At 35.3% G+C, this 57,671-nt stretch carries 56 protein-coding genes, 3 tRNA genes, 2 pseudogenes and 2 riboswitches (2 of these 63 cut by a window edge); of the genes and pseudogenes, 15 read left to right on the top strand and 46 right to left on the bottom strand.

Annotated features, from left to right (window positions below; translation table 11 throughout):
* Positions 1-2, bottom strand: partial view of a pyruvate:ferredoxin (flavodoxin) oxidoreductase gene (gene nifJ, locus THEXY_RS01280; protein WP_013787057.1) — a 2-nt sliver only. Its footprint begins 3,517 nt before the window's first position; a 2-nt sliver of its 3,519-nt coding sequence is all that appears in the window; only part of the start codon is in view: it crosses the left edge, with 2 bases visible at positions 1-2; the stop codon falls past the left edge of the window.
* 116 nt (positions 3-118) lie between these two features.
* Here nifJ and THEXY_RS12690 point away from each other — a divergent pair, with 116 nt between their 5' ends.
* Positions 119-289 carry a biotin/lipoyl-binding protein gene (locus tag THEXY_RS12690; protein WP_230197614.1) on the top strand — a complete coding sequence of 57 codons (171 nt, stop codon included), beginning with the start codon at positions 119-121 and terminating at the stop codon, positions 287-289.
* 30 nt (positions 290-319) lie between these two features.
* Complete coding sequence (locus tag THEXY_RS12610) at positions 320-859, top strand: ABC transporter permease (RefSeq protein ID WP_230197613.1); 540 nt, start codon at positions 320-322, stop codon at positions 857-859.
* Positions 860-1,041: 182 nt separating this feature from the next.
* Here THEXY_RS12610 and THEXY_RS01270 read toward each other — a convergent pair whose 3' ends face one another.
* Positions 1,042-2,025: an aromatic ring-hydroxylating oxygenase subunit alpha gene (locus THEXY_RS01270; protein ID WP_013787056.1), complete on the bottom strand. Its 984-nt coding sequence runs from the start codon at positions 2,023-2,025 to the stop codon at positions 1,042-1,044.
* 395 nt (positions 2,026-2,420) lie between these two features.
* Here THEXY_RS01270 and THEXY_RS01265 point away from each other — a divergent pair, with 395 nt between their 5' ends.
* Positions 2,421-3,698 carry a uracil-xanthine permease family protein gene (locus THEXY_RS01265; RefSeq protein WP_013787055.1) on the top strand — a complete coding sequence of 426 codons (1,278 nt, stop codon included), beginning with the start codon at positions 2,421-2,423 and terminating at the stop codon, positions 3,696-3,698.
* 57 nt (positions 3,699-3,755) lie between these two features.
* On the opposite strand, the gene THEXY_RS01260 is transcribed toward THEXY_RS01265, so the two are convergent.
* The 14 genes and pseudogenes from THEXY_RS01260 to yabQ form a co-directional block, all read right to left on the bottom strand.
* Complete coding sequence (locus THEXY_RS01260; protein WP_013787054.1) at positions 3,756-4,091, bottom strand: phage holin; 336 nt, start codon at positions 4,089-4,091, stop codon at positions 3,756-3,758.
* Positions 4,092-4,096: 5 nt separating this feature from the next.
* Positions 4,097-4,750 carry an N-acetylmuramoyl-L-alanine amidase family protein gene (locus THEXY_RS01255; protein WP_013787053.1) on the bottom strand — a complete coding sequence of 218 codons (654 nt, stop codon included), beginning with the start codon at positions 4,748-4,750 and terminating at the stop codon, positions 4,097-4,099.
* 123 nt (positions 4,751-4,873) lie between these two features.
* Complete coding sequence (locus THEXY_RS01250) at positions 4,874-6,526, bottom strand: cobalamin B12-binding domain-containing protein (RefSeq protein WP_013787052.1); 1,653 nt, start codon at positions 6,524-6,526, stop codon at positions 4,874-4,876.
* Positions 6,523-7,623, bottom strand: a complete 1,101-nt coding sequence (locus THEXY_RS01245; protein ID WP_013787051.1) for an NAD/NADP-dependent octopine/nopaline dehydrogenase family protein — start codon at positions 7,621-7,623, stop codon at positions 6,523-6,525. Before THEXY_RS01245 ends, THEXY_RS01250 begins: the two co-directional genes overlap by 4 nt.
* A gap of 108 nt (positions 7,624-7,731) precedes the next feature.
* Positions 7,732-7,855: riboswitch (cyclic di-AMP (ydaO/yuaA leader) on the bottom strand.
* 304 nt (positions 7,856-8,159) lie between these two features.
* Entirely contained in the window at positions 8,160-8,390 is a 231-nt protein-coding gene (locus THEXY_RS01240) for a hypothetical protein (RefSeq protein WP_013787050.1), read from the bottom strand.
* A 136-nt stretch (positions 8,391-8,526) separates the two neighbouring features.
* On the bottom strand, positions 8,527-8,610 hold the full coding sequence (locus THEXY_RS12930; protein WP_223814591.1) for a putative holin-like toxin: 84 nt from the start codon (positions 8,608-8,610) through the stop codon (positions 8,527-8,529).
* A gap of 165 nt (positions 8,611-8,775) precedes the next feature.
* A pseudogene (locus tag THEXY_RS12275) lies at positions 8,776-9,027 on the bottom strand (reverse transcriptase domain-containing protein); the annotation flags it as partial.
* A 170-nt stretch (positions 9,028-9,197) separates the two neighbouring features.
* Positions 9,198-9,271, bottom strand: a tRNA-Met gene (locus THEXY_RS01230).
* Between the two features lie 5 nt (positions 9,272-9,276).
* Positions 9,277-9,352: transfer RNA gene (locus THEXY_RS01225), tRNA-Met, on the bottom strand.
* Positions 9,353-9,366: 14 nt separating this feature from the next.
* Positions 9,367-9,456, bottom strand: a tRNA-Leu gene (locus tag THEXY_RS01220).
* 86 nt (positions 9,457-9,542) lie between these two features.
* On the bottom strand, positions 9,543-10,448 hold the full coding sequence (locus THEXY_RS01215; protein WP_013787049.1) for a Ppx/GppA phosphatase family protein: 906 nt from the start codon (positions 10,446-10,448) through the stop codon (positions 9,543-9,545).
* Between the two features lie 54 nt (positions 10,449-10,502).
* The gene (locus THEXY_RS01210; protein WP_013787048.1) at positions 10,503-10,925 is read right to left on the bottom strand and encodes a S1 domain-containing RNA-binding protein; all 423 of its coding nucleotides are present in this window, start codon (positions 10,923-10,925) and stop codon (positions 10,503-10,505) included.
* A 95-nt stretch (positions 10,926-11,020) separates the two neighbouring features.
* Complete coding sequence (locus tag THEXY_RS01205) at positions 11,021-11,320, bottom strand: FtsB family cell division protein (RefSeq protein ID WP_013787047.1); 300 nt, start codon at positions 11,318-11,320, stop codon at positions 11,021-11,023.
* Positions 11,321-11,391: 71 nt separating this feature from the next.
* Positions 11,392-11,868: a spore cortex biosynthesis protein YabQ gene (gene yabQ / locus THEXY_RS01200; RefSeq protein ID WP_013787046.1), complete on the bottom strand. Its 477-nt coding sequence runs from the start codon at positions 11,866-11,868 to the stop codon at positions 11,392-11,394.
* Positions 11,869-12,020: 152 nt separating this feature from the next.
* Here yabQ and THEXY_RS01195 point away from each other — a divergent pair, with 152 nt between their 5' ends.
* A complete protein-coding gene (locus THEXY_RS01195) occupies positions 12,021-13,640 on the top strand; it encodes a putative manganese-dependent inorganic diphosphatase (protein ID WP_013787045.1) in 1,620 nt (539 codons plus the stop codon).
* On the opposite strand, the gene THEXY_RS01190 is transcribed toward THEXY_RS01195, so the two are convergent.
* The 6 genes from THEXY_RS01190 to yabN form a co-directional block, all read right to left on the bottom strand.
* Positions 13,632-14,273, bottom strand: coding sequence for an MtnX-like HAD-IB family phosphatase (locus THEXY_RS01190; protein ID WP_013787044.1), 642 nt, complete (start codon positions 14,271-14,273; stop codon positions 13,632-13,634). The two genes, THEXY_RS01195 and THEXY_RS01190, sit on opposite strands and share 9 nt — an antisense overlap.
* A gap of 69 nt (positions 14,274-14,342) precedes the next feature.
* Positions 14,343-14,636: a sporulation protein YabP gene (gene yabP / locus THEXY_RS01185; protein WP_013787043.1), complete on the bottom strand. Its 294-nt coding sequence runs from the start codon at positions 14,634-14,636 to the stop codon at positions 14,343-14,345.
* A gap of 77 nt (positions 14,637-14,713) precedes the next feature.
* Complete coding sequence (locus tag THEXY_RS01180) at positions 14,714-15,688, bottom strand: SpoIID/LytB domain-containing protein (protein WP_013787042.1); 975 nt, start codon at positions 15,686-15,688, stop codon at positions 14,714-14,716.
* Between the two features lie 69 nt (positions 15,689-15,757).
* On the bottom strand, positions 15,758-15,997 hold the full coding sequence (locus THEXY_RS01175; protein WP_013787041.1) for an RNA-binding S4 domain-containing protein: 240 nt from the start codon (positions 15,995-15,997) through the stop codon (positions 15,758-15,760).
* A 44-nt stretch (positions 15,998-16,041) separates the two neighbouring features.
* Positions 16,042-16,317 carry an HU family DNA-binding protein gene (locus THEXY_RS01170; protein ID WP_013296814.1) on the bottom strand — a complete coding sequence of 92 codons (276 nt, stop codon included), beginning with the start codon at positions 16,315-16,317 and terminating at the stop codon, positions 16,042-16,044.
* 74 nt (positions 16,318-16,391) lie between these two features.
* Positions 16,392-17,879, bottom strand: coding sequence for a bifunctional methyltransferase/pyrophosphohydrolase YabN (gene yabN, locus THEXY_RS01165; protein ID WP_013787039.1), 1,488 nt, complete (start codon positions 17,877-17,879; stop codon positions 16,392-16,394).
* A gap of 196 nt (positions 17,880-18,075) precedes the next feature.
* Between yabN and THEXY_RS01160 the strand changes: the two genes are divergently transcribed.
* Both THEXY_RS01160 and THEXY_RS01155 read left to right on the top strand, forming a co-directional pair.
* Positions 18,076-19,392: a tetratricopeptide repeat protein gene (locus THEXY_RS01160; RefSeq protein ID WP_013787038.1), complete on the top strand. Its 1,317-nt coding sequence runs from the start codon at positions 18,076-18,078 to the stop codon at positions 19,390-19,392.
* 12 nt (positions 19,393-19,404) lie between these two features.
* On the top strand, positions 19,405-20,670 hold the full coding sequence (locus tag THEXY_RS01155) for an MFS transporter (protein ID WP_013787037.1): 1,266 nt from the start codon (positions 19,405-19,407) through the stop codon (positions 20,668-20,670).
* Positions 20,671-20,684: 14 nt separating this feature from the next.
* Here the strand turns inward: THEXY_RS01155 and hydF are convergent, their stop codons facing one another.
* Both hydF and THEXY_RS01145 read right to left on the bottom strand, forming a co-directional pair.
* Entirely contained in the window at positions 20,685-21,920 is a 1,236-nt protein-coding gene (gene hydF, locus THEXY_RS01150) for a [FeFe] hydrogenase H-cluster maturation GTPase HydF (RefSeq protein WP_013787036.1), read from the bottom strand.
* The gene (locus THEXY_RS01145) at positions 21,917-23,332 is read right to left on the bottom strand and encodes an aspartate ammonia-lyase (RefSeq protein ID WP_013787035.1); all 1,416 of its coding nucleotides are present in this window, start codon (positions 23,330-23,332) and stop codon (positions 21,917-21,919) included. Before THEXY_RS01145 ends, hydF begins: the two co-directional genes overlap by 4 nt.
* 191 nt (positions 23,333-23,523) lie before the next feature.
* On the opposite strand from THEXY_RS01145, the gene THEXY_RS01140 reads away from it, so the two are divergent.
* On the top strand, positions 23,524-23,904 hold the full coding sequence (locus tag THEXY_RS01140; RefSeq protein WP_013787034.1) for a desulfoferrodoxin: 381 nt from the start codon (positions 23,524-23,526) through the stop codon (positions 23,902-23,904).
* A 71-nt stretch (positions 23,905-23,975) separates the two neighbouring features.
* On the opposite strand, the gene THEXY_RS01135 is transcribed toward THEXY_RS01140, so the two are convergent.
* A complete protein-coding gene (locus THEXY_RS01135; protein ID WP_013787033.1) occupies positions 23,976-25,265 on the bottom strand; it encodes an Nramp family divalent metal transporter in 1,290 nt (429 codons plus the stop codon).
* 119 nt (positions 25,266-25,384) lie between these two features.
* Here THEXY_RS01135 and THEXY_RS01130 point away from each other — a divergent pair, with 119 nt between their 5' ends.
* The 4 genes from THEXY_RS01130 to THEXY_RS01115 all read left to right on the top strand — a co-directional run bounded on the left by THEXY_RS01130 (position 25,385) and on the right by THEXY_RS01115 (position 29,520).
* Positions 25,385-25,855 (top strand): metal-dependent transcriptional regulator, encoded by a 471-nt coding sequence (locus tag THEXY_RS01130; protein ID WP_013787032.1) that lies wholly within the window; start codon positions 25,385-25,387, stop codon positions 25,853-25,855.
* A gap of 96 nt (positions 25,856-25,951) precedes the next feature.
* Entirely contained in the window at positions 25,952-26,581 is a 630-nt protein-coding gene (locus THEXY_RS01125) for a VTT domain-containing protein (protein ID WP_013787031.1), read from the top strand.
* A 152-nt stretch (positions 26,582-26,733) separates the two neighbouring features.
* Entirely contained in the window at positions 26,734-29,202 is a 2,469-nt protein-coding gene (locus THEXY_RS01120; protein ID WP_013787030.1) for a CoA-disulfide reductase, read from the top strand.
* 3 nt (positions 29,203-29,205) lie between these two features.
* Complete coding sequence (locus tag THEXY_RS01115; RefSeq protein WP_013787029.1) at positions 29,206-29,520, top strand: ArsR/SmtB family transcription factor; 315 nt, start codon at positions 29,206-29,208, stop codon at positions 29,518-29,520.
* Positions 29,521-29,563: 43 nt separating this feature from the next.
* Here THEXY_RS01115 and argH read toward each other — a convergent pair whose 3' ends face one another.
* The 8 genes from argH to argC are packed head-to-tail and all read right to left on the bottom strand — an operon-like array spanning position 29,564 to position 40,762.
* Complete coding sequence (gene argH, locus THEXY_RS01110) at positions 29,564-30,892, bottom strand: argininosuccinate lyase (RefSeq protein ID WP_013787028.1); 1,329 nt, start codon at positions 30,890-30,892, stop codon at positions 29,564-29,566.
* Positions 30,873-32,111, bottom strand: a complete 1,239-nt coding sequence (locus tag THEXY_RS01105) for an argininosuccinate synthase (RefSeq protein ID WP_013787027.1) — start codon at positions 32,109-32,111, stop codon at positions 30,873-30,875. Before THEXY_RS01105 ends, argH begins: the two co-directional genes overlap by 20 nt.
* A gap of 23 nt (positions 32,112-32,134) precedes the next feature.
* The gene (carB, locus tag THEXY_RS01100; protein WP_013787026.1) at positions 32,135-35,356 is read right to left on the bottom strand and encodes a carbamoyl-phosphate synthase (glutamine-hydrolyzing) large subunit; all 3,222 of its coding nucleotides are present in this window, start codon (positions 35,354-35,356) and stop codon (positions 32,135-32,137) included.
* A complete protein-coding gene (gene carA / locus THEXY_RS01095; RefSeq protein WP_013787025.1) occupies positions 35,343-36,413 on the bottom strand; it encodes a glutamine-hydrolyzing carbamoyl-phosphate synthase small subunit in 1,071 nt (356 codons plus the stop codon). Before carA ends, carB begins: the two co-directional genes overlap by 14 nt.
* A gap of 1 nt (position 36,414) precedes the next feature.
* Positions 36,415-37,599, bottom strand: a complete 1,185-nt coding sequence (locus THEXY_RS01090) for an acetylornithine transaminase (protein ID WP_013787024.1) — start codon at positions 37,597-37,599, stop codon at positions 36,415-36,417.
* Positions 37,586-38,485 (bottom strand): acetylglutamate kinase, encoded by a 900-nt coding sequence (argB, locus tag THEXY_RS01085; protein ID WP_013787023.1) that lies wholly within the window; start codon positions 38,483-38,485, stop codon positions 37,586-37,588. The genes THEXY_RS01090 and argB overlap by 14 nt, the downstream gene beginning before the upstream one ends.
* Positions 38,482-39,702, bottom strand: a complete 1,221-nt coding sequence (gene argJ / locus THEXY_RS01080; protein WP_013787022.1) for a bifunctional ornithine acetyltransferase/N-acetylglutamate synthase — start codon at positions 39,700-39,702, stop codon at positions 38,482-38,484. The genes argB and argJ overlap by 4 nt, the downstream gene beginning before the upstream one ends.
* 25 nt (positions 39,703-39,727) lie before the next feature.
* On the bottom strand, positions 39,728-40,762 hold the full coding sequence (gene argC, locus THEXY_RS01075) for an N-acetyl-gamma-glutamyl-phosphate reductase (protein WP_013787021.1): 1,035 nt from the start codon (positions 40,760-40,762) through the stop codon (positions 39,728-39,730).
* Positions 40,763-41,012: 250 nt separating this feature from the next.
* Between argC and THEXY_RS01070 the strand changes: the two genes are divergently transcribed.
* From THEXY_RS01070 to THEXY_RS01060, 3 genes and pseudogenes are all read left to right on the top strand, one after another.
* Positions 41,013-41,513, top strand: a complete 501-nt coding sequence (locus tag THEXY_RS01070; protein WP_013787020.1) for a LiaF transmembrane domain-containing protein — start codon at positions 41,013-41,015, stop codon at positions 41,511-41,513.
* Positions 41,514-41,643: 130 nt separating this feature from the next.
* Positions 41,644-41,846, top strand: a pseudogene (locus THEXY_RS12685) (ISLre2-like element ISTxy1 family transposase); the annotation flags it as partial.
* A 360-nt stretch (positions 41,847-42,206) separates the two neighbouring features.
* Positions 42,207-43,580 carry an IS4 family transposase gene (locus THEXY_RS01060; protein ID WP_013787019.1) on the top strand — a complete coding sequence of 458 codons (1,374 nt, stop codon included), beginning with the start codon at positions 42,207-42,209 and terminating at the stop codon, positions 43,578-43,580.
* Positions 43,581-43,644: 64 nt separating this feature from the next.
* On the opposite strand, the gene THEXY_RS01055 is transcribed toward THEXY_RS01060, so the two are convergent.
* The 6 genes from THEXY_RS01055 to THEXY_RS01030 all read right to left on the bottom strand — a co-directional run bounded on the left by THEXY_RS01055 (position 43,645) and on the right by THEXY_RS01030 (position 50,820).
* Positions 43,645-43,989 (bottom strand): hypothetical protein, encoded by a 345-nt coding sequence (locus THEXY_RS01055; RefSeq protein WP_041592045.1) that lies wholly within the window; start codon positions 43,987-43,989, stop codon positions 43,645-43,647.
* A 13-nt stretch (positions 43,990-44,002) separates the two neighbouring features.
* On the bottom strand, positions 44,003-45,151 hold the full coding sequence (locus THEXY_RS01050; RefSeq protein WP_013787017.1) for a C39 family peptidase: 1,149 nt from the start codon (positions 45,149-45,151) through the stop codon (positions 44,003-44,005).
* Between the two features lie 257 nt (positions 45,152-45,408).
* The gene (locus THEXY_RS01045; protein WP_013787016.1) at positions 45,409-46,089 is read right to left on the bottom strand and encodes a DUF4829 domain-containing protein; all 681 of its coding nucleotides are present in this window, start codon (positions 46,087-46,089) and stop codon (positions 45,409-45,411) included.
* A gap of 40 nt (positions 46,090-46,129) precedes the next feature.
* Positions 46,130-46,687, bottom strand: a complete 558-nt coding sequence (locus tag THEXY_RS01040; protein WP_013787015.1) for a hypothetical protein — start codon at positions 46,685-46,687, stop codon at positions 46,130-46,132.
* A gap of 325 nt (positions 46,688-47,012) precedes the next feature.
* The gene (locus THEXY_RS01035; protein WP_013787014.1) at positions 47,013-50,210 is read right to left on the bottom strand and encodes a DEAD/DEAH box helicase; all 3,198 of its coding nucleotides are present in this window, start codon (positions 50,208-50,210) and stop codon (positions 47,013-47,015) included.
* Positions 50,211-50,313: 103 nt separating this feature from the next.
* The gene (locus tag THEXY_RS01030; RefSeq protein ID WP_013787013.1) at positions 50,314-50,820 is read right to left on the bottom strand and encodes a ferritin-like domain-containing protein; all 507 of its coding nucleotides are present in this window, start codon (positions 50,818-50,820) and stop codon (positions 50,314-50,316) included.
* A 128-nt stretch (positions 50,821-50,948) separates the two neighbouring features.
* Between THEXY_RS01030 and THEXY_RS01025 the strand changes: the two genes are divergently transcribed.
* Positions 50,949-51,386, top strand: a complete 438-nt coding sequence (locus THEXY_RS01025) for a CBO0543 family protein (RefSeq protein WP_013787012.1) — start codon at positions 50,949-50,951, stop codon at positions 51,384-51,386.
* Here THEXY_RS01025 and THEXY_RS01020 read toward each other — a convergent pair.
* The 7 genes from THEXY_RS01020 to THEXY_RS00990 form a co-directional block, all read right to left on the bottom strand.
* Positions 51,376-51,918 carry a phosphatase PAP2 family protein gene (locus tag THEXY_RS01020; protein WP_013787011.1) on the bottom strand — a complete coding sequence of 181 codons (543 nt, stop codon included), beginning with the start codon at positions 51,916-51,918 and terminating at the stop codon, positions 51,376-51,378. The two genes, THEXY_RS01025 and THEXY_RS01020, sit on opposite strands and share 11 nt — an antisense overlap.
* 13 nt (positions 51,919-51,931) lie before the next feature.
* A complete protein-coding gene (locus THEXY_RS01015; protein ID WP_013787010.1) occupies positions 51,932-53,047 on the bottom strand; it encodes an MGDG synthase family glycosyltransferase in 1,116 nt (371 codons plus the stop codon).
* A gap of 241 nt (positions 53,048-53,288) precedes the next feature.
* Positions 53,289-54,695 carry a group II intron reverse transcriptase/maturase gene (ltrA, locus tag THEXY_RS01010; protein WP_013786870.1) on the bottom strand — a complete coding sequence of 469 codons (1,407 nt, stop codon included), beginning with the start codon at positions 54,693-54,695 and terminating at the stop codon, positions 53,289-53,291.
* 461 nt (positions 54,696-55,156) lie between these two features.
* Positions 55,157-55,795, bottom strand: coding sequence for an energy-coupled thiamine transporter ThiT (thiT, locus tag THEXY_RS01005; protein ID WP_013787009.1), 639 nt, complete (start codon positions 55,793-55,795; stop codon positions 55,157-55,159).
* A gap of 57 nt (positions 55,796-55,852) precedes the next feature.
* A riboswitch (TPP riboswitch) is annotated at positions 55,853-55,951 on the bottom strand.
* Positions 55,952-55,987: 36 nt separating this feature from the next.
* Positions 55,988-56,455 (bottom strand): methylated-DNA--[protein]-cysteine S-methyltransferase, encoded by a 468-nt coding sequence (locus THEXY_RS01000; RefSeq protein WP_013787008.1) that lies wholly within the window; start codon positions 56,453-56,455, stop codon positions 55,988-55,990.
* Between the two features lie 24 nt (positions 56,456-56,479).
* The gene (locus THEXY_RS00995) at positions 56,480-56,725 is read right to left on the bottom strand and encodes a hypothetical protein (RefSeq protein WP_013787007.1); all 246 of its coding nucleotides are present in this window, start codon (positions 56,723-56,725) and stop codon (positions 56,480-56,482) included.
* Between the two features lie 153 nt (positions 56,726-56,878).
* A protein-coding gene (locus tag THEXY_RS00990) for an aldo/keto reductase (protein WP_013787006.1) crosses the window boundary here: on the bottom strand, positions 56,879-57,671 show its 3' portion. Its footprint extends 347 nt past the window's final position; the window shows 793 of its 1,140 coding nt (coding positions 348-1,140); the start codon falls outside the window, past its right edge — the gene reads right to left on this strand; the stop codon is at positions 56,879-56,881.

The following is a 57,671-nucleotide window of genomic DNA, read 5'->3' as shown; positions in this document are numbered from 1 at the left end:
ATAAATATTTAACCCTCCTCGTTCAAATAAAACAATATTAAATTTTGCTAAAATTAGTATTTCATAAAAAATGATTATCATACACATTACTCTGGTTTGCTTATAAGCTTAATGCACTTTGTCGAATACAGCTTTAAATGAAAATAAATATTCTGGGACAATTGAAGCAACAGCAGTAAACGTTCAATCAGAAATTTCTAAACGTATCTTAGATTTATACGTTAGTACAGGTGAACAAGTTAAAAAGGGAGACAAGATAGCTTTGCTTGATGTCAACCAATATGAATAACAAGCAAAAGAAGCAAAAGCAGCTCTTGATATGGCAAAACTAAATTATAATCAAATCAAAAACGGACCTAAGGAACAAACAGACATTGCAAATCTCAAGGTAGAACAATCTCAAGCAACTTACGATTTGTCTAATCTGATGGTAAAAATAGGATATACAGATTTTATGATGGTTTTTGCCTTAAGCATTTATTGGTTCCGCATCCCTGTAAATGGCAGCATTATTTTACTGCTCCTTTTAGGTTTTGACTTCATAATTTGTGCTCTCGCTATAGGTATGCTTATATCGACAGCAGCAAAGACTCAGACACATGCAATGCAAGGAGCTTTTATGTTGCTGTTGCCCACAATAATTTTATCAGGTTTCATATTTTCAAGAGAGCAAATACCTTCCGTCATAAGAGCAATAAGTGATGTAATTCCACTCACATATTTCCTGGACATATTGAGGGGAATAATAATAAAAGGAGTCAACACAAACATATTATTAAACCAAATCATAATTATGACATCTATTGGATTTGCGTTATTTTTAATCGCTGTACTAAGATTTAGAAAGAGGCTTGATTAAGCCTCTTTATCCATTATTTGGTATCAACAAACTTAGATGAAATATCATTCATAACTTCGTATATTTTTGATGCGCTTTCAAGTCTTGAATATTTCAAATTTATAAAGTTTGATTCATTAATAAATATAAATAAGGTTTCATCTCCCACTTATAAAGGATGGGAGACTTCTTTCAAGCCTTCGTTATGATTCTTTTTCTATTTCTTGTTTTTTTAGTTCTTCTCTTTTTCTTCTAAACTCAATTATTGGCAAATCACCAGGGATTAAATTCTCATCCATTTTAAGTTCACTTTTTTTTGGTAGCTGGGTTAAAACAACTCTTCTATCTTGATGTAAAATAATTTTATTAGGTATACTACTAAGATTGTTTATAATTTGTTTCAAAACCGGCAGTTTCATAAAACTCTGATAAAATCTTAAATATATTTTAGTATTTTCTTCATCTATCGGTGCAAAAGCTGCTACAATTCTAACTTTATCAGATATTATATTTTGCCACAGATTAGGCATTTGAAGCTGCAAACTAAAAAGTTTTTCATAGTTTTCTATTTCATTGGGCTTTTGAGGTGTTTGTCCATTATCCTCTTCATTTTTAACATAAAATGTCATTAAATCCTCATTCCACTTTACCACAGGACCATTGACAAGAGTTTTATTACCTCTGCCAATAGTTGTATTGTGAACAAAAGGTAAATGAACTACATCTAATTGATTTTCTATAGCCCTTGTATAATGGACTCTCCAAATTTCTGAAAAACCACCATAAGAAAAACCTTCTTTTAATTCCTCAAAAAATTTTATTTTAGGCAAATTTTCTCTTGGCTCACCATACCAAACCCATATAAAACCATAGGCTTCTTTAGCTATATAAGAATTCACTTTAAAATTACTAAGTACTGGCCTGTCTTTCCCATTTGCAGGTATACTAGTAACTTTTCCAGATGAGTCATATTTAAAACCATGGAAAGGACATTGTATATGATTATTTGCAACTTTCCCAAGAGCTAAACTAGCTCCTCTATGACAACACTTATCAAAAATGCAACTTATATTATCTAACTCATCTCTCCAAAACACTAATTTTTGAGAAAATCTTGTTACACCTATAGGTTTATTTTTCTTTAGCTCTTTAGAGTCTAAAACTGCATACCACTGATTTTTAATCATGTTATTCTCCTCCAAATATCTAATTGGATATTTAAAAAAAATAAATATAGTAACTTTCTATTTTTTAATTTAACTATCATTAAATATCCACATCCCAAAAGAAATCTCTACACTTTTATTATAAAACTTTTTGCAAACCATTTCAATAAAAAAGATTTTTGTAAGCCTTGGCATTTAATACGCTTTTGTTTTAACAGCACAAATTGCAATATCAATTATCTTTAAAATATCATGTAGACAATCTTATTTTTATATGTTATAATTTGTGTAGTTTAATAAGACCCTTTAAAATTAGTCCAGTGAGGCTAAAAAGGAGGAACGATATTTCTGCATATCTATATGTTTATCCTCCTTGAGAGGGTTTTTTTATGCCAAAAATTAAAGGAGGAATCGTCATGAAGAACAAATTTTACGGTATACAAGATGTACCGCCTATCAACGAAGCTGTTCCGCTGTCCTTTCAGCATGTATTTGCAATGTTTGGTGCAACAATACTTGTACCGCTTTTGACAGGATTAGACCCTGCCGTAACATTGTTTACATCAGGACTTGGCACATTAATATTTCACCTAATGACAAAAGGAAAAGTACCTGCATACTTAGGTTCATCATTTGCATTTATCGCTCCTATAATCGCAGCAACCAAAGCTTACGGCGTAAGAGGAGCTTTCACAGGTATGATAGCCGCGGGACTTGTGTACGTGGCAGTTTTCATACTAATAAGCTTAACCGGCATAGACTGGATTGAAAAGATTCTTCCATCTGTAGTAGTGGGTCCTGTCGTAATGATCATTGGCTTAAGCTTAGCACCTACAGCGATACAAGAAGCACAAAAAGATTTGCCTACGGCTTTAGTTACAGCCGCTCTCGTAATAATATTCAGCATGTTTGGAAAAGGATTCATGAAAGTTATACCAATTCTATTAGGCACTATCGGAGGTTATATCTTCGCCATATTCAGAGGTCTTGTAGATTTTTCTCCCGTCGCTAAAGCATCGTGGATTGCTATACCGAAATTTTCATTCCTTATTGGTCATTCACCTGTGCTTGCATGGGGTGCTGTGACATTGATTGCACCTTTAGCATTAGTTGCAATAATCGAAGATTTAGGTCACGTTCTTGTAATAGGAAATATAGTCGATAAAGATTTAATAAAAGATCCAGGTTTTCATAGAGTGATGCTGGGAAACGGCCTAGCAACGTCAATAGCTGCACTGTTTGGTGGTCCACCAAGCACGACGTATGGTGAAAATATAGGTGTTTTAGCCATGACAAAAGTATACAGCTCAAGAGTCATAGAAGGTGCCGCTGTCATAGCGATACTTTTAAGCTTTATTCAAAAGATAGGAGCACTTATACAGGTTATACCACAAGCAGTAATGGGTGGTGTCACCATAATCCTATTTGGAATGATTGCAGCCGCAGGTATCAGAACATTAGTAGAAAATAAGGTTGATTTTTCTGACAGTCGAAATTTGATAATAGCATCAGTAATCTTAACTCTCGGTGTTGGCGGCATCAAAATAGGATCAGGAAATTTCGTGTTTGAAGGCGTCGGTCCTGCAACATTAGCAGGCATAATCCTAAATTTAGTTCTCCCTAAAATTAAACTTACAAAGCCAGAAGGCGAAAAATCGAAAGTAAAAAACGACAGTGTCATCACACAAGCGTAAAGAAATGACTGTTGCAAGCTATTTTATGTAGCCTTGCAACAGTCATTTCTTCTTTTTTTAAACTTTTTTGCTTGTGGTGCTAAGTCCTTTTAGATTTAATACGTAGTTCATTTCAAATACAGCGGCTTCAATTAATTTGTCTATTTCTTCATCCGTCAGCTTGTTTCCCACTATTTTCTTTATTAGGTTTACCGCTTCTGCTTTTTTATCAGCTCCATTTCCCACACCAAATTCCTGCTCTACTCCTCTTACAATCATTTTCGCTATATCGAAATACCTTTTTGTCTTTTCAGTGCCTATCTTTGAATACAAATAATTTATGACATAGCCTAATGTAGCAAGTATCACCAATTGCAGCCCTGCTGTCAATATAGTCATGATTAGGTCTTTCATTTCCTTTAACCCCCTATAATTTTTAATAATGCACCTGCAATATCTTTCCACTTTACATAACTTTCAGGATCGTAATAATCAGAGATTATGCCCATTTGATGAAGTTTTTCTATATCATTGGAATCATTTGTCTGCTTTAAACCTATAGTATTTAATATTCCATTTGAAATAGATGCAGCATATAGATTTTGTTTATTCAAAAGAAGCTCTAAATCATCCTTATTTGTTATAAATCCTAATTCAACTAATATTGATGGCATATTTGTATAATGTAATACATAGAAGTTAGCTGTTTTTACACCTCTATCCGCTGTTTTTAAATTTGTCACAATAGCTTGCTGCACGCTTTTTGCCAATTTTGCTCCAGAAGTGCTTCCAGGATATGAATAAGTTTCTGTCCCCTTCGCAGAAGAATCTTTAAAGCTGTTACAGTGAATTGAAACAAAGTAATCTGCATTGTTTTTATTGGCAATATCGCACCTTTCGCTAAGCCCCAATGTTACATCTTTATCTCTTGTCAAAATTACATCTACATTGTTTGCTTCTAAGACGTTCCTCAATTTAAGAGATACGCTTAAGTTTATATCTTTTTCAAAATAGCCATATCCTATAGCGCCACTGTCAGAACCACCATGGCCAGGATCTACAACTATTAACAATTATTCATCACCTCCTATTGTATTTGCCTCTCCTTATAATATGTTTTTCACAAAAAAAATTTATATAGAAAACATAAAAAATCGGATGTATATTTTGTGTATACACCCGATAATAACTATTTTTTAAGCTACGATTATGAGTTTTTGGTAATTTTGAATTATGTTATATATTCTTTCTTCTTCTTTAATAATCCTATTGTTTTCATAGTCATAGGCATAGCATGCACCATTTATAACCTTTGTAGTCAGCAAACCACTTGCGCTTTTATTTCCTTTTAAATGCGGTGCGTCTAAAATGCCCAATTTTATCGCCAATGATAGTATATGTGGATCTGACAGCGGATCACTGCATAGTGTATTAAGATCATTTATGGCATTGATTATTACCATCGCATCATTTATTAGTTCCTCTTTCCTCTTTAAAATATCAAGATCTTTAGTGAAATCCGCCATACCACGCAAAGTGTTGTTTATCACGGCTTTTGTGATTTTCACACTTTCTATTATATCATCTGGCGTTGCTGCATGATGTGCTTCACAAAAACCTACAACATGATATATGTGAGGTTTTATAGCCATTGAAAGATATGCACTTGAAGCAAGCTGCCCTTTTGCTTCAAAAAGATCCTGCGGCATACTTGCAAGCCCTGCCCTTGCCTGTCTATATACTCTAAAGTTATCATCCTGCAAACTCTCCACAAGCTCTATAGATGCCAGCATTTTTGCAAGATCCATTTTGGGCGATGTAGCTGGCGGCACATTGAACATAAACTGAGCTATATAGTTTTTTACACCCATCTTCTTTGCATTGTATGCTGCAATGTAGCTTGCCGCCACATATATGGCATCATGTGCATCTCTAAGCCCCCAATGGTGTGCTTCATTTACCTCAACAGGTATATTTCTGTCAGCATGCCACTTCATCAGCATCTGGTTCTCTCTAATGGATTCTTCTACTTCTCTTGGCCCCCTGCCATCTAGTACATTGTACCAGCAAAGGGGTATAGCTGCCCATGCATTGTTTATTGTGTTTTTAAGCATTTGAGCCATTTTAAAGACATCATTCGTCCCACTGTAACATCTAAGCAGCGGATAATTTCCACGCCTTGACTCATCGTAAAGTTTTTTGAATTCTTCTTCAGTCCTTATAGGCACGCCACCTGCCCCATCAAGTGATGCTTTATATTTTTTGTCAAAAAAATGCTCTTGTGTATTTTGGTCAGGCGCTATTGATATCACATCGAGAATTTTTTCTTCCGCAATCCTCCTTACACCTTCAAGTGTATCATCATACGAAGGCAATCCAAAGTGATGCCTTATTATAGGATACGGATAGCTTTTCTCAATCCTTTCAATCACATCTCTACCATATTCTTTTTCACTATATGAAGCTTTCTTTCCTCTTAGGTATGAAATTGTGTACTCATCGCCAAAAGTTCCATCAAAAATTTCCTCAAATATTCCTGACTCTTTTGCAACTAAGCAATTGGGCTCTGTGCCTCCAAATATCCATCTAATATTGCTCAAACCATATTTTCGTATTTTATCTTTAAGCTCATTCAATATGGTTTTCAGTGTTTCTGGAGTCAGTCTATAACTTACACCTACTATATCAGGTTTCTTTAAACGCACTGTATCTACCAACTTATCAATAGATGTAGCAGGACCTAAAAAATCCACTTTATACCCTTCCTGCTCTGCAATCTTCAAAAATCTATATGCTCCCGCAACATGGACATCATTTTCTATAGAAGCTGCAATAATATATTTTTTCATGCGACAGTGATCTCCTCCTTTAACCCCTCTATCATTACCTTTATCTCCGCTGCGCTTTTTCCTTCCAATCCTAATTTTCCTGCTGTGCGCCCGATTTTCCAATAGTTCACTTCATGCATGCATGATGCCAAATGAATTATAGAATCTATAGTATAAGTAGGAATGCCTAATTGTTTGCCAATCGATGAAATAGGCACCAAACCCATTGGCACATCTTCAAAAATGTACCTGCAATCAAGATTTTTTGGTGCAAGCAAGCCTCTATAAGCATCTGTCTTTTGAATCGCATCATACAGATTGTCTGCAATAACGCCGTATGCATCTTTAAGCCAATCAAGCGCTGTAACAGCATTGACACCTAAAGCGTGGGCAACTGCTATTCTCTCCCTGTCCATTCTCTCCAATATTTTAGCCACCGACGGTGATATGCCTTCCAAATAATATTGAAAATCACCTTCTGTAGTCTCTATTCTTGCAGAGTTCAAAAGTGTAGGCGCTGGATGAAAGATAGAACCTATATTATTTAAACTAGTCTCTAAAACATTTTCAGCAGGTACTATCTGCGAATAAGCTAATCTCAACAAATCAACAACATAATCAGCCTTCCAAGCCGGTATAGATGCCAGTGAGACCACATCTTTTATCCTGAAAATCTTTGAAACGCCATTATTCGATCTGCAAGCATATATAAACGTATCAGTCTCTGCTACTACCACATTTATATCGTCTCTAATTTTAACAATGTTATAAAACTCTATAGCGCCAAAAGTTCTTCCCGGATTCAAAACTATTATCTGATCATTTCTTAAGTGTGGTAACATTTCATAAGCTATGTCACTGTGTCCAGACGCAGGAACAGTCACCATGATTATGTCTGCATCTTTTATAGCGTCTTCCATATCGTCAGTGACCATATTAAGCTTTGCAAATCCATCTACAACGCCTTCAAGATGAATACCACCATTATTTAAAATAGGAACTAATTTCTCACGAGATCTGTTGTACAAATTGACTATAAAACCCATCAACGAAAGATGTGCCGCCATCGCCTGACCGCCGTTGCCAGCACCAATGACAGAAAAAATAGGTAATCTCATTTAAAAACCTCCTTCTATTTTAGGGTATTAAAAAAGCCATAGAGAAAATCTATAGCTGAAACCCGGCAACTAATAGAAGGTAGTTGTACCGAATATATTCATGCTATTTCCTCCTCTTTCAACGCTTACGAGGTTAGCTGACGGGTTAGGGTCGAAAGATAACCCCTCCACACAAATGGATTCACCCCAAAATTGGTTTCCCCGCTTCATACGAATTCAGCGTTATAGCATATTATTAAATTAATTAAATTATACCATATCAAAATTCCATTTGCAAATATATTAAAAATATGTAAATTTTGTAACAAAAATGTGTCTATTAATATGTAATTTTTTAAAAATGGGAATTGAAATTTATATATCCAAAAAGCGGGAGGCAAATTTAAAAAAGTACTCGTAAGAGTACTTTCCAGACAAAGACCCAAAAAACATGCAGAAAAAATAAAAGCACTTCTGCAAATATAAGCAGGGGTGCGTTAGAAATTTGGATTTTTGATTTGAGCAAAGCGAAAATGAAAAATCCGTACTGCTATATTTTATTTATGTTTTGTTTCATTTATCGGACCTTTTCGGCTATTATAGTACTTTCCAATAGCAATAACTCCTAATATTTCTAAGCCAATGCCTATACCTATAAAAAGGCCTTCTGTAAAATCTCCAACTGAGATGTATCTTATGATAATTTCTGCAAAAGAAATCATCAAAGCACCTGCAAAAATAAAATAATACCCGAGTTTCCTATTTTTTAGCTGATTTTTCAAAACCAATTATAAATTCCCCCTTAAATGCTGTTTACTTTTATTCGTATCGTGTTATAATATAAGTAAGAGTAATCGGCACCGCAAAGTGCGGTCGCCCAACGTAAGTTATAAAGCTATAACCACTCTGGTTGCAGCAGGGTGGTTATTTTTTTCTGTTAAAACTAAGAATTGCTATGACGAACATTCCAAACATTATCATTAAAGATAATGTTTCATATGTATTCATCATATGCAACCACCTCCCTTCGAGGGAAAGTGGCAACCACACCCTGCTATATCCGATCACTCTATCCATATAATACCACAATCACATAATTATCTACAATATAAAAATTATACAATCTGTTTCTAAAACAGTAACTTCCCAAATAAAGCTCTCTTTTTCCGTCTATTGGGTTTCTATGAATTTCTTTATGCTTTTCATTATTCTGTTTCCTGCTGACCTGCTTTTTACGTATATGTTGCAGTCATCTGCGTATCGACAGAATTTATGCCCTCTTCTTTCTAGTTCTTTGTCTAGTTCATCTAACATTATGTTTGCTAATAGCAGACTTAAAGGTCCTCCTTGTGGTGTCCCTTCTTCTGTTGCTATTTTGATTACGTTTATCATTACTCCTGATTCTAAGTATTTACGTATTAAGCGGTTCAGCCAGTGGTTTCCGTGAACTTGCCCACAGCGGACTTTCAGCGCCAAGTTATCGCCCATGCCGGGCGCACAAAAAATCACCCACCTTTTTTGGTGAGTGATTATACTCATTCGTTTTGACTATATGTTTTTTAAAAATCCTTAAAACCATGATTTTATTGGTTTAGTAGCGGCGAGTGGAGTCGAACCACCGACACTGCGGGTATGAACCGCATGCTCTAGCCAACTGAGCTACGCCGCCATGTTTGGTTGCGGGGGCAGGACTTGAACCTGCGACCTCCGGGTTATGAGCCCGACGAGCTGCCAACTGCTCCACCCCGCGATGCACTATTCAATTGGTGCCGGAGACCGGAATCGAACCGGTACGGGCTTTAAAGGCCCGCAGGATTTTAAGTCCTGTGCGTCTGCCAGTTCCGCCACTCCGGCAATCACATCAACCAGCGACATCATTAATTATATTACATAAAGGACTATTAGTCAATACCCCAATAAATAATATTCAACAGATTTATTTATATGCACTTAATAAACTTCCCCACTAAAGCTCCCTCTAAATTATCCCACTCGCTAACAGTTATAGATGCACAGTTCAAAAGCTTTAAAATTGTATAGACTATTATTGTGCCTGCAACGATAATATCAGCTCTTTCAGGCTGCAAACCATTCAAAAGTCTTCTCTCGTTCAAGCTCAACGACATCATTAAGTCCAGCAACCTTTTTATTTCGCTTTTACTAAGCACATATCCATGAACTAATTCTCTCGAGTAGATTTCTAAACCCTGTGACATGGCAGCAAGTGTTGTTATTGTACCACCTATGCCAACTACATCTGTAGGTATTTCTTGATTTTCACTTATAAATGGCGTAAGCATGTCTGTTATATAGAGGCTTATATTATTGTACTCATCGAGCTTAATAGGATCATTCTTTATAAATTTCTCTGTAAGCCTTAAAGCACCTATATCAAAGCTTTTTTTCACAAGGTTTCCGTTAAGATAAGAAAATTCTGTACTCCCTCCACCAACATCTAAAACCAATACACTTTCTCTTTTTATTCCGTATGAGGCACCAATATATCCATAAAGACTTTCAGTTTCACCATCTATTATATCAACGTTTATGCCAAATTTTGAAAGTTCATTTATAAAGCTGTCAGCATTTTTAGCATCTCTCACTGCAGATGTAGCAAAAGCATATATATCTTGTACCTTGAGATTTTCAGCATCGTCTAAAAAAGCTTGTATTGCACTTGCTGTTCGCTCAATAGCATCACTGGCCAATTTCCCACTTTTCGATACAGAATCACCAAGTCTCGTTACTTTAACATCCTTCTTTATGTGTTTAATTTCTTTCCCATCTACATCACACACAAGATGGCGGACAGAATTTGTTCCTATATCGATAACAGAACACCTCATAATAATCCTCCCATAAAAAATCTTCGGGCTTGCCCGAAGTTTTAACCCGAAGTTTTAATAACTAGCGTTTCTTTTGTAGCCACCGCCTCTTCTTTTTGAATCAAAATTCTTTTTAAGCTGCTGCTGCCTTTCATCAGAATCCTTTAAAAATTTTGATATTCTCTCTTCAAAAGATATATTATTATTCCGATTGCTATAATTATCACTGTCGTAGCCTTTGTTGCTTTTTACCTGTTTTGGTTTTGGCAAAGCCTTTTTTATTGATAGGCTTATTCTTCCGCCCTTATCCATAGAAAGAATCTTTACCTTCACCTTGTCGTTTTCTTTCAAAAATTCGTTTATGTCTTTTACATACGTGTTAGCAACTTCTGATATGTGGACTAGCCCTGTTTTGCCTTCTGGTAATTGAACAAACGCTCCAAAATCTGTGATATTTAGAACAGTTCCTTCAACTACCTCTCCTACCTGAAATGGCATATAAATGTTTATCCTCCCTCTTCTTATTTGATTACTAATATGTTTAATTATATATTAAAAAGTCATTTCTATCAAGCATATTAAAAAAATTCGCCTTAATTCGAGGAATTTTGTGCATCCTTAGCAGTATCTATAAACATAATCTCTCCTTTTTTGATAAGCCCTAATTTTTGCCTAGCTTCATTTTCGATAAATTCATCTGTCTTTATATATTTTATCTGATTGTTTAATTTTTTATTCTCCTCTTCAGCAGCATTTACTTGTGTAGTAGCTGCATTCAATTTTTTATCCAACACATTTAATGTTATTTGTTGCTTTACAAGAGTAAATAATATGTACACGACAAAAAGAATTAAAAGCACCGGTTTTAGCTTAATCTTTCTACTTTGTTTCATGTCCAATATACCTCTCACACATTTTTATTCATTCGGATATAAATATATTCGACATTTATTAGAAAAATCCTTTATTTTTTTCTCTTAAAAATATTAAAATGTGATATTGTGTTATTGATTAACTTGCCAGGAATGCCCAGTACATTTGAAATATATCTTACCGGTACTGATATAATTTTATAAATAGCAACAAATGGATATGATGCAATCTTATATACCCATATCACTGTATTTCTTATGACCTTATAAAAAAATAGAAGTAGTTTCATCACAATGGGACTTAGAAATATGTTGTACAAAAGTATTCCAATCAAAAGGCCGAGGAATGAGTAAAACCTTATTTCAGCGTAATTACTCACATATAAAAAAAATATAAATACGACCGTTGCCAATATCCAATAGATGATATCACCTATGTCAGTAGCTATTCGCTTTGGCCTTAATATAAGTCTAAACAATTTATATACATCGTATAAAATAGCGATTATTATGCCACCATATAACATGACAAAAAAAGAATAAAGCTGACTTTCAACATTCATTACCATTTACATTATACCTCCTCATATTATATTATATTTATGTGGGAATTTGATATGATTCATTTAATGCGCCAACCGATATTCATGACAATATTACATAATCTTCAGTTTTAAACTATTTGCAAAGTTCGAAAATCTAAACAAAGGAGAAATTGAATATGAGTGTTGTATTTGTTTCAGGACATAAAAATCCAGATACTGATTCCATTTGTTCAGCAATTGCATACGCTAATTTAAAGAGAATAGCCGACAAAATAAATGCGGTTCCAGTAAGGCTTGGTCCTATTAACAGAGAAACGCAATTTGTTTTAGACTATTTTAATGTAAATGAACCACTATTGATAGACAATGTATATACTCAGGTTGGCGATATTGCTTATGATAAGCCACTTACTATAAGTGAAAAAGCACCAATGTATGAAGCTTGGAATATTTTATTAAACAACAATTCCAAGACAATTGTTGTAGTAGACGATGAAAATAAATTAAAAGGCATCGCTACTATGGGCGACCTTGCAAAGGCATACCTGACATCATCACATGAGCTTTCAAATTACACTATTCCAGTTGAAAACATCATAAAGACATTAAACGGAAAGCTAATCTTAAAAAATGAGGAATTTGTAAGAGGTGACATAATTGTTGCCGCAATGCAAACACAAAGTGTAGTAAGTAGAATAGAATCCGGCATGACATTAATCGTAGGAAACAGAGAAAACATACAATTAGAATCAATAAAAAAAGGCGCAAAGACTATAATAATCACCGGCGGAGAAGACCCATCGAATGCAGTCATAGAAGAAGCAAAAAAGTTTGGCTCCACCTTGATAGTAGTGCCTTGTGACACTTTTGATACCATAAAGCTTATAAATCAGTGCTTGCCTGTATCATTGATAATGATCAAAGATGACATTGTCACATTTAAAGACAGTGATTACATAGATGATGTCAGACAGACGATGTTAAAATACAGATATAGAAATTTTCCTGTGGTTGATGATGAAGGAAAAGTATTGGGGTTATTGGCAAGACGCCATATATTGGACTATGAAAGAAAGAAAATAATACTTGTAGATCACAACGAATTATCTCAAGCCGTTGACGGGATAGAAGATGCTACTATCCTTGAAATCATCGACCACCATCGAGTTGGCGGCATTGAAACAAATCAACCTATACTGTTTAGAAATCAGCCCGTAGGCTGTTCTTCTACAATAATCAATAAAATCTATGAAGAGAGAGGTATAACGCCAGATAAGCGTATTGCAGGACTCATGTGTGCGGCCATATTGTCAGACACACTTGTATTCAAATCGCCAACATGCACACCAGAAGATATAAGAGCAGCAAAAAAATTGGCTGAAATAGCTGGGATAGACATAGAGTCTTTTGGCAAAAAGATGTTTGAAGCTGGCACATCTTTAAAAGGCAAGACAGTTGAAGAGATATTTTACACCGACTTTAAAGAATTTCTAATCGGCAACTTAAGAGTTGGCATAGGACAAGTCAACACATTGTCGAGCATCGGAAATCTTAAAGATGATCTTCTTAAATTCATGGAGGAAGAAAGAAAAAACAAAAACTTTGATATGCTTTTGCTAATGCTAACAGATATAATAAATGAAGGATCATTGTTCTTGTTTGCAGGCAATCACAAAGAGCTGTTGGAAAGAGCATTTAACATAAACATCGACAACAACCATTTTTACCTTCCATACATCATATCAAGAAAAAAGCAAGTTGTACCTCCAATAGCAAAAGCGATAAACTTAAAATAGTTTATCGCTTTTTTCTAAATATTCTATGATATCTTTAAAATCTTCAAATGGAATGGATGGAATGCCATTGTCTTCACAGTATTTTAATAGCACACCTTTCGCAAAAAGCAAATCGGCATATTTTGAAACGCAAATATCGGAGTAACCATCGCCAATATAGATAATCCGCGTGTTTTCCTTTTTATATTTTTTTAAGATATCCAACTTGCAAGAACCACATTTATCGCAATCATCAGATGTATTAAATGACGCCACAATTTTGCCGTCTCGAAAATCAAGCTTATTGCTAAAATACTCCATGTCAATATTGTATTTATCTAGGACAGTCCTTATGTTGAAGTCATAACCATCGCTGGCTATTATAACTTTATAGCCTCTATCTTTGCAAAACTCCATGAAATCTTTAAAATATAAATCTATTTCCATCGTCAAAAGCAATGATTTCAATTTTTCTTCATCCATGTCCATAATCTTAAATGTCTCTAATGCACATTCTTCTGTAGTTATCTTCCCTTCTTCCCAATCTTTCTCTATCTCTTGCCAGCCGTCTTTAGCAAAAGCCTTTACCATCGCATAGCACGTATCTTCTTTTGTTATTGTTCCATCAAAGTCTACAAGTACATAAGTATCCATAAAGCATATCCCCTTTAAATCATCTATTATTATAATACATGATTTAAGGGAACACATCAATTCTCAAATTCATCTAAACATCCTGCTTAAAAAGCCGCCAGATTTACCCATTAACCCGCTTCTATCGCTGTAAACAATACTTATAAGTTCGCCATCTATTGATACATTTCCATCGTCCAAATTCAGCTTATTTATGTGAAGTTCTTGACCTTTAATCGTAAGGATACCCATTGATGTTTCCAGCACAACAGTTTCATCATCAAAACTTACAACATTGTCCACACCTGTTATTTGCATCTTTTCCCTATTTTGCACAGAGATATTTTGCGGTTTATTTATGTTTGTCCCTTTTCTATCATCCATCATAACACCTCCTCTTTTAGAATAATTTTATGTCCACATCGATTTTTTAGAACAAAAAAGAGAGCTTTTGGCTCTCTTTACTTCCAGAGTTTCACAATATTTATATTTTTGAAATAATGCATTATTATGTCACTGGCTTTAGCTCCATTTTTAGCCATCTGATATGCACCCCATTGAGACATTCCAACACCGTGCCCAAAGCCTCTTCCCTTTATTGTAAGATTATTTCCATCGTATTTGACGCTGTCTAACATTGTAGACTTCATCTTTTCACTTCCAATGGCAATCCTGAAATCTGGCGCATTTACAGGTATTTTATCAAAGTCCAGAAGTACCGTCCTGCCAGATATTCCTTTCGCTCCTATCTTCACTGTTTTAAAATCGCTTATTTCTATGCCCATCTTGTTTAAAGCACTTAAAACTTCCTGCTTTGTAAAAGTATATGACCAATTTTTTATATTGGGAGGAGCTACTTTAATATCGTCTGATTTTACACTTTCTGTATACGGTGGCTCACTTTTTTTATAATTAAGCCCTTCTTTAGCCAATGCCGTTCTACCGGCAGCATCTGAATGAAACCATGCTTCGATGTATTTTCCATCGTATACGGCTACTAAGCCCCTCGTATCATTTACTGCTTTTTTTATATTCGAATTGATATTTGATGGATTCCACGCCTGCGCTTCTTCGAAATCAGTAGATATATCAGCATCTGTGTATTTTGATTTTTCATTATTGACAAAGTTTAAAACATAGCTTCTCGCCAATATTGCCTGTGCCTTTAAAGCCTCAAGTGGCCAATCATTTTTTATCTCACCTGCGACTGTCCCCATGACATATTGTTCCAAAAGCATTGTCTCTATTTTCCCTGTCTGCGCAATGTAGACTTTCAAGACAGGCTCTTTATTGTATCCACGACTTATTTTATCGGGTATTTTTGGAAGCATTGCTTTTTCCTTTGTTGGCTGCATAGGTTTTTTGGCTGGAGTGCCACATGAGGTCGAAACAAACATAAATATAAGAAAAACTAAAATCCACTTCATTTTAACCATAAAAAATCCCTCCCATTCAAAATTCATTCCTTTCTTAGTATGGGAAGGATTGTCGTATTTAATTCTTTTTTATAGTAACCTGTACATTTTGTCAGCATCATCTTTAAGGGCATGATCTTTTATATCTAAAACTTCTGCTTTTATTACTCTACTCCCAAAATTAATCTCTACAATATCTCCTACTTTTAAAATATCGCCTGCTTTTGCAACTTTTCCATTTACAAATACCATTCCCTTGTCACAAGCTTCTTTTGCCACTGTCCTTCTTTTTATAAGCCTGGACACTTTCAAAAACTTATCAAGCCTCATGTCCATCGTCCTCCAAAAAAACAATCAGGTCATACGACCTGATCTTATGCATTTACTAAATCTTTTAATGCCTTTCCTGCTTTAAACACTGGTGCTTTTGAAGCAGGAATCGTAATTTCCTCTTTTGTCTGTGGATTTCTACCCTTTCTTTCTGCTCTTTCCCTTACTTCGAATGTTCCAAAACCTACTAACTGAACCTTGTCTCCTTGTTTTAAAGCTTCTTGAACTGCATCAACAAATGCATTTAATGCCTTTTCTGCATCCTTTTTTGTTAACTCACTTTTTTCTGCAATCTTAGTAACAAGATCTGCCTTATTCACCATAATACCTCCTTAGTAATTTATACTACACTTATTTATTCTTCACAAATCTTAAAAATCCTGCTAGTTTAAGCTTATTTTTGTGCTTTTTTATTAAATTTATTCATTTTTGCCTCGTTCCAAAGGCTATCCATCTCAGATAATGTCATGTCTTCCAATTTATGTCCAGATTTCTCTGCTGCATCTTCTATGTAATTAAACCTTTGGATGAATTTTTCAATGGTCTTATGGACAGCAATTTCGGGATCAATTTTCAAAAATCTAGCAACATTTACGACAGCAAAAATCAAATCACCTAATTCTTCTATTTTATCATTTTCGTCTTCCCCTTTATACACCTCCTTAAATTCATTTAATTCTTCATAGACTTTTGCCATTGCGTCGTCTACATTGTCCCAGTCAAATCCTACTTTAGCCGCTTTTTCTTGAACTTTATAACCCCTAATCAATGCTGGCATAGACCTTGGAACACTTTTTAACTCATTTGTGTGGGATTTAAAGCCTTTTTCATCTTTCTTTATTTCATCCCACCTTTTTAGAACATCCGCTGAAGTAGCTATTTCCTCCACTCCAAACACATGAGGATGCCTGTAAATCATCTTTTTGCACTCGGCATCACATACATCATGAAAGTCGAATGCCTTTCTCTCATCAGCTATTTGAGAGTGAAAAACCACTTGCAGCAAAACGTCTCCAAGCTCTTCCAATAAACTTTCGTCTGAATTGTTCTCTATTGCATCGATTACTTCATAGCATTCTTCAATCAAATATTTTTTTAATGTGCTGTGATCCTGCTCTTTATCCCAAGGACATCCATTTTCACCCCTGAGCTTTGCCATTATGTCCAGCAAGTCATCTATATCGTACCTTGATTTAAAAGTGCCTTTGGCAGGCGGTATAAATATAGATGTGAGGTAATCGATCCAATCTATCATGTCAATTTCATACAAAGGCATGGTTTCGATTCGCTGTTCACCTTTTACACCTGCACTTTTTACAACCGTTACCAGAAATTCGTCGCCGTAAATGTCCATAAGCTTAAGCTTTACTTCTGAAGCTACTCTTTTATTGTAAACCTGTGTTACTAAATTATTGCACCTTTTGTCAGGTTTTATACTATCAAGAGACAGTCCATCGATGATTTTCAATCCATAAATAGGATCTATTTTTAATTCATTTACGACAACATCCACAAAGCTCATGGCAGGAACAACTTCTACCTTTATATCGTCACTGTCATTTAAAAACTTTAACAGATACTCAACAGTTTTTTCTGCAACTAAAGGATTGCCTGGAACAGCATAGACTACATTATCGCATTTTTCGGCAATTTCTATTATTTCCCGAGTAATATTATCATAAACTTCCTCAAATGTCGAGCCCATTTCATAAATTTTATCGAAAGTTTCAAAAGACAATCCCATATCCTTTAAATATTTTACAACAGGATGCTTTTCCGTCCTTAAATACAACTTGTCTGCATTCTTCATCTTTTCAATAGTTTCAATTGTCATGTGTTCAAACTCTCCAGGTCCAAGCCCTACTATGGTTAATTTGCCCATTTTTACACCTCCGACTATTTAATTAATATTATACCATTGAATTCACACAAAAAAACAAATTTCTACAATGTTAAATCAGCAAAAATTTCACTTTGCTTAAAATATATTAATAGCACAAATAAAAGCGATTGAAAATTTCAACTAGTTAAATTATAATATATTTTATAATAAAAAGGGGGAGGGAGGCCAATTTCTGATGGATGTAGTTAAGTTAGGAAAGAAAATCAGAGATGAAAGAAAAAAACTCCTTTTAAAACAGGGTGATATTTCAGGTGATGAATTTTCAAAAGGTTATATAAGTTTGATAGAAAAGGGCAAAATAAATCCTTCATTAAAAGCTTTAGATTTTATTGCAAAGAAATTGAACAAACCGCTGGTGTACTTTCTTGATGACGATTACAAAGACAAAGCAGAACTTATAGATGAGATAAATACTTACAAAAAAGTATTGAAATCAGTAATCGAAGGAAGAAAGTCGCTTGACAGTGGAAATTTAACTGAAGCTATATCTTACTATCAAAAAGCTTTAGAGCTTAATGTAGATGAATATACTTTAAATATTATAAGTTTTTATTTAGGTCGAACGTACATCAAAACTGAAGATTACAAATCAGCTTTGGACTCACTTAACAAATGCTTAAATTACTTTTCTCAAAATTCTTTACACGAAATCCTCGTTGAAATATACTACAACATAGGTTTGTGTCATGAAAAATTACAAATTCCTGATACTTCGCTGATTTTTTATTTGAAAGCTATCGACGAATTCGAAAAAAGCAGTATAATAAATTATGAAGTTAAATGCAAGATACTTTATAGCATCGGCGATCTTTACAACAAGCTGGGAGAACTCATAAAATCAAGGGATTACTACTTAAACTGTTTAAACTATGCCACAATGACAAACACTGTTGACTACATTGCAAAGTGCAACAATGGCCTCGGACTTATAAGTTACAAATTAAAAGAATACAATGATGCACTAAATTACATAAGAAAGTCTTTAGTAATAAGTAAGGCATTAAACATAAAAGGCGACATTGCCAGCGAATATAACTTATTGGGATTTGTCTATACAGACCTTAAGAAATACGATATAGCAAAAAGATATTTCCTTAAAAGTTACGCTATGTACAAGGATTTAGGCAATAAAACAGGTATGGCATGTAATCTGACTGAATTAGGCAGAATAGAATTTTACTTAGAAAATTATGATAAAGCTCTTGAACACATAAATTCATCCATGAATATATTAAAAGAGCTGAATGCGGAAGAAGAGATTGGCAGGTTGTACACTTTGCTGGGCACTATACATTTAAAACTCAAGGATTTTAAACAATCTGCATCAGAACTAAATAAATCATTGGAAATATTAAAAAAGCTGGGGCTTAAAAGAGAACTTTCAGATGCTTACAAAGCTTTAGGAAACTTGTATATATCGATTGGCAAGCCTGATTTAGCCAGTGAAAATTTTAATAAATCCATTGAGCTTTTATGTGACTATTACAAATAGGAGGCATTTTAATTGAACTCATTCTATATTTTTTTCGAAAAACTGACCGACAGTGTTTTCCCTGCATTAAGGCATAGAAATTTCAGATTGTTTTGGTTTGGACAAATGATATCCCTCATAGGCACGTGGATGCAAAATATTGGTCAAGATTGGTTAGTCCTTAAATTGACCAATTCTGCATTCTTGTTGGGTGTCGTCAGCGCCCTTCAATTTTTGCCTATGCTTTTTTTATCTCTGTTTGCTGGTGTCGTAATAGATAGATTTCCAAAGAGGAAAATCCTTATATTTACTCAGACAAGCCTAATGATGACAGCTTTGGCTCTTGCAACGCTAACTGCACTAAACGCAATAAACTACTGGGAAATACTCGTTTTAGCAACCATCGTCGGTTTCATAAACACCATAGACAATCCTGCAAGGCAATCATTTATAATCGATTTAGTTGGCAAAGAAGACTTGATGAATGCAATATCACTTAATTCTTCCATATTCAATGCAGCCAGAATCATAGGACCTGGCATAGCAGGCGTGCTTATAGGTCTTTTAGGTTATGCACTGTGCTTTTACCTCAATGCATTAAGCTTTATTGCAGTAATCACCGGGTTAATCCTTATTGATGTAAAAATAAGCAAAACAAAAACAATGTTAAAAAAAGAAGAGGTAATATCAGATATAAAGGAAGGGCTTTTGTATATTAAAAATACACCGATAATATTCTCTACTATACTCATGATGGCAGTTTTAAGCACGTTCGCCATAAATTTCAATGTTTTGGTACCTGTGTTTGCAAAAAACATCTTAAATCAAAATTCTACAGGATATGGCTTTCTCATGTCATCAATGGGTGTTGGCGCATTAATAGGCGCTCTAATACTGGCATCATTAAGCAAGAAAGGCGCAAAACCATTCTATCTCATATTAGGTGGATGTGGCTTATGTGTCTTCCAAATCTTAATCGGTTTTCAAAGCTACTATTGGCTTACAACGATTCTCCTCGCTTTATCTGGATTTTCTATGATTACTTTCTCTGCATCGGCAAATACCACCGTACAGCTTAATTCCAGCAACAGATTTAGAGGAAGAGTCATGAGCGTATACTCTTTAGTATTTGGAGGCGTCACACCTATAGGTGCCATTTACGCAGGAAGCCTTGCAGAAAAAGTAGGCGCACACATGACATTTATAATAAGCGGCATTATAGGCATCTCATATATACTGTATGTAGTATTATTTAAGTATAAAAAGAGCTTTTCTTCAAATATTGCCGAAGACGACTAAAATGATGACCAGCTTCAATATTGCTGGTCATCATCGTAAATAAGCTTTGCAGACGGAAACATCTCAATTGCCCGAGGCAAAATCCCTTGCACGTACGCAATCAAAAGCCCATAATTTACAATCGGTATTTCTTTGCCTTTTGCGTAAGATATTCTGTACATCATTTCTCTCTTATTAAGCATACAGCCACCGCAATGAACAATAAGCTTGTACTGTTCAAGATTGTCTGGAAATGTCATGCCACTTGAAAAATCAAATTGAATATCACCTCCGACAATTTGACGTATCCACCTGGGTATTTTTACTTTTCCTATATCATCCGACTGCCTGTGGTGTGTACATCCTTCTGCTATAAGAACCTTATCGCCAGGTTTAAGCCTTTCTAATGCTTTAAGCCCTTTTGTCAATTCGTCAAGGTCCCCTTTGTACCTTGCAAAGAGAATTGAAAAAGATGTTAAAGGTATGTCTCGAGGTGTATCTGCACTTACTTTTAAGAAAACCTGCGAGTCAGTAATAACTAATGCCGGTTTCTTCCCTAAATTCTCCAATGTTTCTTTCAGCTCGTATTCCTTTGTGACAATAGCTATAGCATCACTTTCAATCACTTCTCTTATCACCTGCTGCTGCGGTAGTATAAGCCTCCCTTTAGGTGCAGCCTTATCTATAGGAACTACAAGTACGACAAAATCACCAGGATTTATCAAATCAGACACCAAAGAAAGCTCTTTATCATCGTAAGGGGCCTTTTTAATTATTTGCCTTTTAAGCTCTTCTATGCCATAACCGCTATTGGCAGACGTCTCAACAAGCTCTAATTTTAATCTCTTTTCCCAATCAGCTTTTTGAATGAAATTAAATTGAGCCAGATCAGCTTTGTTTAAAACACCTACAACTGGAATGTTTTTTTCTCTGATCTTATCTAAAATTTCCTCCTCAAACTTCGACGGTCCAACCATGCCATCTATTACAAGCAAAGCAAGATCCGTCCTATTTAGTACTTCATACGTTTTTTTGACCCTTAGTTCCCCCAGCTCTCCTGTATCATCAAGTCCTGCAGTATCTATTATCACTACAGGGCCTATTGGCAGTATCTCCATCGCTTTATGCACAGGATCTGTTGTAGTACCTGCTACATCGGAAACAATAGCGATGTTTTGATTTGTAAGTGCATTTATTATGCTTGATTTTCCCGCGTTTCTTCTGCCAAATATTGATATATGCAATCTCGATGCATTTGGCGTCGTATTCATCTATTTTCCCCTCTCAATCTTTTTAATCCCGGTATACCCGGTTTTGTCATTTCATATTCATTAAGTATGACATCAAGCTGTTCTTCTTTTAAATATTTTTTAGCAACTTCTCTTATCGTCTTTCCTTCCTCTTTAGCCTCTTTTGCTATCATAGATGCTTTTTCGTATCCCAAATGAGGGCTTAACACAATCGCATATGATAAGCTGTTTTCCACCATTTCTTCAAGGTGATGTCGATTAGCCTCTATACCTTTTATGCATTTATATATAAACATGTCTACTGCATTTTTAAGAAGATCAATTTCGTTGAAAAGATTATAGGCAATAAGCGGCAATGTGAAATTAAGCTCAAATTCACCAGATTGTACTCCTAATGTGATAGCATAATCGCAGGACAATACTTGATATGCTGCCTGTTTTACTGCCTCAGGTATTACTGGATTTATCTTGCCTGGCATTATAGACGAACCAGCTTGTACTTCCGGTATGGTTATCTCCATAAGTCCACATCTTGGACCTGATGACATAAGTCTAATATCATTAGATATCTTGATAAGGTTTGTAGCAGCAGCTTTCAACATACCTGATACTTCCACAAAAACATCGTTATTTTGAGTAGGATCCATCATGTACTCAGCTCTGGCAAGTCCAATTCCTGTTATGTCTCTTAAAATCTCAATGACGCTATAGATATACCTTATGTCAGCATTTAGCCCTGTACCGACAGCAGTCCCTCCTATATTCACCTGCCTTAGCCTTTCCTCCACTTTGTATATCCTCCACCTATCCCTTGCGATTGCCTGTGCATATGCTCCAAACTCCTGACCCAGCATCACAGGCACAGCATCTTGCAGTTCCGTCCTGCCCATCTTAATTACGTCTTTAAACTCATCTTCCTTTTCTTGAAGCGCTACTTGTAGATTAGCAAAGCTTTGACTTAAAGGCTTTAAAAGTTTAATAGCAGCTATTCTTACAGCAGTAGGAAAAACATCGTTTGTGGATTGGCTTAAGTTTACATGATCAACGGGATTTACTAAATCGTAATTCCCTTTTTCGCCGCCAAGCAGCTCTATCGCCCTGTTTGCTATGACTTCATTCATATTCATATTTGCAGATGTACCTGCTCCACCCTGAAGTGCATCAACGATGAATTGGTCGTGAAATTTACCTTCGATTATTTCATCACATGCAATAATTATAGCATCTGCAATTTTTTTATCAAGCAATTTTATGTTTCTATTGGCTATAGCAGCCGCCTTTTTTACTTGCGCCAGTGCTATTATAAGCTCTCTGTGAATTGGTTCACCTGACAAATTGAAATTTTCATGAGCTCTTAAACTGTGAATGCCATAATAAGCATCATTAGGCACTTCCATATATCCTAAAATATCGTGTTCTATCCTGTAGCTCATCTTTTTTCACCTTCTTAACATGTATTCCAAAAACATCAAAGCTTTCATACAATATATTAGCATATTTTTATCAAAAATATATTATTATAATACTACTTGATTTTAATTTATACGAGGTGTATAATATTTACAAAAGATAATTTTTATCAAAAGAAATAAATTATCTTTAAATTAAAAGGAGGTTTTTTCTTATGACAAATTTATTTGGAGTTTACAAATGCAAGGAATGCGGAAATGTTGTAGAAGTTTTAAATGCCGGTGATGGAACATTGACATGCTGTGAAAAGCCAATGGAAGAGCAAATAGTAAATACAGTTGATGCCAGCAAAGAAAAACACGTTCCTGTGATACTAAAAGACGGCGATACAGTAACAGTAAAAGTTGGCAGCGTAGAACATCCTATGGAGGAAAAACACTACATAGAGTGGATTTCAATTTTAGCTGACGGAATTTACATGAGAAAGATGTTAAAACCAGGCGATAAACCTGAGGCCACATTCAAGACAGATGCAGCGAAGATTCAAGCTTGGGCATATTGCAATTTGCACGGCTTGTGGACTGCAGAGCTTTAAGATTTTCTCCTCCTATTTTTGCATTTGTTTAGTATAAAAGATGTCCCTATGCGGACATCTTTTTGCTTTGTTCAAAACATTCCTTGAAAGGTAGTATACAAAAGTATTCCGTTTAAAAGTATTATAAAAATCGAAATTATCCATCCTACAATTGTGGCAGCCAAATTGTTTACTAATTCCCCCATGTATTCTCTTTTAGAAGTTATTAACAACAGTGGTATTATAGCAAATGGAAGGGCAAAACTTAAAACGACTTGGCTTAATATGAGGGCATTCATTGGATTTACACCTAAGAAAAGCACTGCCATTGACGGTATTATCGTAATAATCCTTTTTAAAAGTGGAGGAAAAGTTTTATTTAAAAATCCATCCATAACCGTCTCACCTGCCATAGTCCCAACTGCAGACGATGAAAATCCCGATGATAAAAGGGCTAATGCAAAAGCTATACCTGAAAAAGAGCCCAATAAAGGTTCTAATGATCTGTGAGCATCTTCTATAGAATCAACATAAATACCATTTTTAAAGAAAACTGCCGCTGACACAATTACCATGGCCGCATTGACAATAAAAGCAATGTTCATGGCTATCACAATGTCCAGCCTTTCCATTGATAAGTGGTGCCTTTTCTCTTTTAAGCTTAACCCCTTGTTTCTACTTTGAACTAATTGAGAATGCAAAAATATTACGTGAGGCATTACTGTAGCTCCCAGCATACCAACTGCTATATACAAGGCATCTTCATTGACAATCGTTGGCATCAAGGTACTAAGTCCAACCTTCAGCCATTCTGGCTTTGCTAAAAACATTTCAAATCCATACGATAAGCATATTACACCTATCAATATTTCAATTATTAGCTCAACTGCCTTCTGTCCAAATCTCTGTAGATAAGTTATGAAAAGCGTCACAATTCCAGTTATGACACCTGCATAGGCCAATGGAATCTTAAAAAGAAGGTATATGCCAACAGCACCGCCTAAAAATTCTGCCATCGTGGTTGCAATGGCTGCAATCTCAGAAACGATAAATAGAAATACATTAATCTTTTTTGAGAATACGGCTCCACACATTTGAGATAGATTTTTTTCAGTAGCTATTCCTAACTTAGCCGATAAATATTGTAGAAAGATTGCAATCATATTGCTCCACAAGATGACCCACAAAAGACTGTAATTGTATTTAGCACCTCCAGTTATATTTGTAGCAAAATTGCCAGGATCTATATAAGCGACGCTTACTACAAACGCTGGACCTACATACTTTAAAAAATCAGCGATCTTCTTTACAATTAGATTTCCTAAAGCCTTTTTGCTTCTTTCAGCAAAATCTGTCACAGCCACACTATTTAAATCTTTCATAATATGTCACATCCTTTTTCACATTGGCAACATTTTTAGCCAATCCTAAAATTTAAAATTCTAACATAGAATATGTTAAAAGGATGTATTTCGTTACATTTAAAAAGAAGGTGAATAAATTGCAGGACAAATTTCGCACTTTCAGCGAATACATGAAGAAAGAGAATAACTCATTGACAGCATCTATGGAAGATTATCTCGAAATGATATGTAGATTATCAGCCAAATCAGGCTATGTAAGGCTGCACGAAGTGGCAAATGCATTGAATGTCCAGCCACCATCCGCCACAAAGATGGTTCAAAAACTTTCTGAGCTTAATCTTATAGACTATGAAAAATACGGCGTCATAACTTTAAGCAATGAAGGCAAATCAATCGGAGAAGCTCTTATAAAAAGGCATAACACAATCTTAGAACTTCTAAAGACACTTGGAATAGAAGAAAACAATCTTCTTGAAGAAACAGAAAAAATAGAACACACTGTAAGCACAGAAACGCTCAATTGTTTCTTACGTTTTATGGACTTTTTAGAACAAAATAACGACATTAAAGAAAAATTAACTCAGTACATGAAATCAAAAAGAGATTAAAAGTGGATTAAAATTTACAATTCCGTAATAATTGCAATTTTTAATATGCTATAATTATAAATGTACAATATTTTGCAAAAAGGAATGGGGATTTTAATGTCATTATTGAAACTGGGAATTGATGTAGTTCTTCATCTTGACAAGTATTTAGGCACCATAATACAAGCGTATGGTACCGCCACATATTTACTTATATTCCTCATATTGTTTTTTGAGACAGGCATCGTCATAACGCCATTTTTGCCTGGTGATTCGCTAATATTTGCTGCAGGTGCTTTCGCTGCTATAGGTTCACTAAATGTATTCACCTTATTTATAGTAGTCGCGTTGGCTGCAATATTAGGTGACACTGTAAACTACCACATAGGAAAATTTATAGGCGAAAAAATATACGAAGCTGAAAACTTAAAATTGATAAAGAAAGAACACCTTTTAGAAGCCAGAAACTTCTATGATAAATACGGTAGTATGACAATAGTATTAGGAAGGTTCATACCTATCATAAGGACGTTTGTACCGTTTGTAGCAGGCATAGGTGAGATGAATTACATCCACTTCCTCACCTACAATGCATTAGGCGGCGTAGCCTGGGCAGCATTGTTTTCATTTGGTGGTTACTACTTTGGAAACCTTGAAGTTGTCAAAACACATTTTGGATTTGTCACAATAGCCATAATCGTGATTTCTCTGATACCTGCTTTAGTAACTTTCTTGAGAAAGAAGTAAGCGAGATATAATCTCGCTTTTTTTATACCTTTATTTGATAAGGCTTTATCATAATTCTTTAATTAAAAAACATTTTTAGTTAAATTATTGACAATAAAATTAATATATTGTAATATTAAGATATAATAATGCTTTTAATAGGAGGAAGAGTTATGAAAGTTGTAATTGTCGGGGGCGTTGCTGGCGGCGCATCTGCTGCAGCAAGGTTAAGAAGACTTGATGAAGACGCTGAAATAATACTCTTTGAAAAGGGAGAATATATATCTTATGCCAACTGCGGTCTGCCGTATTATATAGGCGAAGTCATAAAAGAACGTGAAAAATTAGTCGTTCAAACACCAGAAGCTATGTCAAAGCGCTTCAACATCGACATAAGGACTCTATCAGAAGTCACAAAGATAAATCCTGATGAAAAAACCGTAGTCGTTCATGATATAAAAAATGACAGAACCTATACAGAAAGCTACGACAAACTGATACTGTCACCTGGCGCAGAACCTATAAAGCCACCGATGCCAGGCATAGATGGCAAAAATATTTTTACACTTAGAACTATTCCAGATACTTACAGGATAAAAGACTTTGTCGACAACAACAAACCTAAAAAGGCCGTTGTAGTAGGAGGAGGCTTTATTGGTCTTGAAGTAGCAGAAAATTTAAAAGAAGCAGGACTCGATGTGACAATCGTAGAATTAGCTGACCATGTAATGGCACCTCTTGATTACGAAATGGCTGCAATTGTACATCAACGCCTTAAAGATAAAGGTGTAAATCTCATATTAAAAGATGGTGTAAAAGAGTTTCACCACAAAGAAGGCATAACGACTGTCGTATTGAATAGCGGCAATACGTTAATCACTGACATGGTCGTATTAGGCATAGGCGTAAGGCCAGATACCAAATTAGCAAAAGACGCAGGCCTTGCAATCGGCGAAAGAGGCGGCATAAAAGTCAATGAATACATGCAGACATCAAATCCCGATATATACGCTGTAGGCGATGCTATAGAAGTAAAAGATTATATAAACGGAAGCAATACTTTGATACCATTAGCCGGACCTGCAAACAAACAAGGCCGTATCGCAGCAGACAATATTTGCGGAAGAAAAAGCAAATACGATGGTACACAAGGTACTTCTGTTGCAAAAATTTTCGACTTGACCGTGGCAGCAACAGGAAACAATGAAACAATCTTAAAAAGATCTGGGACATATTATGAAAAAGTCATAATACATCCAAATTCACATGCCAGCTACTATCCTGATGCACTGCCTATGACCATTAAACTCATATTCAAAAAAGATGACGGAAAAATCTTAGGCGCTCAAATAGTTGGATTTGACGGTGTTGATAAGAGAATAGATGTCATCGCTACTGCAATACGCAGCAATATGACAGTTTATGACTTAGAAGAACTTGAGTTGGCATACGCTCCACCATACTCATCAGCAAAAGACCCTGTAAACATGGCTGGTTTTGTAGCTTCCAATATATTAAAAGGTGATATAAGCGTATTCCACTGGGACGAAGTTAAAGATATAGATTTGTCTAAGTCTTTAATACTTGACGTAAGAACGGATCTTGAGTATCAACTTGGAAACATTAATGGTTCTATAAACATACCTGTAGATGAGCTAAGAGAAAATCTTCACAAAATTCCAAAAGATAAAGATCTATACGTATACTGTCAAGTAGGCTTAAGAGGATATATAGCTTGTAGGATACTGATGCAAAATGGCTTTAAATCTGTCAAAAATCTAAGTGGCGGTTATAAAATATACGAAACCGCAACATCAGATTTCACCGATATAACAGTGAAATACGACGATGAACAGACAGAGTGCGGCATCTGCGTAAAAGATAAAAAAAAATCAGATGACACAGTAGCAACGGCAACATTAGAGATCGATGCATGTGGACTTCAATGTCCGGGTCCTATAATGCAGACATTCAACGCAATAAAAAATCTAAAAGATGGAGACATACTAAGGATAAAGGCTTCAGACCCAGGATTTGAAAATGACATTAAGACATGGTGTCAAAGAACAGGAAATGCTCTTCTTAACTTATATCATGAAGGAAAAATCATTGTAGCAGATATAAGAAAAAATGCAGCTACAAAAGCAGTTGAAACAAAGACATCTTCTGATAAAAACGACAAGGCAATCATAGTATTCAGTGGAGACTTAGACAAAGCCATAGCCGCATTCATAATAGCAAATGGTGCTGCTGCAATGGGAAGAAAGGTAACTCTCTTCTTCACATTCTGGGGCCTTAATATACTGAGAAAGCCAGAAAAAGTGTCAATCAAGAAAGACTTCTTCAGTAAGATGTTTGGCATGATGATGCCAAGGGGTTCTAAAAAGCTAAAGCTTTCAAAGATGAATATGTTTGGCATAGGACCTAAAATGATAAGGTACATCATGAACAAGAAAAACGTATCTTCACTGGAAGATTTAATACAGCAAGCACTTAAAAACGGTGTAAGGATTGTGGCATGTAACATGTCGTCTGACATAATGGGTATAACTAAAGATGAGCTTATAGATGGTGTTGAATTAGGCGGCGTAGCATCATTTATAGGTGCAGCAGAACAGTCAGACACTACACTCTTTATATAAAATTTGGAGGGATTTCCGCTGAAAAACAGTGCTATAGACATCGAAAAAGATTTTAAAAAGTATGAAACAATAGCAGAAAAATTAAAAGCCATAGCGCATCCGTACAGGCTTTGCATCGTAAGAGGACTTCTATCAGGAGAATGCAACGTGACTACGATACAAGAATGCTTAAATTTGCCTCAATCCACAGTATCGCAGCACATATCAAAGCTAAAATCTGCTGGCATAATAGAGGGAAAGCGAAACGGACTTGAAATCTGCTATCGAGTTGTAGACAATGACATAATAAATTTAGTCAAGCTTTTATTTAATGATTAAGAGATAGGAAAAAGATCCTATCTCTTTTTTACGCCTAACTGTACTATTCTTCATCAAACAGTTTCGGAGAGCCTATAGTTTTCTTATTTTTTATGCTGTTCCTCAAATCAATTGCTTTATAAACATCTACATCTATCACATCGCAAAACGATTTTAAATCTTTAATTGATAGCTCTTCTATGGCACAATTTTTATCTATTGCGTACAACACGACTTTCCCGGTTATCTCATGTGCTTTTCTAAATGGAATTCCCTTAGATACAAGGTAATCTGCAAAATCTGTAGCATTCATATACCCGTATTTTGCTGCATTTGCCATATTATCACTTTTTACCTTCATCGTTTTTACCATGCCATTAAAAACCGCAATCGACATTTTCAAAGTGTCTATTGCATCAAAAAGCGCTTCTTTGTCCTCTTGCATATCTTTGTTATAAGCGAGAGGAAGTCCCTTCATGACTGTAAGCAAAGTCATTAAATCTCCATACACCCTTCCTGTTTTACCTCGTATAAGCTCCGCAGCATCTGGATTTTTTTTCTGAGGCATCATGCTGCTTCCTGTAGAATACCTATCATCTAACTCTATAAAATCAAATTCCTTGCTGGACCAAAGGACTATTTCCTCACAAAATCGGCTTAGGTGCATCATTAAAATTGAAGAAAAGCTTAAAAACTCTATCACAAAATCCCTATCGCTAACTGCATCGAGGCTATTTTTAGTTATATCGTCAAATCCAAGAAGCTTTGCCACGTACATTCTATCTATATTGTACGATGTACCTGCTAATGCACCTGATCCCAATGGCATTATATTTACCCTTTTTACCATATCATTAAGCCTTGATAAGTCTCTTTTAAACATCTCCACATACGCCATCATGTGATGTCCAAAAGTGACAGGCTGAGCCCTTTGCAAATGGGTATATCCAGGCATGATTGCATTCTTGTATTCATCTGCTTTTCTTTTAAGAGTGTCAATTAAAATTTCAATGCCGCTTTCAATTTCATTTATAACATCTCTTAAATAAAGCCTCACATCTGTTGCTACTTGGTCATTGCGGCTTCTTCCTGTATGCAGTTTTTTACCTACATCACCTATCTTCTCAGTTAAAAGTCTTTCAACATAAGTATGCACATCTTCATCATCAGGTATAAATTCTGTCTCAGTTTCCTTTAAAATCTCATTTAGCCCATCTACAATGAGCTTTGTCTCATCGTCCTTTAATACACCCGCTTTATTTAAACCTTTTGCATGGGCTATAGAACCTTCTACATCGTATTTAAAAAGGCGCATATCGAAAGAAATGGAGGAATTAAAATCCTCCATAAGTTTGTCTGTATCTCCTTTAAACCTACCGCCCCACAGCTTCATTAAAATCTTCCTTTCTGCTTATATCCATAAGCGCTTTTATTTTAAGCGGCAATCCGAATAAGTTTATAAACCCTTCTGCATCCTTTTGATTGTAAACTTCATCTTCGCCAAATGTAGCAAACTCTTCACTGTATAGTGAATATGGGGACTTTGAACCTGCATTTATCAAGTTTCCTTTGTAAAGTTTAAGCCTTACAGTACCAGTCACATTCTGCTGTGTCACATCAACAAACGCATCTAAAGACTCTCTAAGCGGAGAAAACCATAATCCATTGTAGACAATGTCTGCATACTTTTGCGCTACCAAATCTTTAAACCTCATGGTTTCCTTATCCAAAACCAAATACTCCAACTCTTTGTGGGCTGCATAAAGAACCGTTCCTGCAGGCGTTTCATATACACCGCGAGACTTAATGCCTACAAGCCTATTTTCTACAATATCAGCTATGCCTATACCATTTCTTCCGGCTATCAAATTAAGATCTTCTATCATCTTTGAAGGACTTGCGTATGACTTTCCATTTACTTTTACAGGTATCCCCTTTTCAAACTCTAAAACAACGTACTCTGGCTCATCCGGCGCATTCTCTGGTGGAACAACCATATCGTACAAACTGTTTTTAGGCTCATTCCACGGATCTTCCAAATCACCGCCTTCATGGCTTACGTGCCATAAATTGTTATCAACACTGTATATCTTTTCCTTTGTTACAGGCACAGGAATGCCTTTTTTCTTAGCATAGTCTATTTCCTGTTCCCTTGACTTAAAGTCCCATATCCTCCACGGTGCTATTATCTCTATTGATGGATCAAGGGCCTTTATTGACACTTCAAACCTTACTTGGTCATTTCCTTTTCCAGTAGCGCCGTGCACTATCGCCTTTGCACCTTCCTTGTGAGCTATCTCCACAAGCTTTTTAGCAATAAGGGGCCTTGCAAATGAAGTGCCTAATAGATACTTGCCCTCATACACAGCTCCTGCTTTTAATGTAGGAAAAATATAATCCTCCACAAATTCATCTTTTACATCTTCCACGTATATCTTGCTGGCACCGCTTAATAATGCCTTTTCTTTTATGCTGCTAAGCTCGCTTCCCTGGCCTACATCTATACACGCAGCTATTATCTCACATTCGTAATTTTCTTTAAGCCATGGTATTATGACAGACGTATCTAAACCGCCTGAATACGCCAAAACCACTTTTTCTCCTTTTAACATATAAATCTTCCTTTCTAACTTAATTACAAAGCAGATTTCTTTAAGTTTTTAGACTGCAGCTCATGATACTCATTTAACGATAGGTAGTTAAGTCCGCTTATTTTCACCTTCTGCACCGCTTGAAGCGCTGCCTTCGCCGTATCAAGGGATGTAAACAGCGGAACTCTGTATTCACATGCAGTTCTCCTCAATATAAATCCATCATTATCTACTTTCTTGCCGCGATTCGGTATATTGATGACTAATGAAAAATACCCTTCTTTTAATAGCCTTATGGCATCTTTTATATTTACATGTTTCACACTAATTCCAGCAGAATTAAAATGTCTGGCTGTACCGGATGTGCCAAATAACTCATATCCAGCATCATGATACTTTTTTACCGTACTCATTGAATCGTTTATACTTCTACTTGCTATAGAAATTAAAACCCTTCCACTGACAGGTATATCTAAGTTGGCTCCTGCCATAGCTTTGTAAAGAGCCCCTTCGTAGCTTAAATCTATGCCCATTATTTCTCCAGTAGACTTCATCTCCGGTCCCAGCATCACTTCCACATTAGTAAGCTTCTCTGTTGAAAATACAGGTGCCTTTACGATTGTATGGGTCGTCTTTGGCCATAAAACATCATGATATCCTAAGCTCTTTAGTGTATCGCCTAATGCGATTTTTACGGCTATGTCTATCATAGGTACTCCTGTTGCTTTGCTTATTACAGGAACTGTCCTTGAAGCCCTCGGATTTACCTCCAAGACGTAGACAACACCATCTTTAACTACAAATTGAATATTGATAAGCCCTTTTACTTTTAAGGCACACGATATTTTCTTTGTGTACTCTACAATTGTAGATATTTCATGATCCGATAAATTTCTCGCAGGATACATGGAGAAACTGTCACCAGAATGGACACCTGCTCTTTCTATATGCTCCATTATCCCAGGAATCAATACATCCGTGCCATCGGATATAGCATCTACTTCAACTTCTCTTCCTTCAATGTACTTATCAATCAAGACAGGCTTCCCTGGAGATACCTTCATGGCATTTGATACATAGTCTATTATCTCTTGAAGTGTGTTTACTTTTTCCATTGATTGGCCACCTATTACGTATGAAGGTCTCACTAAAAGAGGGAATCCTATTGTCAGTGCTACATCTTTTGCATCGCCTACTGATAGCGCATATCCGCCTTTTGGCTGGTTTATATTTAGCTTCTTAAGAAGCTTAGAAAACTTTTCTCTGTCTTCACTGTCATCGATGCTTTCAAATGAAGTGCCCAATATATTTACACCATTATCAGACAGTCCTTGTGCCAAGTTTATAGCTGTTTGGCCTCCAAACATCACCAAAACACCAAGAGGTTTTTCCTTTTCGATGATATTCAATACATCTTCCAGCGTCAGTGGTTCGAAGTACAGCCTATCGCCTGTATCAAAATCTGTGCTTACCGTCTCAGGATTGTTATTTATTATGATTGATTTGATTCCCTTGCTTTTAAGGGCCCAAAGTGCTTTTACTGAACAATAATCAAATTCTACGCCCTGCCCTATTCTAATAGGACCTGAGCCTAAAACTATGACTTTCTTTATGTCGTGATGAATAGGAACTTCATCGTATTCTCCGTACGTTGAATAAATATACTGCGTAACAGATTCAAACTCCGCTGCACATGTGTCAACCATCTTATAAGCTGGGAATATGCCGTAGCTTTTCCTCAATTCCCTGACAGCTTTTTCATCTATCCCTTTGATATTGGCAATTTCCTTATCTGAAAAGCCCATTCGCTTTGCTTTTTCTAAAACCTCTTTTGTCAAATCGTTTATAAATATCTCTTTTTCCATATTTACTATATCTAAGAGTTTATTTATAAACCACTTATCTATGTTGGATATTTCATTTATATGATTCACAGTGACACCGCGGCGAAGTGCCTCAGCTATATAAAATAGCCTCATGTCATTTGGCTTTTTAATGTTGTCGATGATCTCCTCATCTCTTAATTTTTTTATGCTTTCATTTGTAAGTCCATATGCTTTTATCTCTAAAGACCTTACAGCCTTTAAGAGGGATGCTTCAAAGCATCTGTCTATTGCCATCGTCTCTCCTGTAGCTTTCATCTGAGTACCAATCTTTCTGTCTGTCTCATAGAATTTGTCAAATGGCCACCTTGGAATCTTTGTAACAACGTAGTCAAGCGATGGCTCAAACAAAGCTGTAGTCTTTTCCGTGACAGGGTTTTTTATCTCATCAAGTGTATAGCCAACAGCTATTTTAGCAGCTATCTTGGCTATAGGATAACCTGTAGCTTTTGATGCCAAAGCACTTGAGCGGCTAACCCTCGGATTTACCTCTATAACGTAATACTGATGGCTATTAGGGTCCAATGCAAACTGAACATTGCATCCGCCTTCAATCTTCAATGCCTTTATGATTTTAAGACTGGCAGTCCTCAGCATTTGATACTCGTAATCTGTCAATGTCTGTGACGGCGCAACAACAATGCTATCACCTGTGTGGACGCCAACTGGATCAAAGTTTTCCATATTGCATATGGTTATACAATTGTCGTTGCTGTCCCTCATAACTTCGTATTCTATCTCTTTGTAACCGTAAAGGGATTTTTCTATCAGCACTTCATGTGCCATGCTTTTCTTTAAGCCTAAATCAACTATAACCTTAAGCTCATCTTCATTGTTTGCTATACCGCCTCCAGTTCCACCTAATGTAAAGGCAGGCCTGACTATAAGTGGATAGCCGCACTTTTCTGCAAATTTAATCGCATCATCTACATTATTTACGGTCGCGCTTTCTGCTATAGGTTCTCCTATCTCTTCCATCTTCTTTTTAAACAATTCCCTGTCTTCAGCAGTCTTTATTGATTCAATAGAAGTTCCCAATACCTTTAGATTGTACTTATCGATTATTCCGCTTTCCTTAAGTTTTACAACCACATTAAGCCCTGTCTGTCCACCGATTGTCCCTAATATTCCATCTGGCCTTTCTTTGTCTATGATGGCTTCCAACACATCGACTTCCGGATTTTCTATATAAACCACATCGGCGATCTCTGTATCTGTCATTATTGTAGCAGGATTGTTATTCACTAAGATAACTTTTAATCCTTCTTCTTTCAATGATTTGCATGCTTGTGTTCCGGAATAGTCAAACTCTGCAGCTTGACCTATTACGATAGGCCCTGAGCCTATAACAAGCACTTTATTCACTCCTTCATATTTCGGCAAGATAAGACCTCCTTCTATAAACACAAGTTATATCCATGAATTTATCAAAAATGTACATTGAATCATGTGGGCCAGGACACGCTTCTGGATGATATTGGACGGAAAATACCGGTAGATACTTATGCTTTATTCCTTCCACCGTATTGTCATTTAAGTTTACATGAGTGACCACTATTTCATCGCTATTTATGGAGCTTTCTTCTACAGCGTATCCATGGTTTTGCGATGTTACAAATGCCTTTCCTATCATCAAGTCTTTCACAGGTTGATTTGATCCTCTGTGACCAAATTTCATCTTTATGGTATTGCACCCCATAGCAAGTGCAATTATCTGATGTCCTAAACATATACCTAAAACTGGTATCTTACCTATAAAAAACTTCGCCAGCTCTATGGCAGAAATTGCATCTTTGGGATCTCCTGGACCATTCGAAAAAAATACGGCTTCAGGCTCAATCGCCATTACGTCTTCTACGCAAACATCGTAAGGAAACACGTATATGTCAAATCCTACGTTTCTCAGCATGTTTAAAATGTTCTTTTTGGTGCCAAGATCTATAAACGCCAATTTCGGCCCTTCTCCTTGTATGTGATACGGCTTTTTCGTGGACACTTCTTTAAGCAAATCCACTTTTATATCAGGCACTACAGCATTGGCATCGTCAGTTATGATGCCTCTCATAGTACCATTTGATCTCAACTTTTTAGTCAATTCCCTCGTATCAACACCTGATAATACCGGTATCCCATTTTTATCGAGATAGTCAATCAATGAAGAATCTGAGAGAAAATTGCTGGGGCTATCACAGTACTCTCTTACAACATACCCTCTAATATGTGGCTTTTCTGATTGAAAATCGTACTTATTGATGCCGTAATTTCCAATAAGCGGATATGTCATGACGACGATCTGCCCAGCATAAGACGGATCTGTGATGATTTCCTGATATCCCGTCATGCCTGTATTAAAGACAACTTCCCCAAAACCTTGAAAATTCTTGCTTATAATATTGCCTTCAAAAATACTGCCATCTTCCAGCTTCAAGTACCCTTTCATCTTAAAACCCCATTTCATGTAATACATCATCAAGAATTATCGCAGCAGTATCAAGTTCATCAGTAGTAACGATAAGTGGCGGTACAAACCTCAAAACATTATGGTTTACACAATTTATGAGAAGACCTTTTTCCAAGGCTTTTAGCACTATCTCACCTGCATCATCCAAATCAACTTCACACCCTATCATGAGACCTTTTCCTCTTACATCTTTTATGACTTTGTACCTATCTTTTAATCCATTAAGCTTTTCCTTAAAATATTCTCCTTTTTTCACTACATCATCAAGAAAACCTTCCTTTGTAACTTCATTCATTACTGCAATTCCAGCAGCACATGCAAGCGGATTTCCTCCAAACGTCGATGCATGATCACCAGGTTTAAATACTGCCACATTTTCTTTTGCCACAATTGCACCTATTGGCACTCCACCTCCTAATGCCTTTGCCAACGTCATAACATCCGGCTCTATTCCAATGTGCTGATATGCAAAGAGTTTTCCTGTACGTCCAATACCTGTCTGGACTTCATCCACAATCAATATAATGTCATTTTCATCACATACTTCCCTGACCTTTTTTAAATATTCAAGGCTTCCCTCATGTATGCCGCCTTCCCCTTGAATAATTTCTATCATGATTGCACATACATCATCATCTAAAGCGTCGTAAATATCGTCAATGTCATTGTAGTTTACGTACTTAAATCCTTCCAGCAATGGTCCAAAGCCTTTGTGATATTTTATTTGTCCTGTTGCTGTAAGAGCGCCAAAAGTCCTTCCATGAAATGAATTCTTTGCAGATATTATCTTATACCTTTTATCACCGTATTTAATCGATGCGTATTTTCTTGCAAGCTTTATGGCACCTTCATTAGCTTCTGCACCGCTGTTGGCGAAAAACACCTTGTCACCAAACGAGTTTTCCGCAATCATCTTGGCCAGTTCAATCTGATTTTCGTTCCAGTAAAGATTTGAACAGTGTATCAAAGTCTCCGCTTGACTTTTGATGGCATCTACTATTGGTGGGTAGCAGTGGCCAAATGCGTTTACAGCAATGCCTGCTACAAAATCAAGGTACATATTTCCATCTGTATCCCAAACCTTTGTGCCGCTGCCTTTTGATAATGTAATAGGGTAGCGTCCGTAAGTATTCATCACGTACTTTTTGTCATCAGAGATTGTCATCGTCAAAACACTCCTTTCCTATCATAGTGCCAATCCCTTCATCAGTGAAAATCTCTAAAAGAAGCGAATGTGTCAATCTTCCATCGATTATGTGGGCTCTCTTGACTCCATTTTCTACTGCTTGAATGCAGCATTTTAATTTAGGTATCATGCCACCTGTAATCTTCTCTGTCGTCATAAGTTCTTTAGCCGCATCTAAATCAATTCTCGATATAACGCTGCTTTTGTCATTCACATCTGACAGTATGCCTTCCACATCTGTCAAAAGTATGAATTTCTCAGCTTTTAAAGCTTCGGCTATTCTACCTGCCGCTGTATCAGCATTTACATTGTAAGTCTTCCCATCTTTGCCAACAGCACACGGGGCGATAACCGGTATAAATCCCTTCTCAAGCATCATCTTTATAACATCAATATTGACTTCTTCAATTTTCCCAACAAAACCTATGTCTCCATTTGCAGTATCTTTCTCGGCTACGAGAAGCTTCCCATCTTTTCCGCTTATCCCTATAGCTTTGCCACCTATCTCATTTAAAATTGAAACTATTTCTTTGTTTATCTTGCCTGTAAGAACCATCTCAACTACTTCCATCGTCTTCTCATCTGTAACCCTCAAGCCGTTTATAAATTTTGACTCAATATTGAGGCTTTCAAGCATCTTGTTTATGTCAGGACCGCCGCCATGTACGACAACTGGATTCAGCCCAACGTACTTCAGCAAAACTATATCCTGCATTACCATTTTCTTTATATCGGAATCTATCATGGCGTTTCCACCGTATTTTATCACGACAGTAGCACCGGAAAACTTTTTAATATAAGGTAGGGCCTCTATTAATATTTTAGCTTTTGCGATTTCATCGCCGTATTTTTGCCTTTTAATCATGTTCTGTAGCTCCCGTTTATCTTCACATAATCGTAGCTTAAATCACAGCCCCACGCTAAAGCATCATATTTTCCGGCATTTAAATCAACTACTATTGAAATCTCTTTTTCACTTAATATCTCTTTCGCTTTGTCTTCGCTAAAAGGAACATAACCGCCATTTTCACAAACTTTTATAATTCCCTTGTTGCTTTTCAAATATATATCAACGGCATCTTGCGAAAAATTAGCTCCTGAATAACCCAAAGCCGCAATGATTCTCCCCCAATTGGCGTCTTCTCCAAATATAGCCGTCTTAACCAAATTTGAATTGACAATAGACTTAGAAGCTAAAATCGCATCATCTTCCGTAGGTGCATTGACTACACTTACCTCCATGAACTTAGTAGCACCTTCGCCATCTTTGGCTATTTGCTTTGCCAAATGCTTATTTACATATAAAAGGGCGTTGTAAAAAATCTCATACTCATGTGTATCTTCCTCTATCGTAGGATTGCCTGCCATACCGTTAGCCAGCATTATGGCAGTATCATTTGTGCTCATATCTCCATCGACAGATATCATGTTGTAGGACCTCTTTACAGTCTCTTTCAATGCCTTATCCAAAGCCTTTTTCGATATGTCTGCATCTGTAGTGATAAAAGACAGCATTGTAGCCATATTTGGAGAAATCATGCCAGACCCTTTAGCAATACCACCTATATAAACTTCATAGCCTTTTATGTTCAACTTTACAGCAACTTCTTTTGTAAATGTATCTGTGGTAAGAATCGCTTCTGCAGCATCTTTTCCGCCATCCTTCGACAGTCTTTGAGAAGCCAACTCTATTCCTTTGGCAATTTTGTCCATAGGAAGTGTCACACCGATAACACCTGTTGAGCAAACAAGCACATCGCTGATATCTATATTTAGATACTTGGCCGCCATATTAGCCATAGATGAAGCATCTTCATATCCTTTCTGTCCTGTGCACGCATTGGCATTGCCACTATTTACGACTATTGCCTGCGCTTCACCATTTTTTATTTTCTCCATGTCTAAAATCACTGGCGCTGCTTTCACCTTATTTGTAGTAAATACTGCAGCAACATTGGCCTTTTTCTCAGAGTATATCATGGCAAAATCCTTTTTCGCTTTCTTTATGCCTGCAAACACACCTGAGGCTAAAAATCCTTTAGGCGATGTAACATTTCCTTCAATCACCTCAAAATCCTCCATTATCATATCCTCCTTAAGCTTATCATTATGGAAAAACTGGCACCATCTTTAATCCTTTAGCTTCATTGATGCCAAACATTATATTCATGTTTTGGACAGCCTGCCCAGATGCACCTTTCACCAAATTATCAATGACAGACATGATTATCAATGTATTAGAATGCCTATCAATTTCTAATCCAATATGGCAAAAATTTGATCCATATACGCTTTTTGTAGATGGATATTCACCGATATCCAATATTTTCACAAAATATTCATCTTTATAGAACTCACTGTAAATCTCGTGAATGCTTTCTATCGAAATATCTTTTTTCAATCGGCAGTACATAGTGCTTAATATTCCTCTTGTCATAGGCGTCAAATGGGGAGTAAAAACGACTTTTGTATCTTCGTGATTTAACTTTGAAAGCTCTTGTTCTATTTCTGGTATGTGTCTGTGCTTTGCCACGTTGTAAGGCTTTATGCTTTCATTGCACTCTGCATACATATTTCCCTGCTTTGGACTGTGGCCTGCGCCAGATACACCAGATTTGGAATCAATTATTATATGATTTTCTATTATTCCGCTTTTTAGAGCTGGCGCCAAACCAAGAATTGCAGATGTAGGATAACATCCCGGATTCCCAACAATCATCGCATTTTTAATCACATCCCTATGAATCTCTGGAAGCCCATAAACTCTACTTACGCTGCCGTAAACATCGCTACTTACCCCATACCACTCCTTGTAAGTTTTGAAATCATCAAATCTAAAATCCGCACCAAGGTCAATTAGCTTTACTCCACTTTTGCATAATTTTTCAGCCATATTCATTGCATATCCAGATGGAAGTGCTGTAAATACCACATCACAGCTTTCAACAATATCGTCAATATTTAGTTCCTGAAGCTCTACTTTACAAAATCCTTTTAAAGAGTGATACACATCTTCAATTTTTTTACCATTGAAATTTTGAGATGATAAGTATTTTATCTGGACATCTTCGTGATTTGATAAGATTCTAATGAGCTCTACACCTGTATAGCCTGTAGCTCCTAATATGCCGACCCTCACCATTGAGATCCCACCTTCAATATTTTATATATATAAATTTTAATTTATATTTATGCATTAAACATTAAAAAAATAATGTGAAATATGTATAAATAGTATTTGTTTTTTATATTTATTCGTTGTTTTTATTATTATATCACCTTCTGAAATTTTTTCAAGTATTTTTTCGCAAAAATATCAAAAATATAGTTAAATTTTCATCCATTTATAGTAAAATATAAATGAAAGCCAAAACTTTTCAGGAGGTTTAATCATGGGAAAGAAAATAGTCGGAATTGTACTTATATTGTTAGGACTTATCTATCTAAATGACAACCTGGGCTTACTATCAAGATACGGAATAACATTGGATATGTCTAATATATGGCCTCTTTTCATATTGATACCAGGAATCATGATGGAAGTAAGCTACTTAAAGCAAAGAAAAAATCCTGAAATCTTAGTTCCAGGCGGAATACTTACATCAATGGGCATCATTTTTTACTTTGACATCTTCACAAACTGGATTTACTCTGAATACACATGGCCTCTTTACATTCTATCTGTTGCAATAGGTCTTTTTCAGCTTTACATCGTAAGCAGGGATTTTGTACTGATGGGCTTAGTCATGGTAATTACCGCTGCTGTAATATTAAGCTATGTGTCCATTTTGTACAACCAATTTTCCATCATATGGCTAAATCCAAACTTGATAATCTCAATCATGATAATCTTATTGGGACTTGCTTTGGTCATAAGAAGCCGGAGAAAATAGCATTGAAAAAGACTGAAATAGATTCAGCCTTCTTAATCCGGATCAAGATAAGACAACTTTGTATATATTTTTATAGCTGTAAAAATATATAACGTTCGAGTTTATAGCATCAAAAATCAATTAAGGTTATATGAAAATAATTCAACATATAATGCAAGAATTACTGCTTGTCGTAGAAAAAATAATCGAATTATTGAATGGTAAATTCACCAATCCAGAATTTGAAGAATCGGAACTAAAAAACTTTTTAATTCTTTTGGGAGAGAAATCTGCACAGAAGTACTTCATAAACTTGATCAAAACATATATGAAGACAAATATCAAAAGAAATATTAAGTGATAATTCAAAAAGATTGTCAAAAGATAGTAACAATAGCATTTCGAGATATAACATAAAGAAACAGAGAAATAGCATATCTTATAAACAAAATGAAATGAATTTCAAGGATTATGAAACGAAAGTTATGAAATAAAAAGTCATGGTAAACGCCATGACAAATACAACAACTAGACAGAGTTCCGCTCCATCCCTTGTCTATCTAGTCTATTTTTCATTTTTAACTCAAACTTCGCACTTATAAAAGTAGCTCTGTACCTTGATAATTCAATATTATTTGGCTATAAAATAGCATGAGACCTCCATTTTTGGTATAATTGAATTATCAAAAAATAAACCAATTGGAGGCTCATGCTATGAATAGTATAACACAAAATTACCAAATTGATAATAAGGTTTCTACTTCGATTAAAAGTTTCTTCAAAAAATATAGAATTTCGGCTGCTTTAAGGTTATCGAATGCTTACAAAAGCAAGGGTATTCCCGTTATTTCTATTTTCGAGTACTTATTCTGTATGATCTTTACCAATAGATCTATGTATATGAATATGCTAATGGGTACAAATCAGGTTGGTTTTAAGAAAGACACGGTTTACAGATTCTTAAACTCTATTCATATTAATTGGATTCGGTTTACCACTTGGCTTAGTGCACAGATTATAAATGAGACAATTACTGGGTTAACAAGTGACAAACGCGTAAATGTTCTTATTGTTGATGACTCTTTATTCGAACGCTCTAGCTCTAAAAAAGTAGAACTACTAGCAAAAGTATATGACCATGCTAAGAAAACATACAAATATGGCTTTCGCCTACTTACACTCGGATGGTCAGATGGAAATACTTTTATCCCAGTCAATGGATGTCTTTTATCTACTGAGAATCAAAAGAATCGTATCAATGAAGCTATACCTGTGGACAAGCGTTCCGCCGGGTATTTAAGAAGGAATCTATCCCAAACTAAAGCAACAGCCGTAGCTCTGGAATTAATAAAGACCGCTAAAAAAGCAATGATTCCAGCATCTTATGTATTGTTTGACACTTGGTTCTGTTCTCCCTCTTCTTTGATTGCTATTAAAGAAATAGGCTATGATGTTATTGCAATGGCAAAGAAAACATCAAAGATGCATTACCTATATAATGGAATAATGCAGCCGTTAACAGAAATATACAAGCAGAACAGAAAAAGAAGAGGCAGGTCTAGATACCTGTTATCCGTGGAAGTTTCCATTGAAAAAGACGGAAAATCTATTCCTGCTCGAATTGTATTTGTCAGAAACAGGAATAATCGAAAAGACTATCTGGCACTTATTACCACGGATATAAACCTTAACGAGGACGAAATCATTCGTATATACGGGAAGCGCTGGGATATAGAAGTCTTTTTCAAAGTGTGTAAATCATACTTGAAGCTCAGCAAGGAATGCAATTCATTATCTTACGATGCGATGACAGCACATACAGCAATCGTATTTACCAGATACATGATGCTTGCACTAGAGAACCGTCGATCATCAGATTTACGAACAATGGGAGAGATATTTTACTACATACAGGATGAAATGTCCGATATTACGCTGATTCAGGCTTTTCATCTACTTATGCAAGTATTCATAGATACAATAACAGATAAACTATCGTTATCTTCAGAACAGCTGGACCAATTACTTGATGCTTTTATGGCTGCGATTCCCAAAGAACTTAAGGAAAGACTTCCGAAGTGTGCATAATTGTGTAAATTACTATTACTTTTTTCTGGCAAAGCATTAAGTTTTCAAGGAACAGAGTAATTATTTATGTGCGAAGTTTTAGATTTTTAATATAATAAATGTCGGGTTTTTTATAATTTACATATACAGTTAAGGACTTTCCTTCTTTGTCAATACCCTTTATTATCCAGTAAACTGGACAAGGAGATTTTTCCATAAGTTTTGGATCATCAAAAAATTTATCTAGATCAACTTCTAAATTTTTAAGCTCTTCTGATTTTACTTTAGTAATTTCCGCTTTTTCTTTAGCCACTTTCAAAGCTTCATTATCAGATATTCCACCAACCACATCTCCTTGTTTTTTTAGATTTGAACATCCTGTGAGAGCCAAAATAAGTAACATTGTCATTGTCCATTTTTTTGATATCATAAATATCACCTTTTTATGGAATAAATATATGTGCATATTTGAAAGTCCCATCAAATGCAATATACACATCTGTAGGAGTTTCACCCCATGTATCATGTACTATTACATATTCTTCTGTTATTTCTCCAAGTTCTGTTACGTATTCATATCCAACACATGCCATTGTATGATTTTCATAAGTTGGATGTCCTATTACCGATAATAATAAGGGTCTTGAATTATTTATTTCATTCCTTATATCATAATAGCTAGGAGGATTTAAATCATAACCATCAAAATTTGTATATCCTTTTGATTTTATATATTGAATAGTACCAGACATAATAAATAAAACATTAGTAGAACCATTACTATCTGTTCCCATATTCATTGCCAATTTTTCTATTACTTGATTAGTAGTTTCATTAATAACAAGGTTAGGATATCCATGAGCATCCCAATAATAAATCAAATTAGCTGCTGATGTAGGAGCACAGCCTTTATACCAAGCCAAATCTGGAACACCACTTATTTTCTTCGTAGTTATTGTTCCACTATTCATTGGATTAAAATCAAATAATTTGTTCCATGTTTTTACATTATTAACATCTAAGTTAATATCTGAGGAATTTATTGTACTTTGATTTATGTCTTTATAAATAATTTTTTTATAATTTCTAATATCAAATAATTCTTCCTCTTGATCATAATTGTTTCTATTTATAATAAATTTTATCATATATGTATTAGGGAAAAAATATACATAAGTCGTTTTTTTAAGTGTTTCATTTCTTTGAAGATTTTGTTTTATCTTGGATAAGCCAATACTATATGGTGAACTAGCTCGGGAATATTCTAAAATAGGCGGCATATTTTTATTAGCGCTTACTATAATATAGCCTAATAATGCAGTCTTGTCATATACATTAAAAAGATAAGCAATAACATTATTATTAAAATCGACTAATTCTGTTTCATCGTCTACTTCGCCATTAATCCAGTCTTTAAATTCAGCATTATGCTTTTCTCTAATAACATGATTTGCTGCAATCTTTTTCGCATCATTTTTATTCACAATTGCAGAAACACTATTCAGTTTATTATCACCAACATTTGCAAAGCCAATAGTTGATGAAAAAACCAAAATAGTGCACATTATAATAGTAACTAAAATTCTTTTCATTCAGATCTCTCCTTATTTGAATTAATTATTTTCCTTTTCCTCCAATTTAAATAAAATATCATGTAATTTATTTTAGAAATGTCATAATAATTTAGGAATGTTAACTGTAAGCGACTACTACTTCTGATATTTTTACAACAGATACCATTCAAATAATCCCCTAATTATACGAAAGTTCCATTTTGGATGATTCACATGGTACCAGCCATACATTTTTATAGCTGTAGCTTAAGCTTGAACTGCTGTTTTTATTAAAACTATTTTTCATTTTTTAGCTGTTTTTCACTTGCAGCAATATTATCAATAACCACACCCTTCATATTCATTATTTGCCCTTTTTTATCAAGAGTACTTTCGATTTTAGCAGCGATATTTTCATCCTCTGAATTAAATCCATTGCCGGTATCTTTTAAGTATTCTATAGATGGAACTGATAGCCTTACTATTTTCCAGCTTCCATCTTCTTTTGTAACAACAATAATACGATGGTTTGTACCATTATATAACCATTTATCTTCTTTATCCACTTTAAAGTTAATTTCAGCATAAAAAATACGTGTATCATCCAAATTTAAGTTTTCTCCAGATGAAATACCTGCAGCTACTACACCTACTTCCTTTGGAAGCTCTTTAATTTGAATCAACTTAGCTTCCTTCTCTTTAAAGAATGATTCTGATTTATTACTTGAAAGAAATTGTGTCATGACTGTGCGATTAGAATTGGTAAAATAGTTCATATACTCATAAGGATCTTGATCGTTAATTGCTTGAATCATCCCTTTAATTACTGCAATAGGGTCATCAAAATTTGTTGTATTACTCAGACTAACCGATTCTTTTGCGCTTGCTTTCGGTATTGAAGTAAACCCTGTAATCACTATACCTATTAAAAACGTCGTTATAAGCAGTACTGCTGTTAATCTTATTAGATGTTTCATAAAAGATCTCCCTCCCCTATATAACTTTTTTTAAAAAAATTTATGGTGATGAAGCAATATAACTTATACACCATCCACCATATAAAGGCGACTTAGAAACTGTAATAAATCTGGTGAAGTACCCTTCCTCAGGAAATTTTTTAATATCATTCGATTTTTGCATATAATAAACACAGTAAAGCTTAGAAGGTTTTTCTATGTTTTCACTGTCATTCTTTTTTATCGTATCTGGATATATTTCTATTGATTTAATATCAATCCTCTTTATATTTTTCAAATACTCTATATGTTGCTTATACACATAATTAATATCTTCAGATGATTTATTTGCTACATAATTTAAAAAATTGGAGTCACAAACAACAGCGAGATTATAATTCTTATCATTTATGCTATTATAATAGATATTTATTATTTCTTTCGGAGACGCCTTTGAAATTTTAATTTTATCTTCCTTAGTCAGCATATTAAAGTACTTTTGCGCTATTGAACTATTTCCCTTTTCTTTAATGGCAATGTTGTTATTTGGAACCGAACATCCGACTACAATCAAGGCAAAAAATATCAAAAAACACAAAACAATTTTTTTAAACAGCATTAGTTAACCCCCCTTTACAATTTATTTATTGAAATATTACATAATCTCTTTCCTACCTCCATTTTCTGTATTTCCCCTTCTACATATATAAAAACTAAATTCTTCTTAAAATATTCCGCACCATAAAATTAATTTTTATCGCTTTCGATGTTATGCTTCATTTTATACTTTATACCTCCCATACCTCACCTCTATTATAAAATTAAAAATTATAAATTTTATTAATTATTCCTTAATTTTCTATTACAAACTTGTAACATAATCAGTAGAAAAATTTTTTCGCAAAAAAAGCAACTGCCTTAATCGACAATTGCAAATCATCTAATCACATTGCAAAAAGCTCTTTTACTTCTTCTTCACTTAACTTAGTTATAAAGGTCTCACCTGGGTTTATGACAGAATTTATCATTTCTTTTTTCTTCTCTTGCAGTTTTACAATTTTTTCTTCAATTGTACCTTGCGTTATAAGCTTTATGACTTGTACTGTATTCACCTGCCCAATCCTGTGGGCTCTATCTGTGGCCTGATCTTCTATGGCTGGATTCCACCACGGGTCAAAGTGTATTACAGTATCTGCACCTATCAAATTTAGTCCAGTTCCACCTGCTTTCAATGAAATCAAAAAGACATCCGAGTCACCTTTGTTGAAGGCTTTGACTAATTCCCCTCTCTCTTTCGTTTTTGTATCTCCGTCTAAATACAAGTATGAAATTTTTTCTTTCTTTAAGTTGTCTTCTATAAGCTTAAGCGCTGTCGTAAATTGGGAAAAAATCAGAGCCCTGTGTCCGCTTTCTTTCAATTCTTGAATCAGTTCCATCAAAAGCTCCATCTTGCCACTGGTACCTTTGTAATTTTCTACAAACATTGATGGATGGCAGCATATCTGCCTTAACCTCGTTAAAGCCGTTATTATCTTTATCTGGCTTCTTTCAAAGCCTTTATTTCGTATCTCTTCCTCTATTTCAGTCTTTGCATTCTCCAGATACGCCATGTACAACTCCTTTTGCTCTTTCGTAAGTTCAGCAAATGATGTGGTTTCTATCTTAGTTGGTAACTCCTTTAAAACGTCTTTTTTTAGCCTTCGCAATATAAATGGCCTTATATGTTTGCTTAAGTCATTAAGCGCCTCTTCATTTTTGTATCTTACAATTGGCTTCTCATACTTCTCAACAAATTTTCTGTGTGACAAAAGGTATCCAGGCATTAAGAAATCAAATATAGACCACAATTCAGTCAAAGAATTTTCTATGGGCGTACCAGTAAGCGCAAAATATCCTTTGGCTTTTATCCTTTTGACAGATTCTGCATTCTGAGACTTTGGATTTTTTATATGCTGCGCTTCATCCAAAATGCAATAGCTAAATTCAATATTTTCATAACTTTCTATGTCCCTCCTAATCAATGGATATGAAGTTATGACGACGTCAGATTCCTCTATGCTTTTAATAAGACTTCCTCTTTCGCTTTTACTGCCAGATACCACTAAAGTCTTTAGAGAAGGCGCAAATTTTTGTATCTCACTTTCCCAATTGTAGATAAGAGTTGTCGGACAGATGACTATTGCAGGTTCTTTATGCTTTTCTTTTTCATCCAGCAAAAATGCTATAGTCTGTATCGTCTTTCCTAATCCCATGTCATCTGCCAGTATTCCGCCAAAACCATACGATGACAATGTTTTAAGCCATTTAAACCCTACTTCCTGATATTTTCTCAGGACACCATTTAACTTCTTAGGCACTTCAAATTCAGTATCCATTGGATTTTTTATGGCTTTGACTAAACTATTTAATTTTTCATCCTTATCAATCTTTAATCTATCACTTTCAAGTTTTTCGTCAATATAAAGGGCTTTGTATTTTGGAATTTTTACAATTTCTTTCTTTAAATCTTTGCTGCTTAAATCCAACGAATCAATGAAATTTGCGATTTTCACCAATTCATCATCAATAGGCAAAAAAGATCCATCAGGCAACTTGAAAAATTTCTTCTTCATTTTTATCGAATCAAATATCTTTGGAATGAGATCTCTATCTACATCATCAATAGAAAAGCTAAATCCCAACAAATCATCGTCCTGAATTCTAATGCTGCTGCTATAGGATCTTTTGTAGAATTTCATCCTTTTAAATGATTCAGAATAATACACATCAGCGTATTTTTGAAGCACAGGTAAATAATTTGATACAAAGTCAAATATGGAGTCTTCATCATCTAAGTAAACCAATTTATCTTTTACCTTAAATTCGCACTTTTCAAAGATATCTAGTATGCGTTTTTCTGCAGCCTCGTCCCTAACTAAAATACAGTCATGCTTTATCTTCGTCTTTGTATCATCGTATAGATTTACGTTATACTGGCCGTAAGTAAAATTTATATCAGCGGTTATTCTTTCTCCTTCTTTATCAAGGTAAATTTTCGCCACAAGTGGTTCACTGTAAAATTCCGATTTCACATCATCATCGATGACGACGCTTCCTGCTTTATCTATATTCGGAAATATTACTTCTGCAAACTTCTGCTTATCCTTCTCAGTAAATACAACGCTATTTGTATTATTAGTGATGTACACATTGTAAAATGGCGCTAAAGCAAAACGCTGCTTATCAGAAACCTTGTATATTTTCCCATCATACACAAAAAAATTACCTCTGCTGTCTAACGCCTTTACTTTTTCAATTCCCTCAACGGTAAGTCTAATATTTTTGTCGTTATTCCCTTTCTCAAGTTTAAAACTAATAGGAAGATCATCAAAAACCACATCTACATCATAATAAGTTTTTCCATCCAAAACCAAATTAAAATGACTGTCCTTCATCACTTCAATAAATTTTTCCAAATTTGATGGCGTAAGCCTTACATACTTTCCGGAAATAACCGAGTCAACTCTGTAATATGAATTTTCAGTATTGATTTTGTCAATCTCGTATATCTCTCTTAAAAACTTTATAAGCTTCATATCTTCTTCTTTAAAAGTATTTACGCTTGGATCAAATGAAAATCCTTTGCCAAATTCAACGATCATTCCTTCATCAATATCGTCAAAAAACTTCTTTATGCTTTTAACTACGTACAATTTGTCAATACCCATTCTAAGGCATAAAGATGTATTCATTTGATAAGATTCTAATGTAATCTCTATGTTAATAGGCTGTTTCAATTCATCAGGTATGTATTCTCTTTTTTCAAATTCTTCAAACAAATCATACGCAGCCTTATTTTTTAGATTGTCCTCTATCTCAGCTTGATTATTTTTTATATACATTAAAACTGCCGCAATATGTTTGCAATCACCACCATATCTTGCCTTTGCAGGGCATGTACAACTTGTGTACAATTCACCATTATACTTTTGTATCATTACTCTGTACAAAGATGTACCCATTACAAAAGCTTGAAATACAGTGCCAGTTTTGTTGTAAGTAAAATTGTGTATCTTACCTGACAGATAATATTCAAGACCTTTTCTATAGACACTATCATTTTCGCATCTGCTCTTAATCTCCGCATCAGTTAACTTAACCATAACTATCATCCCAATCAATATGACTTTTGTTATTAATAATTATATCAAATATAAGAAAAAAAGCATATAAAGAACATAACTCTTCATACGCCAATAAAAATCTCTATATCGCTTTTATCATATTGCTTAGATCTATGAAGTGCTTTATCTCCTCATTCAATAATGTTATTGCAACTTTTTTCGTAGAGTCAAATTTAGCATCTTTGACTATCTCATCGTAAAATATTATGGAATCTTTTTCCGCTCTTATTGCCAATTCTACAGCATCTTCAAATTTATTTATTTTCTCTAATACCTCGTCAACAGCATCTTTCGATGGAAAAACAGATGTATTGTAAAGCAATGTTAAATAAATAGATGCCTCTATGTCAAAGTACAAGCTATCGTCGCCTTTCTTTTCGTCTAAAAGCTTATTATAAAGCTCTTCAAATCTGGATTTATGTATAAGCTCCTCTTTCGCCATGTCATCAAAAAACTTTCTCATTTTCTCGTCGTTAGAAAATTTCTCTGAAGCTTTTGTATAAAATTCGTATCCTCTTTCTTCTATATCTATAGCAAGCCTTGCAACTTCTAAATCGGTCAAATATTTTTTCTCAATATTGTTTAACATAACAACACCTCCCGAAAATTATTATCTTCTACTAATCATTTTATCATTACAAAATTTTCTAGTCAATTGGCTTTTAAAAACTTTAATAATTTGTTTTTGTAAAAGCCAAAATAATTCAAGGTGATGTTATGTGGTACATAATTTTTTCAATTTTTACGGTAATTATATCGCTTTTTTTGATAGACAGAAAAAAGTTAAAAGTGCTAATACCTGCGTATCTGCTTTCATCTGTGATAGGCTTTTCTTTGGATGTGATATTTGACTTTACTTTGAAATACTACTATTACATTGATGCACCTGTCCCAAATGGAGTTTTGTCATTCCTGATGGAAACATTTATAGGACCACCTTATGGCATGATTTTTATACAATACATACCAAAAGGAAAAATACGCTACATCATATACACGGCTGCATGGATATTGTTTCTGACTGCCGTTGAAGCAGTATTTCACATAAACGGGCTTCTTATTTACAACAGATGGAATTATTTCTTTTCAGTCATAACGTACATCTTCACATTGTTAGCTATAACTGCTCAATATAAATACTTGTTTAAAGAATAGGCAGCATCAAGCCATACATATGTGTTATATATGAAAATAGGATACCAACCGTAGAGCCTATTATGACATCTGAAGGATAGTGCAATCCCATGTAAATCCTCGAAAGACTCACTAAAATAGCCAGACTGACTAAAATAATCGTCAAATCAGGAAAGAAAAATGAAAAAGAAACCGCCAAAGAAAATATAGCTGTAGCGTGACCTGACGGGAAAGAATAATCTCTCAACAAATATTTGAATGTATTGGCTTCAGGCAAAACCATGTAAGGCCTTGGCCTCGTGCATATTCTCTTTAAAATTTGCACAACTAAGTGGCTACTTGTCAAAGTAGTAAGGGCTTGAATGGCAGAAAGCTTAACGCTGCTTTTTCCAAACAAAATCAGCAGCAAACAAGATAAAATCGTAAAATACGGTCCTCCTATATGGGTTATTTTAGGCATAATCTTATCAAGAGTTTTGCACTTTATCCTTTCATTTAAAAGGAAAAATACATTCCTGTCCTCCGCAATAATCAATTTCTTCACTCCCGACACAAATGAAACCTCCTTACACCTTCAAAGCATCATTCTTTATATTATTTATAACTACGCTGCATACCTTGTCTGCTGAATTGTATATGCCAATTTCCTCCATGCGCTCCTTCATTTCATCTATCTTTTTCTTGTCAGATAAGAGATCTAATATCTTTTTGTCTAACTTTTCTATATCTTTAATTCTTAAGGCAATCCTCTTTTTAAGCAAAAATTCGAGATTTCTCTCTTCTTGTCCAGGTATAGGATCAAAAATTATCATAGGCAATTTCTTAATTATGGCTTCGGTGACAGTAAGACCACCACTTTTAGTTACTAAGACATCAGCAGCCTCCATAAATTCATGCACGTTGTCTACATGACCATACACAAATACATTATCATCCGATATCTCCTCTATTTTAGCCTTTAAATTCTTATTTAATCCACATATTACAGCAATCTGCAAATCTTTATGCCTCTGTATAACATTGACGGCTTTTTTTATGTTTCCCAGTCCAAGTCCACCGCCCATCACCATCACCAATGGTCTATCTAATTGAAAACCCAATTTTTCTCTCATCTCATTTTTATCTTTTTTGACGTAAAATTCTTCATCAATAGGTATGCCAGTCACATTTATTTTGTCATCGGAAACACCCATCAAATTCATCTGACTTTTCATCTCTCGAGATCCAACAAAATACCCATCTATCTGGTGATGTATCCAATAGGCATGGACATCGTAATCAGTCAATATGGCAAATATCGGAATGTTGAGATCTCTTTTTATATGTGACAGAATAGAGCAAGAAAACGGATGGGTGCATATTACTGCGTTAGGCTTTAAATTTAACACGTAATCTTTTATAAATGTATAAACAGACATGCCTACCAGCTTATTTATACGCCTTTCTATCTTGTCCCTTTCCATCTCATAAAGATACCCCCATAATTCAGGTGTCAATTTTAGCGTCTTTAAGTAAATTCTCGTTGTCAAGTAAGACAGGCTGGGAAACTTCTCCCCAAGTGGATTTTCCACGAAGGCTTCAACGCCATCTCTTTTTTCGAAGGCTTTTTTTAAAGCCATCGCCGTTCTTTTATGTCCAGTTCCTATATCTTCATAAAGTATTAAAATCTTTATTTTATCCATCAAAAAGACCCTCACAATCACTATATTGATTATGGCATTTAAACATTAAATTTAAATTAAATTTGTATTAAAAATGCGTTAAAATCTATCCATCAATATAGTTTATTTTTATTTGCTATCTAATATTATACCATCAAAATCAATTTATTGTATAAAATTTAATCGAGTAGGAGGCGGTGACTAACCGCCGTCCTCTCACACCACCGTACGTACCGTTCGGTATACGGCGGTTCATTAAGATTTAATGTACGATTAGATACCTTTTTGATAAACTTCTATAACCTATGTCTTCGAAGTATTTATTTGTAAGAGTCATATTGAGTATTTGGCTATTGGATATTCTCCAGTAGCCTTTCCTCGTATTGGCGTATGCCCAGGCTTTTTGTTTTTCTACTCCTAATTTTATCAGATTGTCATACTTTGTTTTTGTCTTCTTCCATTGCTTCCATATACATGCTCTTAGTCTACGCCTTATCCATTCGTCAAGAGCTTTCATTATTCCTTTCGCATCTGCTAATCCAAAATAGTTAACCCATCCTGTCGTTATCTGATTCAATCTACGTATTCTGTATTCCATGCTTATTCCCTTGTTTCGATTGGTTATTTCTCTTACTTTTTCCTTAAACCTTTTGATGGATTTTTCATGAATCCTTATTCTTACTTCGTTTTCTTTTGTATAAAACGAAAATCCTAAGAATTTTCTTTTCCATGGTCTATCTACAGCACTTTTTGTTTCATTGACTTTTAGTTTTAATTTGGTTTCTATGAATTTCTTTATGCTTTTCATTACTCTGTTTCCTGCTGACCTGCTTTTTACGTATATGTTGCAATCATCTGCATATCGACAGAATTTATGTCCTCTTCTTTCTAGTTCTTTGTCTAGTTCATCTAACATTATGTTTGCTAGTAGCGGACTTAATGGCCCTCCTTGTGGTGTCCCTTCTTCTGTTGCTACTTTGATTCCATTTATCATTACTCCTGATTCTAAGTATCTTCGTATTAGCTTCAGTACTCGTTTGTCTCCTATCCGCTTTTCTAATTTGGACATTAGTATGTCGTGGTTTACTCTGTCAAAGAACTTTTCTAAGTCTATATCTACTACCCATGTGCATCCTTCGTTTATATATACTTCTGCGGCTATTACTGCGTCTTTTGCACTGCGTCTAGGTCTGAAACCATAACTGTTATCAGAGAATGTATGGTCGTATATTCCACTTAGTATTTGGGCTATTGCTTGTTGTATTAGTCTGTCTAGTACTGTAGGTATCCCTAGTAGTCTTGTTCCTCCATCTGGTTTTGGTATTTCTACTCTCAACACTGGTTGTGGTTTATATTTTCCTTCCAGTAATTGTTGCTTTATGGTCGGCCAGTTTTCTTTGAGATACGGTAGAAGTTCATCTACTTCCATCCCATCGACTCCATGGCTTCCTTTATTTGCAACTACTCGTTTGTATGCTTCTTTCATGTTTTCTCGGTCTAGTATCATTTCAAGCATATTACTGGTGTATCTTTGTACATTGTTTCTTCTATCTTTTGACGCCGATGATATACTATGCACTTCCGCTCTCTCTTGAAATTCCATTTCTTGATTGAGCGGATAGCCTCTTTGTTGAGTTGTCTGCAGTCTCTGCATATCTTTCGAGTTCATAAGATTTCCAAAACCTCCTAATGTTCGGTCCTTCCTTATCTATTCATGACTAGATAAGTACTATGACCTCTGCTGACTTCTCAAGGTTCAGCCATACATCACTGCATGGGTTGTCATTTCAGAGTTCACTTTAATGACTTATCCTTGAGACCTCCCCGGGTAAGAACGATAACCTTCATCTCGTCTATCTGCCAGATTTACTGTATGGGGTTCGGGTAGTGTTGGACTTCGTTTTGTTCAGCAAACTCGTCCGCCCCAATTCAGCCTCTTATCTGGTTCGTATTCCTCAGACCGAGATTTTGCCTACCGCTTCCTTCAGATTCCACCTCACGATGGACACCCTTGCGGTTCAGCTAGTGGTTCCCACTACCAAGCCCACAGCGGACTTTCACCGCCAAGTTATCGCCCATGCCGGGCGCACTAAAAACCCTCTTCCGTTAAAAAGAGGGTTTTTATAAATTTTACGCTAATGCTTTTTTCTTTATCATCTCAATTGCATTTCTAACTTGCGGAATAATAGAAACCACAAAACAAATCAAGACCTCCACACCTACTAATATACCATTAACAAGAAGCGAATAGACAATAGGATTCATACCTTTTGGTGCATAGCTGGCAAAGAAGAAGACACCTGATAGAAAATGTGAAAAAAACCTGCCAAAACCACCAACTAAGATTCCCAGACTTAAATTCTTTTTAAAGAATCCTGCAAGTCCTAAGGCACCAAACGCCAATGGATAATCTAATAGAAGCTGTATCCAATGCACAACATAAGGATCTTGTATTAGCTGAAGCATTCCATAGGCCATTCCCACCGCTATACCAGGCCCTGCACCGTAATAGTATGCAAAGACAAACAGCGGAAGCATACTGGCTGGCGTTATAGAGCCACCTTGAGGCCAATGGTAAAACCTTATATACGACAATACAAATGATATGGCTATTGCTAATCCACCGTACACAAGCATCTTTGCATTAAATTTCACGCTGTTTCTTAAAATGTAAAACAAAAAGGCAGCAAATAGAATCGCAATTATTATGGAAAGTGTGGCAGGCTTTATCTTTGTAAAATCAGAAAAAATGCTTACAATGTAGGACATAAAAATAACCTCCTTTTGAGGCTATGTACCGCTTAAAACAAAAAAACCGCACACTGATGCGGTCTTTTGCCGCATTCCCTTCGTAGGTATTAACCTAATCAGGTTCTAGGGGTTTGGCATCTGCCATCTCAGCTAAAAGCACCCCCAGCGGACATAGTCTATTGATTAATTTATTATCTAATTATAATAAAATTACTTTTTAAATGCAATACCTTCATGTTGAAGCAGTAATGACTTGACATTAAGTCCTCCTGCAAAGCCTTTCAGTGTCATATCTGAACCGATGACCCTATGACACGGTATGATAATCGGAATAGGATTTTTATTGAGGGCATTTCCTACAGCTCTTGATGCATTTGGCTTACCTATTCTTCTTGCGATTTCACCGTATGTAGCGTAAAAGCCATACGGTATCTTCATAAGCTCTCGCCAAACAGATTTTTGAAAGTCTGTCCCTTCTAAATCTAACTTTACGCTAAATTCTTTCAAGTGACCCTCAAAGTACAATTTAAGCTGTTCTTTGCAATCAGCTATAAATGAATTCGTACTCCTTAAACATTGTAAATGTTCTTCATTAGGAAAATCTATCCTCGTTATGCCATCTTCGCTTGAATATATTCTTAGCGTTCCAATCGGTGTATCTAAGTCATCCCATACCACATTATCACATCCTGATGCATTTTGCTATTTAACAACTACTTCTTCGACTTCATCTTCAATTTCAAAATCTTCATTAGATTTATAAGAAGATTCACTTGATTCTGATTTGCCTGAAGTTGCTATTTTTGCTAAACTTTTTTCTATTGAATCAATCTTTTTCATTTTTTTCAATGTATAAACTATGTAAAATACCAAAAAGATAACTGATACAATCGGTGTAGCTAAAGCCACAAAATACTGCAGAAATAGCATAAATCCACTTTGAACCATTCTTGACACTCCCTTCTAAATAAGATATTCACTATTTATTATTTCACAAGTAAACTATCAAAGCAAGTATTATAAAAAATATTATACATAGTTTTTTCTACTAAAAGTAAAGCCATATTGGTGAAACTTAAGTTTCATCAATATGGCTTATTTTTAAACAGCATCTTTAAAATATCTTCTTACATCCTTTAGATAATCAATTATTGTCAAGTGTTGAGGGCATTTTGTCTCGCACTCTCCGCATTCTATGCAAGAACTTGCTTTACCTTCATTTAAGTTATTATAATTTCTAAGTGCTTCATCATAATTGTTGTACATGTGGGCTTCATTGTATACGGCAAAATTCTTAGGTATATTCACACCATTTGGACATGGCATACAGTAGTTACAAGCAGTACATCCTACAGGCGAAAGCCTTTCATAAGTTTCTCTGACTTTATCTACAAGTTTTACCTCGTTCTCGGTTAAACCATTTGCTTTTGATCTTGATGCACTTTCTATATTTTGTTTCACTTGTTCCATCGTGCTCATTCCACTTAATACAAGGGAAACTTCAGGATGATTCCACACCCACTGCAAAGCCCATTCTGCAGGTGTCCTTTTTACACTTGCACTGTTCCAAAGCTCTTTGATAGCCTCTGGCGGATCTCCAGCAAGCTTGCCACCTCTTATTGGTTCCATTACAATAACGGCTAATCCCTTTGACGCAGCATACTTAAGCCCTTTTAAGCCCGCTTGATTGTTTATATCCATGTAGTTGTACTGTATCTGACAAAAATCCCATTTATCGTAATCATCGATTATGCCTTTAAAAACGTTGTATTCGTCATGGAAAGAAAAACCTATGAATTTGACTTTGCCTTCTTTCTTGACCTTTTCCATCCAGCTAAACACATCAAGTCTTTTGTACTTCTCCCATCTCTCTTTATCCAATGCGTGTAGAAGG

Origin of the sequence: Thermoanaerobacterium xylanolyticum LX-11, from assembly GCF_000189775.2 — a bacterium.
Classification (GTDB): Bacteria; Bacillota; Thermoanaerobacteria; order Thermoanaerobacterales; family Thermoanaerobacteraceae; genus Thermoanaerobacterium; species Thermoanaerobacterium thermosulfurigenes.
Note: the sequence above shows the minus strand (reverse complement) of the source record. Positions and strands in the feature narration are given on the sequence as shown.

Excerpts from the sequence above, each read along its gene's own strand:
- THEXY_RS01025 (WP_013787012.1), top strand. The coding sequence starts at position 50,949 with ATGTGGTACATAATTTTTTCAATTTTTACGGTAATTATATCGCTTTTT.
- THEXY_RS01205 (WP_013787047.1), bottom strand. The coding sequence starts at position 11,320 with ATGAAACAAAGTAGAAAGATTAAGCTAAAACCGGTGCTTTTAATTCTT.
- THEXY_RS01265 (WP_013787055.1), top strand. The coding sequence starts at position 2,421 with ATGAAGAACAAATTTTACGGTATACAAGATGTACCGCCTATCAACGAA.
- THEXY_RS01135 (WP_013787033.1), bottom strand. The coding sequence starts at position 25,265 with ATGAAAGATTTAAATAGTGTGGCTGTGACAGATTTTGCTGAAAGAAGC.
- yabQ (WP_013787046.1), bottom strand. The coding sequence starts at position 11,868 with ATGGTAATGAATGTTGAAAGTCAGCTTTATTCTTTTTTTGTCATGTTA.
- THEXY_RS01055 (WP_041592045.1), bottom strand. The coding sequence starts at position 43,989 with ATGATATCAAAAAAATGGACAATGACAATGTTACTTATTTTGGCTCTC.
- THEXY_RS01030 (WP_013787013.1), bottom strand. The coding sequence starts at position 50,820 with ATGTTAAACAATATTGAGAAAAAATATTTGACCGATTTAGAAGTTGCA.
- THEXY_RS00995 (WP_013787007.1), bottom strand. The coding sequence starts at position 56,725 with ATGGTTCAAAGTGGATTTATGCTATTTCTGCAGTATTTTGTGGCTTTA.
- THEXY_RS01125 (WP_013787031.1), top strand. The coding sequence starts at position 25,952 with ATGTCATTATTGAAACTGGGAATTGATGTAGTTCTTCATCTTGACAAG.
- THEXY_RS01175 (WP_013787041.1), bottom strand. The coding sequence starts at position 15,997 with ATGAGGCTTGATAAGTTTTTGAAAGTGTCCAGGCTTATAAAAAGAAGG.
- argH (WP_013787028.1), bottom strand. The coding sequence starts at position 30,892 with ATGAAGCTGTGGGGCGGTAGGTTTAAAGGAGATACAGACAAACTTATG.
- THEXY_RS01120 (WP_013787030.1), top strand. The coding sequence starts at position 26,734 with ATGAAAGTTGTAATTGTCGGGGGCGTTGCTGGCGGCGCATCTGCTGCA.
- THEXY_RS01045 (WP_013787016.1), bottom strand. The coding sequence starts at position 46,089 with ATGAAACATCTAATAAGATTAACAGCAGTACTGCTTATAACGACGTTT.
- THEXY_RS01040 (WP_013787015.1), bottom strand. The coding sequence starts at position 46,687 with ATGCTGTTTAAAAAAATTGTTTTGTGTTTTTTGATATTTTTTGCCTTG.
- THEXY_RS01260 (WP_013787054.1), bottom strand. The coding sequence starts at position 4,091 with ATGAAAGACCTAATCATGACTATATTGACAGCAGGGCTGCAATTGGTG.
- THEXY_RS01015 (WP_013787010.1), bottom strand. The coding sequence starts at position 53,047 with ATGGATAAAATAAAGATTTTAATACTTTATGAAGATATAGGAACTGGA.
- yabN (WP_013787039.1), bottom strand. The coding sequence starts at position 17,879 with ATGGGCAAATTAACCATAGTAGGGCTTGGACCTGGAGAGTTTGAACAC.
- THEXY_RS01250 (WP_013787052.1), bottom strand. The coding sequence starts at position 6,526 with ATGAAAAAATATATTATTGCAGCTTCTATAGAAAATGATGTCCATGTT.
- THEXY_RS12610 (WP_230197613.1), top strand. The coding sequence starts at position 320 with ATGGCAAAACTAAATTATAATCAAATCAAAAACGGACCTAAGGAACAA.
- THEXY_RS01245 (WP_013787051.1), bottom strand. The coding sequence starts at position 7,623 with ATGAGATTACCTATTTTTTCTGTCATTGGTGCTGGCAACGGCGGTCAG.
- yabP (WP_013787043.1), bottom strand. The coding sequence starts at position 14,636 with ATGGATGATAGAAAAGGGACAAACATAAATAAACCGCAAAATATCTCT.
- THEXY_RS01160 (WP_013787038.1), top strand. The coding sequence starts at position 18,076 with ATGGATGTAGTTAAGTTAGGAAAGAAAATCAGAGATGAAAGAAAAAAA.
- THEXY_RS01270 (WP_013787056.1), bottom strand. The coding sequence starts at position 2,025 with ATGATTAAAAATCAGTGGTATGCAGTTTTAGACTCTAAAGAGCTAAAG.
- THEXY_RS01210 (WP_013787048.1), bottom strand. The coding sequence starts at position 10,925 with ATGCCATTTCAGGTAGGAGAGGTAGTTGAAGGAACTGTTCTAAATATC.
- THEXY_RS01190 (WP_013787044.1), bottom strand. The coding sequence starts at position 14,273 with ATGGATACTTATGTACTTGTAGACTTTGATGGAACAATAACAAAAGAA.
- argB (WP_013787023.1), bottom strand. The coding sequence starts at position 38,485 with ATGATTAAAAGGCAAAAATACGGCGATGAAATCGCAAAAGCTAAAATA.
- THEXY_RS01180 (WP_013787042.1), bottom strand. The coding sequence starts at position 15,688 with ATGGTTAAAATGAAGTGGATTTTAGTTTTTCTTATATTTATGTTTGTT.
- hydF (WP_013787036.1), bottom strand. The coding sequence starts at position 21,920 with ATGAATACGACGCCAAATGCATCGAGATTGCATATATCAATATTTGGC.
- THEXY_RS01105 (WP_013787027.1), bottom strand. The coding sequence starts at position 32,111 with ATGTTAAAAGGAGAAAAAGTGGTTTTGGCGTATTCAGGCGGTTTAGAT.
- THEXY_RS01195 (WP_013787045.1), top strand. The coding sequence starts at position 12,021 with ATGAGTGTTGTATTTGTTTCAGGACATAAAAATCCAGATACTGATTCC.
- THEXY_RS01050 (WP_013787017.1), bottom strand. The coding sequence starts at position 45,151 with ATGAAAAGAATTTTAGTTACTATTATAATGTGCACTATTTTGGTTTTT.
- THEXY_RS01140 (WP_013787034.1), top strand. The coding sequence starts at position 23,524 with ATGACAAATTTATTTGGAGTTTACAAATGCAAGGAATGCGGAAATGTT.
- THEXY_RS01215 (WP_013787049.1), bottom strand. The coding sequence starts at position 10,448 with ATGAGGTGTTCTGTTATCGATATAGGAACAAATTCTGTCCGCCATCTT.
- argJ (WP_013787022.1), bottom strand. The coding sequence starts at position 39,702 with ATGGAGGATTTTGAGGTGATTGAAGGAAATGTTACATCGCCTAAAGGA.
- THEXY_RS01035 (WP_013787014.1), bottom strand. The coding sequence starts at position 50,210 with ATGGTTAAGTTAACTGATGCGGAGATTAAGAGCAGATGCGAAAATGAT.
- THEXY_RS01090 (WP_013787024.1), bottom strand. The coding sequence starts at position 37,599 with ATGACAATCTCTGATGACAAAAAGTACGTGATGAATACTTACGGACGC.
- THEXY_RS01070 (WP_013787020.1), top strand. The coding sequence starts at position 41,013 with ATGGGAAAGAAAATAGTCGGAATTGTACTTATATTGTTAGGACTTATC.
- argC (WP_013787021.1), bottom strand. The coding sequence starts at position 40,762 with ATGGTGAGGGTCGGCATATTAGGAGCTACAGGCTATACAGGTGTAGAG.
- THEXY_RS01145 (WP_013787035.1), bottom strand. The coding sequence starts at position 23,332 with ATGAGCTACAGGATAGAACACGATATTTTAGGATATATGGAAGTGCCT.
- carA (WP_013787025.1), bottom strand. The coding sequence starts at position 36,413 with ATGAAAGGGTACTTGAAGCTGGAAGATGGCAGTATTTTTGAAGGCAAT.
- THEXY_RS12930 (WP_223814591.1), bottom strand. The coding sequence starts at position 8,610 with ATGAATACATATGAAACATTATCTTTAATGATAATGTTTGGAATGTTC.
- thiT (WP_013787009.1), bottom strand. The coding sequence starts at position 55,795 with ATGTCCTACATTGTAAGCATTTTTTCTGATTTTACAAAGATAAAGCCT.
- THEXY_RS01060 (WP_013787019.1), top strand. The coding sequence starts at position 42,207 with ATGAATAGTATAACACAAAATTACCAAATTGATAATAAGGTTTCTACT.
- ltrA (WP_013786870.1), bottom strand. The coding sequence starts at position 54,695 with ATGAACTCGAAAGATATGCAGAGACTGCAGACAACTCAACAAAGAGGC.